Consider the following 57671-nt stretch of genomic DNA (forward strand, 5'->3'; position numbering starts at 1 on the left):
GCGCGCCGCTCGCGAGCTGCGCGAGGAGACCGGCTATCGGGTGCGGCCGGAGGATTTTCGCCCGCTGGGCGCCGGGTTCTTTCCCTCGCACGGCCAGTGCACCGAGAAGATCCACTTGTTCGCGGTCTGTCTGGACCACCGTGCGGCCTCGCTTCCGAAAGGGGACGGTTCGATCAACGAGGCAGAGACCTGGTCGCTCCTTCTGGGGGCCCGGGATCTGATCGCGCGCTGCCGCACCGGCGAGATCGAGGATCCGAAGCTCGAGATTGGGGTCGTCCGCCTCCTCGAGCATCTGCGCCGCCGCGGGCGGGGCGGATTGGCCTGAACCGGGACAAAGTGCGCCAAAATGGGAACAGGCGCGAGCCAGGATGGCGGCCCGGGCCGAGTGACGACCGGCTCGAGCTGATGCCGTATTTGATACGCCGCGAGGAACTTAGGATTCTCACGAGTCTCCGGCTTTCGCTCTGGCAGCCATCTTGCTTGGAAGAGAGACAATCACGGAGAAGCGCCGAGCCCGTGAGCAGAGAACCAGGCGCGGCGATTCTTCGTAGCAAAGTGTGAGTGAGTAGGCAGCCGGTGCAGGTTCGTCGATCCACGAAACAACCTGCCCTCCATAACCCCCCCACCTCAACGAGAGAGAGCAAAATTGCCCGCACCGGCTGCCGGGCATCCTTCCGCCCGCCCGCGCCGCGATCGTCTTCTGCGGCACGAATCGTCCCGCCGCCGCCGTCCGATCGGTCCTTGACAGTGCCGAACGCCATCTGATACTGTGTGCTCCCAATTGCCATAAAACAAACGAGATACTTACTCGTGCCGGGGGCGGCGCGTAAGCAGAGGGAATCATGGCCGAAGCCAAGACATATCGAAACTTCATCAACGGGGAATGGGTCGCCTCCAGTTCGGGGAAAGTATTCGAGAACCGGAACCCCGCCGATCATTCCGAGATCGTCGGCTGCTTCCAGGACAGCTCGCGAGAAGACGTCGACCAGGCCGTCGCCGCCGCCCGCGAGGCCTATCGGAAGTGGCGTCTGACGCCGGCTCCCAAGCGCGCCGAATACGTCTACAAAGTCGGGGAGATCCTGGTTCGCCGCAAAGAAGAGTACGCGCGCGAGATGACGCGTGAGATGGGCAAGATTCTCAAGGAGACCCGCGGCGACGTGCAGGAGGGGATCGACATCTCGTACTACACGGCGGGCGAAGGGCGTCGCATGTTCGGCCGGACGGTTCCTTCGGAGCTGCCGAACAAGTACGCCATGTCCTTACGCATGCCGGTGGGAATCTGCTCGCTGATCACGCCGTGGAATTTCCCGATGGCGATCCCATCGTGGAAGCTGATGCCCGCCCTGGTCTGCGGGAACACGGTGGTCCTGAAGCCCGCCTCCGACACGCCGCTGAGCGCCTATCACCTCGTCAAGGTCTGCCAGGAAGCGGGGATTCCGCGCGGCGTCGTGAATCTCGTCACCGGATCGGGGCGCAACGTCGGCACGCCGCTTCTCGAGCATCCGCACGTCGATCTCGTGTCGTTCACCGGATCCACGGAAACCGGGGGCCAGGTCGGCGAGACCGCCGCCCGTCTGTTCAAGCGATGCTCCCTGGAGATGGGAGGGAAGAACGCGATCATCGTCATGGACGATGCGCGTCTCGATCTGGCGCTGGACGGGGTGCTCTGGGGCGCGTTCGGCACGGCGGGGCAGCGGTGCACCGCCACGAGCCGGGTGGTCGTCCACAAGAAGGTCTATGACGAGTTCATGGAGAAGCTCGTCGAGCGGGCGAAGAATCTGAAAGTCGGGGACGGCCTCGACGAGACCGTGGAGATGGGGCCGGTCATCAACGAGGCCGCGGTCAAGAAGATCACCGACTACGTCCAGATCGGAAGAGACGAAGGGGCCACCCTGACGTGCGGCGGCGTGCGTCTCACCAAGGCGGAGCTGGGGCGCGGGTTTTTCTTCTCGCCGACCATCTTCGGCGACGTCAACCCCGGAATGCGCCTGGCCCAGGAGGAGATATTCGGCCCCATCCTTTCGGTGATTCCCTGCGACGGTCTCGATCAGGCGATCGAGATCGTCAACGGCGTCAAGTACGGCTTGTCGTCGGCCATCTACACACAGGACGTGAACCGGGCCTTCGTGGCGATGCGGGATCTCTTCACGGGGATCTTCTACGTCAATTCCTCCACGATCGGCGCCGAAGTCCAGCTGCCCTTCGGAGGCACGAAGCAGACCGGCAACGGCCATCGGGAGGCGGCGGACACGGCGCTGGACATCTTTTCGGAGTGGAAGGCCGTCTACGTCGATTTCAGCGGCAAGCTGCAGAAAGCGCAAATCGACAGCTGATTCGCGGACCGGGGTTTTCCTCCCTCGAGCGTGGGGCCTCGATGATTCTCGGCGTTCCGAAGGAAGTCAAAGACAAGGAATTCCGCGTCAGCATGGTTCCGGCCGGCGTCAAGAGCCTCACCGACTCCGGTCATCCGGTTTTGATCCAGAAGTCGGCGGGTCTCGGGAGCGGCATCTCGGACGAGGAGTATGCGGCCGCGGGGGGCACGCTGGTCGACGACGCCGAGTCGGTCTTCGCGCGCTCCGAGATGATCGTCAAGGTCAAGGAGCCGCAGCCCGCCGAGATCGCGCGGCTGCGGCGCGGTCAGATCCTCTTCACCTATCTTCACCTCGCTCCCGACCGGGCCCAGACTTTGGGCCTGCTGCAGGCCGGGGTCACGGCGCTCGCCTACGAGACGATCGAAGAGGCGGACGGATCCCTTCCGCTGCTCACGCCGATGAGCGAGGTGGCCGGCCGGATGTCGATCCAGGTCGGAACCCACTATCTCCAGCGCACGCAGGGAGGCCTCGGGATCCTGCTGGGAGGCGTCCCGGGCGTCCTTCCGGGGCAGGTCGTCATCATCGGCGGCGGCACGGTGGGCACCAACGCCGCGAAGCTGGCGCTAGGCCTCGGAGCCCGCGTCACGGTCCTCGAGCGCTCCGCCGACCGGATGCGCTATCTCGACGACATCTTCGGGGGGCGGGTCGAGACGTTGATGTCGAATTCCTACTACCTCGCCGAGTCGGTGGCCCGCGCCGACCTGCTGATCGGGGCGGTGCTCATCGCCGGCGCCTCCGCTCCGAAGCTCGTGAAACGCTCCATGGTCGCGACGATGAAGCGGGGCGCGGTGATCGTCGACGTGGCGGTCGATCAGGGGGGATGCATCGAGACGACCCATCCCACCACCCACAGCGAGCCGATCTTCGAGATCGACGGCGTCGTTCACTATTGCGTCGCCAACATGCCGGGCGCCGTGCCCCGGACCTCGACCTACGCGCTCACCAACGTGACCCTTCCCTATATCTTCCGGGTAGCCCAGCACGGTCTCAAGGAAGCCCTTCGCAACGACTCGGCCCTGGCCCTCGGCCTGAACGTTCACGAAGGAAGGGTCGTGCACCCGGCGGTCGCCGAATCGCAGGGACTGCCCAGCGTGGCGCGCGAGACGATCCTGGCATGACCCAGCCCGCCCCGTCCTGGCGCTTGCTGATCGATTCGCCGCAGGACGGCTTCCGCAACATGGCTCTCGACGAAGCGCTCCTCGAGACCTGCCGGCAGGGAGCCTACCCTCCGGGCGCCTTTCCCGCGCTCCGCCTCTACGGATGGAGCGTCCCGACTCTTTCGCTGGGCCGGTTCCAGGACTCTCTCCGAGCCGTGGATCAGGGTTTCTGCCGGGAGCACGACATTCCCCTCGTCCGCCGTCCCACCGGCGGCGCGGCGGTGCTCCACGATCGCGAGGTGACGTATTGCCTGGTCGGGCCGACTCAAGAGCCTCCCTTCGCCGGGTCGCTCCTGGAATCGTACCGATTGATCGCCGCGGGCATCGCCTCGGCGCTCAGGCTTCTTGGGATCGAGCCCGATCCTCAGGTCCCCGCCCCCGCTCTTCCACGCCATCTCCGGCAGGACCAGTGTTTCGCGCGCGCCTCCAGCTATGAGATCACGATCGGGGGCCGCAAGGTCGTCGGATCGGCCCAGGTGCGGCGCAAAGGAGCTTCACTGCAGCACGGCTCCCTGCTCCTCGACGCCAACGAGGATCTGTTCGACGAGGCGACCGGGGGGCAGCGGGGGGAGCGGCGAGGCTGGACCACGCTGGGGATTCTCGCCGGCCGGCGAGTCGGGTTCGAGGAGGCGGCCCTGTCGCTGGCCCGGGGATTGGGCGAGTCTTTCGGGGTGCGCTGGGAGATCTCGGAGGCGACGGGCGGCGAGGAGCGCCTGGCGGAAAAGCTCCGGGCGCGGAAGTACCTCAACGCCCACTGGACGGCGCGCGGGATCTCGGCCTTCAGTCGTATTTGATCAGGATCAAGGTCGCCTCCCGCCCGTCCTTCCCGACGCGGGGCGGTCCGGTCGTTCCGGAAGCGCTCTCCTCACCCGCTTCGGGCCCTTCGGGTTTCCCTTCCAGGGCCTCGGTCAGCTCGCGCAAGTCCCGGCGTCCGATGTCCAGGGGGATGATCCGCTCGCCGCCCTCCTGACGCAAGACGAGGGACCTCTGGTCCTCCGACAACGACAGCTCTCCGCTGCCCTGCTGCAACAGGCGGCGCAGCCCGTCGGCGTCGATCCGGAGCTCCTGCCGGCGGTTGAATTGATAGCGCTGCAGGTAATAAGGAAGGGAGATGCGGAAGTGCTCCGCCTCGGAGCATTGCGCCGTGGGCTCCGTGCCGCGCAGGAACGCCTCCAGGATGATCGGCTGGCAGTCGGTCTCGACGCTCGCCTTCAATCCCGTCTTCCGGTCGACGGGGACGAAGCTGATGCTGGAGGGCCGCGCGAATTTCTCCACGGGACGGCCCTTCAGGGCGTTCTGCATGAAATCGATCCAGATCGGAAGCGCCACGTGGGCGCCGGTCTCGTCCACCCCGAGGCTCTTGCGTTGATCGAAGCCCACCCAGACTCCGACCGCCAGGCTGGGCGTGAACCCCACGAACCAGGCGTCGGCCAGATCGTCGGTCGTTCCGGTCTTCCCGCCGATGGGCCGGTTCAGCACCCGGGCGGCCGATCCCGTCCCCGTCTCGGTGACCCCTTCCAGGGCGTAGGCCATGAGGTAGGCGATGTCGGGCTTCAGCACTTCCTGAACTTGCGGGTGGGCTTCCTCGCGCTGCTTTCCTTCGCGATCCATGACCTTGCGGATCATGTGGGGCTCGACCCGGATTCCCTGATTCGGCAGAACCGAATAGGCGGACACGATGTCCCAAAGCGAGACTTCGGAGGCCCCCAGGGCGAGCGACGGATACGGGCTGAGGTGGCTGCTGATCCCCATCTTGGCGGCGAGGTCGATGGTCTTCCGGTAGCCGACCTGGTTGATTAGCTTGACCGAGACGATGTTCCGGCTCTCTTCCAGGGCGGTCCGCAGGGTCATCGCGCCGTAATACTGGCGCGTGTAGTTCTCCGGCTGATACTCGACGTTGGTCCGGCTGTCGAGGAAAACGGTCGGCTCGTCGAACAGGCTGTCGGCCAGGGTGTAGCCGCTGTCCAGGGCCGTGAGATAGACGAACGGCTTGAACGCCGAGCCCGGCTGCCGCAGCGATTGAATCGCCCGGTCGAACTCGCTGCGCTCGAAATCGTAGCCGCCCACGAGTGCCTTGACTTCGCCCGTGGCCGGCTCCAGGGCGACCAGCGCCCCCTCGACCAGAGGATCCTGATCCAGGGTCACCAGGAGACGCTTGTTCACCCGATCGACCTGCTCCACGGCGAAGAGCGTGACGTCGCCCGGATGGAGGATCGACGCCGGGGAAGCGGCCCGGGTCCACTTGATCTGCTCGGGGCCGAGCGCGGCCTGGTACTCTCCGAAACGGACGGTGGCCGTCTTTCGATCCACGCGCGTCACCAGCCCGTGAATCAGCGAGCCGGGGCCCGGCTGCCGGACCCAATCGGGATGCTTGTAGGTTTCCTCGGTGGCGTTCTTGTCGCGGTAGACGTTGTCGCGGATCGGACGGAAGCCCTGCCGCTTGTCGACCGCGCGCAGTCCCCGGCTGATCGCCTCGTTGGCCGCTTTCTGGAGGACGGGATCGAGCGTCGTGTAGACTTCCAGCCCCTCCTGATACAGGGTCGACTCGCCGTAGACTCGATCCAGATAGCGGCGCACCTCCTCGACGAAATAAGGCGCCATCTCGCTGTCTTCACGGGGCTGGATGGGCTCGAACGTCTCCTTCTTGGCCGCGTCGGCCTGCTCCCGGGTCAGGTAGCGCTCCTCGACCATCCGGTCGAGCACCCGGTTGCGGCGCGCCAGCGCCAGCTTGCGGTTGCGCAGGGGCGAGTAGGCCTCGGGACGCTGCACCATGCCGGCCAGGAGAGCCGACTCCGACAGGGTCATCTCGCGGGCCGGCTTGCCGAAATAGAAGCGCGAGGCGGTCTCGACGCCGTAACGCCCGTGAGCGAGATAGATCTGATTGCAGTAGTAGACCAGGATCTCCTGCTTTGTGTACGCCTTCTCGATCTGCATCGCCAGGATCGCTTCCTGAATCTTCCGGCGGAACGTCTTGTCCGGCTTCAGGAAGAGCATCTTGGCGAGCTGCTGCGTCAAGGTGCTGCCCCCCTCCTTCTTCTTCAGGTGCGTGACGTCGGTGAACAGCGCCCGGGCGGTTCCCCACGGGTCGACCCCGAAGTGGCGATAGAAGCGGGTGTCCTCGGTGGCGATGATGGCCTCGATGAATTGGCGCGGAATCCCCTTGAGGTCGACCAGGATCCGCTTCTCCCCGCCGAACTGATAGGCGGGGGAGCCGTCATCGGCGTAGAGGACCGTGACGACGGGCGGCTTCCAGTTCTCCAGCCGGGTCACTTCCGGAATGTCGGTCGTCAGCAGGTAACCGGCGGCGGCGCCGGTTGCGCCGGCCAGGAGAAAGATGCCGATGACGATCAGGAGGCGTCGCGAAGGGAGTTTTCGGCGGGGCGGCGGCTGCCCAATTCCTTTACCTTCAGTGTTTTCCTCTGCTATCATCGACGGGAGTATAACACAGCGCCCAGGCGAGACAACTCGAGTCAGCCTCCTCCGGAGAGAGAGCATGGGGGACCGTAAGGAGCCTGCCCCGCAAGCCGTTCCGCGCACCCCTCCGCCAGGGGAGAAAGACGCCGCGGCCCCCCTCGACGCGCCCAGGCCGGCCTCCCCGGAGCCGGGCGGACGTTTTCGGCTGGTGTCGGACTACGAGCCGCGCGGCGATCAGCCCGAGGCGATCGAGAAACTGCTCGGCTCGATTCGCTCGGGACGAAATCACCAGGTCCTCCTGGGGGTCACCGGCTCCGGAAAGACGTTCACCATGGCACAGATCGTCGCGGCCTTGAATCGCCCCACGCTCGTCTTCTCGCACAACAAGACCCTGGCGGCGCAGCTCTACCAGGAGTTCAAGCGCTTCTTTCCGGACAATGCGGTGGAGTATTTCGTCTCCTACTACGACTACTACCAGCCCGAGGCCTACGTTCCCCAGACCGACACGTACATCGAGAAGGAATCAACCATCAACGACGAGATCGACCGGCTGCGCCATTCGGCCACCCGCTCCCTCTTCGAGCGCCGGGACGTCGTCATCGTCGCCTCGGTCTCCTGCATCTACGGGCTGGGCTCCCCCGAGGCCTATCACGGAATGATGGTCTTTCTGGAGGAAGGGTCCGATCTCGACCGCGACGCGATGCTGCGCAAGCTCGTCGAGATCCAATACGAGCGGAAGCAGTTCGATCTCGAGCGGGGCGGATTCCGGGTGCGCGGCGACGTCGTGGAGATTTTTCCGGGATACGAGGAGTTCGCCGTCCGCGTCGAGTTCTTCGGGGACACGGTGGAAGCGTTGCACGCGATCGATCCGATCCGCGGCAAGCCGCTCCGCCGGCTCGGGAGGATCCCGATCTATCCCAACTCGCACTACGTGACTCCCCGGGATCGTCTGGAGAAGGCAGTCGAGACCATCAAGACGGAGCTGGCCGAGCGTCTGGCGGACCTGGAAAGCCGCCACAAGCTTTTGGAGGCGCAGCGCCTCCATCAGCGGACCATGTTCGATCTGGAGATGATCCAGGAGATCGGGTACTGCCAGGGGATCGAGAACTATTCGAGGCATCTCACCGGGCGGAGGCCGGGGGAGCCCCCGCCGACGCTGCTCGACTATCTGCCCAAGGACGCGCTGCTCATCATCGACGAGAGCCACGTCACGATTCCCCAGATCAAGGGGATGTTCCGGGGGGACCGGTCGCGGAAGGAGACCCTGGTGGAATACGGCTTCCGCCTTCCGTCCGCCGTGGACAACCGGCCGCTGACTTTCGACGAATTCCGGCAGCGGGTCGGCCAGATCCTGTACGTCTCGGCGACGCCCGGGCCGTACGAGCTCGAGCAGTCCGGGGGCGAGGTCGTGGAGCAGGTGCTCCGTCCGACCGGCCTGATCGATCCCGAAATCGTCGTCCGGCCGATCCGGAATCAAGTGGACGACCTGCTCGCCGAGATTCGCGAGAGGGTGGCGCTGGGCGATCGGACCCTGGTGACCACCCTGACGAAGCGGATGGCGGAGGAGCTGACCCAGTATTATCGGGACGTCGGCGTCAAGGTCGAATACCTCCACTCCGACGTGGCGACCCTGGAGCGCGTCGGGATCCTGCGGCGCCTGCGGAAAGGCGAGTTCGACGTCCTGGTCGGCGTCAACCTCCTCCGGGAGGGGCTGGATCTCCCCGAAGTCTCCCTCGTCGGCGTGCTCGACGCCGACAAGGAAGGGTACCTGCGCTCGGCGGGGGCGCTGATCCAGACGGCCGGGCGGGCCGCCCGGAACGTCAGGGGGCGCGTGATCTTCTACGCCGATCGAATGACCGACTCGATGGCGCGCGCCATCCATGAGACGGGACGCCGCCGCGAGCTGCAAAAAGCCTACAATGAAGAGCACGGGATCACGCCCGAATCGATCGTCAAGTCGCTCGACGAGGTCCTCGGAAGCGTCTACGAGGCCGACTATCTCAAAATCGACGTCGAGGTCGGAGAGGACGAGATCCCCTACGCCAGCCGCTCCGAGCTGGAGCGCGAGATCCTCGCCCTGAGGGCGGAAATGAAGAAGGCGGCCGCCAACCTCGAGTTCGAGCGCGCCGCGGAGCTGCGGGATCGGATCCGGTTCCTGGAGAAGATCGACCTCAGCGCCTGAGTCGGGAAGACATCGATGGACATTCATCTGACGCCGGAAGCCCGGGAGCTTCTCCTGGAGGACAAGCTCTCCGAGCTTCCCGACGCCCCCGGGGTCTACCTCTATAAGGACGGCCGCGGCCGCGTTCTCTACGTCGGCAAGGCGGCCTCGCTGCGGAGCCGGGTCCGCTCCTACTTCCAGAAGAGCGCCCAGCACCCGCCCAAGACCCTCGCCCTGGTCGCCGAGATCCGGGATCTCGAGCTGATTCTCACCGCCAGCGGCACGGAAGCCCTGATCCTCGAGAACAACCTCATCAAGAGGGAGCGGCCCCGTTACAACGTCCTCATGCGGGACGACAAGAACTTCCCCTATCTCAAGATGACTTTCGGGGATCCCTTTCCGCGGGTCGTCCTGGTGCGACGGGCGAAGCTGGACGGCAGCCTGTACTTCGGCCCTTTCCTTCCGGCGAGCGGAGCGCGCAAGGCGCTCCGCATGGTGGCGCGCTTCTTCCGGGTCGCCATCTGTCACGAGAGGCTCGACGGGAGCCGGCCGCGTCCCTGCCTCTACTACCAGCTCAATCAATGCACGGGGCCCTGCGCGGGGCTGGTCGCCCAAGAGGATTATCGGCAGCAGGTCCAGGAAGCCCGGATGTTCCTTGAAGGCAGGAACCGCGAGCTGCTCGGCCGTCTCAAGGAGCGCATGCAGGAAGCGTCGCGCCAGGAGCAGTTCGAGACGGCGGCTCACTATCGCGATCTGCTGCATTCGATCGAGGGGCTCGCGGTCCGCCAGCGCTTCAGCTCGGTGGGACTCGAGGATCAGGACTATTTCGCCCACCATCGGGAAGGGGACCAGGCGGCGCTGCAGATCTTCCAGATGCGCCACGGAGTCGTCGCGTCGCGCCGGGAATTCACCTTCGAGAAGGCCTCCGAGCCCGAGGACGAGCTCACCGCCGCCTACCTCCAGCAGTACTACGCCTCGGTGGAGGAGGTTCCCGCGGAGATCTACGTCCCGGCGGAGCCCGCCGGAAAGGATCTGCTGGAGGAGTGGCTCAGCCAGAGGAAGGGCGTGCGCGTGCGAATTCTCGTCCCGCATCGCGGTCCCAAGCGGGCCTTTCTGGAGACCGTGGCGCAGAACGCCAAGCTGGCGTTCGAGAGCGTGTTCCGCAGCGGCCATACCCACGGCGTCGAGGCGGCCGAGGCGCTGCGGGAGTCGCTCGGACTGGAGGAGACGCCGCTCCGGATCGAAGCGTTCGACATCTCCAACCTGCATGGCAGCGACTCGGTGGCCTCGATGGTCGTCTGGGAAGGGGGCAAGATGCGGCCGGCGGAATACCGGACCTTCCGGGTCAAGACCGTGGAAGGAGCGGACGATTTCGCGTCGATCGCCGAAGTCGTGGGACGGCGGTACACGCGCCTCGTCCGGGAGGGCAAGGATCTTCCCGACCTGGTGCTCATCGACGGCGGCAAAGGGCAGCTCTCCGCGGCGGCGGCCGTTCTGGAAAAGCTCGACCTGGTGACCCTGCGCCTGGTCTCGATCGCCAAGAGGGAGGAGATTCTCCACCTCAAGGGGCAGGACCGGGAGTTCGCCCTCGACCATTCTTCGCCGGCTCTTCACCTCGTCCAAAGGATCCGGGACGAAGCCCATCGCTTCGCGATCACCCGGCATCGGCGCTCCCGATCCCGGCGCACCCTGACCACCGCGTTGATGGAGATTCCCGGGATCGGCGTGTCGCGCGCCCGGAGGCTTCTGAAGACGTTCGGCAGCGTCAAGGGGATCCTGGCCGCCTCGCAGGAAGATCTGGTGAGGGAAGTGGGCCCGGCGCTGGCCGAGCGAATCCGGCGCAACCTCTCGGGCCCCGGCGCCCGCGAGGCCGGCGAACCCTCCGTGAAAGCCGATTTAACTCATTGAACCACTGAGCCTTGCACCGGTTCTCCCCGGAACCTATATTCTCCGGTACGTCCTGAACGTCCGGACCGGAATGCGGGGAGGCTTGAAAATGCTGGCTCGATTCTTCAAGAGCGGACCGGGAATCCTGCTTCTGACGCCATTGGTTCTCCTCGCCGGAGCGGGCGGGCTGGTCGGCTACCAGATCCATCAGGTCACCCATCCACCGCGCCTTCACGACACGAATCATCCCGGCGATTTCCTCATGCGCGCCGACGACATCGACTTCCAGAGCACCGATGGAGTGTCGCTCTCCGGGTGGCTCATCCATGGCGAGCGTGAAGCACCGGTCATCCTCCTCTGCCATGATCTGGGCGAGTCGAAGAGCGTCTTCCTGGACTCGGCCGTGGCGCTGCAGCGGATGGGGTACAACCTCTTCCTGATCGATTTTCGCGGACACGGCGAGAGCGGCGGGACCGCGAGCACCCTGGGGAATCAGGAGCGGTACGACGTGATGGGGGCGGTCGATTTTCTGCGGATGCGGCGCGATCTTTCGTCCGACCGCATGGGGATATGGGGGGTGGGGATGGGAGCCTACGCTGCCGTCCTCGCGGCCCAGGAGAGGAAGGGCCTGGTCGCCTTGGCGCTCGATTCGCTGTATCCCGACATCAACGCCTACCTCGATCAGGCGCTGTTCAAAGGGGTGCCCCGGGGCGCGTCGCGGGTCACGAGCTACGCTTCGACTTTCTACGGACCGTACTTCCAGTGGAAGATTCCCCGCGGCGAGATCGCCCAGGCGGTGACCCGTCTGGCGGACCGGAACCTCCTGTTCGTCGCCGGCGACTCCAAGCCCTGGAGCGTGGAAGCGGGGAAGGCCCTCTACGCCGCGGTCCCCGAGGGGGGAGGCTCCGACAAGAACCTGCTCCTGTTGGGCAGCAGCGGGGTGGCCGGGCTCTATGCCGAAGACAAGCGGAAATACGAGGAGGCGATCACCGGCTTCTTCGGAACCTACCTTCACGTTCACCCGGAGCAGGCCCCCGAGAACATCCAGGTCAAGATTCCCTAGCGTCTCCGCCGCGCCGGTCGTCCGGGACGGATAGGCCCGCCCTCCCGTGATAACATTCCTCCACCCAGGGAATCGCCCCGCTCCGGGGCGGAGAGATCGATGCCTCCACGACCGGCTTCGCCGCGCTTCTTCTCGCTTGCGCCCGCTCCCCCCGCCAAGGTCCGCCGGTTCCTCGAGGAGCACGCCCGGCTCGTCGACCGGGAGATGGACCGTCTCCTTCCGGCGGTGTCCCCCGAATCGGCGGATGTCGCCGCCGCCATGCGCTACACGGCGCTGGCCCCCGGAAAACGGCTGCGTCCGATCCTGGCCCTCGCCGTCGCCGATCTCTATCGCGCCCCGCGGGAGCGAGTCGTGCCCGCGGCCTGCGCGCTGGAGATGGTGCACGCCTGTTCCCTGATCCTGGACGATCTTCCCTGCATGGACGACGCGGCGACGCGCCGGGGAAGGCCCGCGAATCATCGCGTCCACGGCGAGGCCACGGCCGTCCTGGCGGCCTTCGCGTTGCTGAATCTGGCCTACGGAATCCTTTCCGGCGCGGCGGCCGGGCTCGGCGACAGCATCCGGGCCGAGGCGGGAAGACGCTTGAGCCTGGCTCTGGGCACCGACGGGATGATCGGCGGCCAGGCGCTGGATCTCGCGGTTTCTCCTTCCGGGGTGAATCTGGATCGTCTGGAGAAGGTCCACAGCCGGAAGACGGGGAGTCTCTTCATTGCCTCGGTGGAAGTGGGCGCGATCCTCGGGGGCGCGCCCGAAAAGGAGCGTTCGGCGCTGGCCGCTTTCGCGAAGAACCTGGGGCTGGCGTACCAGATCGTCGACGATCTCCTCGACGCGACCGGATCGATCGAGCAGATCGGCAAGCCCGTCCATGCCGACCCGCGCGGCAACTTCGTCGATCTCGCCGGTGTGGAGGGGGCCCGGCATCTGGCGCGGGAGCTCGCCGACTGCGCCGTGGAGCACCTTTCGCCGCTGGGGAATCGGAGCTCGCTGCTCCGCGGCCTCGCCTCCGAATTGATCCACCGGGAACGCTGAATTGAGCATGGATCGATCCGCGGGCGATCCGATCGAATCCCTCCGGGACGCGTTGCGCCGGCGCGGTTATCTCGATCGCGGCCTGGATCGGATGATGCTGAGGGACGCCGGATCCCGCGCCGGCTGGCTGGTCGGCTGCCTGCGCGCCGGATTGCTCTCCGGCGCCTTCCTCGGCTTGGCTCTCCTGCTCGTCCTCGTGCTCAGCCGGCAGCCCCTCTTGACCTCCCGGGAGACAGCGCTTCTGGGCGTCTATCTCGCCGCGCTTTCGATCTTCCTGATGACGGTCTTCGAGATCGGTTGCGCTCTTCTCGCCCGCCTGCTCGTGGGCGTCGCTCCCCGATCGCGATGGGACGCGGGGAAGATCGCGCGCACGGTGGGCGTGACCGGAACTCTGGCCGCGGCCCTCTACCTGTCGCTTTGGTGGCACGGGCGCGGCGGCGGAGGCCCGGCGGCGCAGTTCGCGGTCATCGCGGTCATCCTGGCTCTGAGCCTGGCCTTCGGCCGACTCACCTCCCTGGCCGCCTTGCTCTCCCTCATTCGGCCCGGGCGCCTCCCCGCGCCCCGGGCCGGCGGCGTGCGGGCCCGCCTGGTCGTCTCGATCGGGCTCCTCCTGCTGGTGGGGACGCTGATCCTGGCGCCCTGGGGAAGGAATCGCTCCACATCGTCGAGTGCTGCGAGAATTCCCCCGGCCGCGCTGCATCCTGCCCCCGGGAGAATCCTCTGGGTCGCCATCGACGGCCTCGGTGATGAGCTTTTCCGGACCTTGAAGTCGGCGGGCCATCTTCCGTACATCGCCTCGCTCCAAGCGCAAGGATGTCTCGTCGGCCTGTCGCGGCCGGCGGCGGAGCCCCCGTCGATCTGGGTGAGCGCCGCCACCGGATTCCCGCCCGAGCGCCACGGGATCCGCGGGGTCGACACGGCGACTCTGGCGGGGATCGATGCGCCGGTCGGCGATTCGGCCTGGGCGGGTCCCTTGCTTCGGGCGGCGAAATGGATGGCGCCCTGGCTGCCCCCGGTGCGTCAGATCCCCGTTTCGGGGGTCTCGCGCCAAGACAAGATGATTTGGGAAATCATGAGCGATCTCGGGCGCCCATCCTACGTCGTGAATTGGTGGGCCACCTGGCCGGCCGGGGAGGGTCTAGGGGTCCTCATCACCGAGCGGGCCTATTTCCGTCTCGACGCGGGCGGCCCTCCCGACCGGGAGATTTCGCCTCGAGAGGAATTCGAGCGCCTGCGCGCCCAATTCCCCGAATTCCTGCGCCTGCACCCGCGCGGAAGTCTGGGGCGCCCGGGGAGGGATCCCGGCGTGGCAGGAGCAGAGCTCGACACCTATCATCTGGATCGGGCCGCGGATGCCTGGAAGGATGGGCACTGGCCGCTGGTCGCGGTCTATCTGAACGGCGGCGACCTCATCGCCTCGGGGTTCAAAGGCGCGGAGCATCCCGCCGGCGGCGTGCAGAGGGCGGCCTCTCTGATCGCGCACCTCGACTACGTCGATTCCCGGGTCGAGGAGATGGCCGCGGCGCGGCGGCCCGGGGACGTCCTCCTCATCCAGGGCGACCCCGGCCGGGAGTCGGATCCCGCGGGCGATTCCGGCTTTCTTCTTATGATCGGGCGTGGAATCGGGCACCAGACGGTCCGCGGGCGCCTTCTGGACGTCACCCCCACTCTTCTGCGGATCGCGGGGTTGCCGCTCTCCCGGGAGATGGCAGGGAGGCCCGCGGAAGCCTGCCTCGACGGCGCGGTGTTCGGCGATCCTAACGGGCTCCCCTCCATCGCCGGCTACGGCGAGCGACGTCCTGCCGACAGTCGCGCCTCCGATTTCGATCCTGAAGTTCTGGAACGGCTTCGCTCCCTGGGCTATATTCGCTGAAAGCCGGATCGGCCGGGAAGGCAGGCGAGGAGAGGCAGATTCCCCTTTACAGTCGCGGCTTTCTATCGTATATTCCGAGCTGACTTACAATTAGGCCGATGCTCTCTCGGTCGTCAAGGCGCGAGCGGCGCGGGCGACAGTCGACGCTGCGGCAACCGGCGCCATCACGGAGAGGCTTATCGAGAACCTCGCCAGAGAGTTGGAATTCCACCCCACGCCCGATTTCTTCACCCGAAACCTCAAGCGGCGGGGAACGGGGTCGGCACGGATTGCGATAGCGGGACTGGGCTTGCGCCTCGAAGGGCTGGCCCCTGAGGATGAGATTCGGATCCGCAGCCGCTACGGGATCTTCGTGCGCGACGATGAGTTCTCTCCGGAGGACGTCCGGGTCACCGTCGTCGAGGCGGAGGTTCCCGCGTTCCTGCGTCCCCGAAGCGATCCTCGCGGAATGCCCGAGCTTTACCGTCTCGAGCAGTTCAGCCGCGGGAAACGGCTCTTCGCTTACTCCTACGACTTCGCGGGCTGGTACGACCCTTCGGCGAGGCAAGGGCAGCTGGCCCTGACGGAGACGGGGGATGAGGCGCTGCATCGGTCGGTGGAGAATTACCTGCGAAGCGTGACGGCCCACCGGGTGATCGCGGAAGGGGGGTTCGTCCTCCATGGATCCGGGCTCGTGCGGAACGGACGGGCCCACGTCTTCTTCGGTCCTTCCGGCTCGGGGAAGACGACGGTGACCCTCCTCTCCGAGGCGGAGGTCGTTCTCAGCGACGACCTGGTGCTGATTCGCGAGGGAGCGAGTGGATTCGAGGCATGCGCCGTCCCCTTCCGGGGAGTCTACCGCGCGCCGCCGCAGACCGCCGAAGCCTTCCCCATGGCCGGGTTTTACCGCCTGATTCAGCATCCGTCCGATTCGCTCGAGCGCCTTTCGCCGGCGCGCGCCGCCGCCGAGCTGCTCGCCAGCCTTCCTTTCGTCATGGAAGGAGGGGGCGGATCCCGGGCTCTCGAAGTCGTGGGCCGTGCCGTCCAAGCGGTCCCCGTCTACCGGCTCCGGTTCCGGAAATCGCCGGAGTTCTGGGCCCTGCTGTCGGAGGAGACATGAAGGATGAGCCGGGCGACTCGGGAGCGCGGCCGCTCCGCCGGAACCCCACGGCAGGGTTCCGCATCTTCGAAGGGGAAGCGACCATCGTCCTTCCCGACGGCTCCTACATCAAAGTGCTCAACCAGACCGGATCCCGGATCTGGGATCTCATGGACGGGAGCCGCGGCGTGAAAGAGATCGCGGCGGTCATCAGCGAAGAGTACGAAACGACTCCGGAAGCAGCCGAGCAGGACGTGAACGAATTCGCCGAGCTTCTGGCGCGTAACAATATGCTGGAGTAACGCATGAATCCGTACCAGGCCATGATCGCGCGCAATTGGAAGTCGGCGACGCCGTACTCGGCGCTCTTCGAGCTGACCTACATCTGCAACCACGCCTGCTCCTTCTGCTACAACTGCCCGACGGGCCAGAAGGAGCTGAATACCGACCAGGTCTTCCAGGCTCTCCGGAAGATCGCCGACTTCGGGGTGCTCTTCATCACCCTTTCCGGCGGAGAGCCGTTCTGCCGCAAGGACTTCTTCGCGATCGCCAAGGAGGCGCAGCGCCTCCATTTCGCCATCCGCATCTACACGAACGGCTATCTGATCGACGACGCCGTCGCGGAGAGGCTCGCCCAGGAGGCGCGCCCCTTCGAGATGGAGATCAGCCTGCACGGCGCTCGCCCGGAGACCCACGAGGCGCTCACCCGAGTCCCCGGCTCCTTCGCGCGCCTGGTGAACGGCGTCAAGGCGCTGCGCAAGCGTCGGATGAAGGTGCTGCTCAAGACTCCCATCACGCGCCTGAACATGAACGAGCTGCGCGAAATCAAGACGCTGGCCGAGGATCTCGATGCCGACCTCCACTTCGATCCCGTCATCACCCCCAAGGACGACGGCGATCAGGAGCCGCTCGAGATGGGGGCCGACGAGCAGTTCATGAAGCGGTGGTGGTCGGCCGAGTTCGAGGACGTCCGGGAGGAGCGGGTGCCGCTGAAGCGGGACGACAAGGACATTCCCGCTGTCTGCGGAACGGGCCGGAGCGGCTTCGCCGTGGATCCCTACGGCAATATCTATCCGTGCGTGCAGTGGCGCCGGAAAGTGGCGAACATCCTGGAGGTCGCTTCGCTGCGGGACGTCTGGCGCGGCTCCACCGTCCTGTCCGAGGTCCGGCGCGTGGCGGAGGAGATTCCGAAGACGACTCTCAAGAATTCCGAGGTGGGGGAGTTCACCGCCTTCTGCGCCGGGGTCGCGTGGCTGCAGACGGGCGATCCTACCAAGATGTACCACCAGGCCGAGCTGACCGCCCGCTACCGCAAAAAGGCCTATCTCGAGTTCAAGACCCGCGCCGACGCGGGCGAAGTCATCGAGGGCCTCGGGAACACGTTCGACAAGTGCGGGGAGTGATCGTCTCGTCCCGGACCGGCCGCGCCCGCGGCTTCGTCCTCGCTCTATGGCTCCTTGCCGGCTCCGGCGCGCTGCCGCTCGCGGCTCCTGCCAACCCGTCTTCTCCTGCTCCCCGGCGCCTGAATCTGCTTCTGATCACCGCCGAGGGCCTCCGGCCCGACCGTCTCGGCTGCTACGGCGGCAAGCAGGCCATCGCGACGCCCCACGTCGACGCCCTCGCCGCGGAGGGGCGCCTGTTCGAGCAGGTCCTGACCTCCTCGGTCTCCTCCGTGCCGGCCGTGGCGAGCCTCCTCACCGGCCGCACGCCGTTCGAACACCAGGTCTGGGACGATCACTATAGGAATCGTCTGCCGGCATCCGCGCTCACCCTGGCCGAGCGACTCAAGCAGGAGGGGTACGCCACGGCGGCTTTCGTGGCGACCTCCCGGCTCTGGGCCGGCCGAGGCCTGGATCAGGGATTCGATCTTTACCAGGACGGCTACAGGCCGCCCGCGGACGGTGTCTGGAAGCTGTCGCAACGGACCGGGTCCGCGGTGGTCGCCGGAGCCAAGAGCTGGATCGAGGGGCTCGGGGGCGGCCCCTTCTTCCTTTGGATCCATTTCATCGACCCAAGCGCTCCGACGCCCCCTCCGGAAAAAGACCAAGAGGCCGCCTGGGCGGCCTACGCCGCCCACGTCCAGGACTTCGACGCGCGGTTGGGCGAGGTCGTGGAGATCCTCGAGAAGAAGAAGCTCTGGGATTCCACCGTCGCGATCCTGACGTCGGATCATGGCCTGGGCCTGGGCGAGCATGGCGAAACGCGTTCGGGGATCTTCTTGTACGATTCAACCGTCCGCGTTCCGCTGATTGTCCGAACTCCTGCCGGCGATTTCCGGCGCGGCAGCCGATCGGCGGATCTGGCGGGGACGGTGGATGTCTTCCCGACGGTCGAGCGGCTCCTCAGCCTTGACCCGGCGCCCGGCTCCGCCGGGCGGGATCTCTTCGCCAACGCTCCCGCGGTTCCTGCCGTCTACTATTCCGCGGCGCTGCTGGGGCGGGAGGTCTTCGGATGGGCTCCCCTTGAGCTGATGGCTCGCGGCAGCCAGCGTCTGATCGCCGGCGCCGCGGACGAGTTCTACGACGTCTCCGCCGATCCGCGGCAGGAGAAGGATCTCGGCGCAGTGTTCAAGACCGGCGTCTTGGTCTTGAAAGAGGCCCGCCGCCGGATGGCGGCCGCATCGCCTTTTCCGCCGGCGCACTTTCTTGCCGGGCGCGGGCTTCCCTCCGATCTGTCTAAGCGTCTCCGGGAGAAGGGCTATGTGAATCCGACGGCCGAGCGGGCGAAAGCGCGAGCGCTTCCCGACCCTCGTCGCTTCGCCAGCTCGCTTCCGATTCTCGAAATGGCGAATCTCGCGGTCGAACTGAAGAAAGAATACGCCTTGGTCGACGAAAGGGAGCGTCTGGCCCAGACCGATCCTGAGGGACTGTTTCCCTTGCTCCACGTCGCCGGCCTCATGATGGACCTCGAGGCGGCCGAGCCCCAATCGGGCGAAGGATTCTCCGGAGCCGCGGCGCTGCTCAAGGAGGCGCAGAAGACTTTCCCGCTCGAACCGGACGTCTACCACCGTCTCGGGCACCTCGCCATCTTCCGCAAAGAGTATTCCGACGCAGAGCTTTTCATGAAGGCCGCCGCGGAGCTGTCTCCCCAATACCCGACCGAGGTTTCCTACGATCTCGCCTGCGCCTATGCCTTGCGAGGGAAGAAGGCCGCCGCCATCGAGGAGCTGCGCCACGCGATCCGCCTTGGCTTCCGAGACGCCAGCCATATCTCGGCCGATCCCGATCTGCGCGCCCTCCGCGCCGATCCATCCTACAAGCGTCTGATGGCAGAGGAGTTTCCTGCCTCGATCGGCCGCTAGACCCGGGGGAATCATCTTTACTCCGGGCCGCAGTGGCCGTATATTTATAGGCCTCGAAAGGTGAGTCCATCCGACAGAATCGTTGCCCAGCCCGGCTTCCCGGGGGCCGCGTGCCGCCTGCAGGGATGAGGACGCCGCGCCCCTTGCGGCGAGCGGGGATCCTCGCCTGCGTCGCCTTGTTGGCCGGGAGCTCCGTGACCGCTTCGCGGCAGGCCAGCCCGGATGGTTCTTTCCATACCACCCTGAAGATCCCGCCCCTGGCCATCCTGCCGAGCCCGAACCTCACCGGCATGGTCCGCCTCCAGCTCGAGGGTTTCGGCACGCTGCCTCGCCCCGGCGCTCCAGCGGTCCCGGTGCGCATCGAACGGATCGGAATCCCGGAAGAAGGCGAGCCGGCACTCAGGATCCTGCGCGTGAAGAGTCGGATGATTCCGGATCTGCGTCCCGAGCCGGTCCCCAGCGCCGCGGGATCGCAGCAGGTGGCTGAACCGCAGGCCGTCACGGCCGCAGAGCCTGCGCCGCGCCGTCCGGTCCATCGTCCCGATTCCGCCGTCTACGGGCGCGACGCGGACTATCCCTCTCAACCGCTTGCGCTGGGCGCCGTCGGATGGATGCGGGATCAGAAATACGTCGAGTTGATCGTCACGCCCGTCCAGGTGAATCCCGTGACGGGGATCGGACGGATCACCGAGGAAATCGAGATCGAAGTGAGCTTCGGAGCCGCGACCGGCTCGCGTCGATCGATCGACTCCGGCAAGGGGAGGGACCGAAAGCTCGAGGAATTCTACCGGGCGGGGCTGCTCAACTACGAGCAGGCCGTCTCCTACCGGCGACCCGCTTCCAGCGACAGCGTCCTCCCCCCGAGTCCGGAATCGACCGGCGGGCCCATCTACAACATCTCCGTCCATCAGGACGGAATCTATCGCGTCAGCTGCGCCTCCGCTCCTTCCTGCGCCGTCCCGGCCCTCTTGGGCCAGAACCCGAACACGTTCCGCCTCCGCGACAAGGGATTGGAAGTCCCCATGAGGGTGATTGGGGGAGCCGACGACTCGTTCGACCTCGGCGACGCGTTGGAGTTCTACGGTCAGGCCCAGCGCGAACCCTTCACCATCGTCAACTGCAGCGCCCCCGAAAACCCCGTGTGCGCCCCGCCGATCTATGAGTACAACGACACGACCGACGTGAACGTCTACCTTCTCGATGCCACGGCCTCGACGGCGCGCCTGCGCATGGCGACTCTCGACGGGACGCCCGGCGGGCTGACCGTCCAGCCCGATTTCGTCGATACGGCGCACGCCGAAACGAACGACGTGTTCATGCCGCTGAACGACCATGATCCCTTCTATTGGCTGCCTGTTCTCACCGCTGACGCGTCCAACTCCGCCTCCCGGGACATCAGCATCCCCCTTCCCGGAATCTCCGGATCGGCATTCACCGCCTCGGTGACCGCCAGACTTCGAGGCGTGTCGTTCAACGAGGCCGTGAATCCCGATCACCGGACGCGAATCACACTCAACGCCGTTCCCGCCACGACGACGACGCAGGACTGGGACGGGGAACTCGTCTTCGACCACGTCACCAGCGCCAGCCAATCGATCCTGACGAATCCCTCGACGCTGCATCTTGAGGTCCCGGCGGTCCCGACCGTGCCCCTCGATCAGGTCGTTGCCGATTACGTGGAGATTTCCTACCGCCGGCTGTTTCAGGCGGTTTCCGATCGGCTCGCCTTCGCCTTCCCCAATCAGGCCGCCAAATTCTCGGTGAGCGGCTTTTCCGGCGCGCCCGTCCTCGTCTACGACTTGAGCCGCGTTTTGTCCGGAACGACCGACACGGTGGAGCCGCGTCTCGTGGCGAACGGATCGATGGGGCCGGGAACGATCACCTTCCAGGTGCCGCTCGAGGGATCTCCCACCGGCGCGACGCGCCGATTCCTGGTGGTGGGGCCGGGCGGAACTCTGTCCCCGGACTCCGTCAATCTTCAGGCCCCGAACAATCTTCTCGACACCACGAATGAAGCCGACTATCTCATCGTGGCCCACCCCAGCCTGATCGACCCGGGTCCCGGCAGCGCCTACACCCAGTTCGTGAGCTACCTGCAGAACGTCCGCGGCCTCAAGACGCGGCTCGTTCTCATCGGCGAAATCTACGATGCTTTCAACAACTCGATCGAGCATCCCGAGGCCATCCGCTCCTTCCTGGCCTACGCCCACGCCAACTGGAGCGGAGCGGCGGGAACGTCGGCGCCACCTTCCTACGTGCTCTTCGTGGGCGACGCCGTCTGGGATTTCAAGAACACCTTGAGCCGCGCGGACTGGATCGATCTCGTGCCGACTCCGATCATGTTTTACAATCAGGCCGTCCTGAGGTACCACGCCGCCGACAACTGGCTGGCGTCCTTCCTGGGAGGGGATCAGACGGCGGACATCCTCTACGGCAGGATCCCGGTGCGGACCGTCGCGCAGGCGAACACCGTCTTCTCCAAGATCCTCGCCTACGCGCAATCCCCGCCGGCGGGCGCGTGGCGCTCGGACGGGTATTTCGTGGCCGACGTCGGGAACACCTCGCAGGAGACTCAGACGTTCGAGCTGCTGGCCGATGCTAACGCCGCCCATTTTGAGGCCCCGTGGACCCGGACGAAGCAGTACTACGCCGAGCCTCCCTACAACGCCCCGACGGGCGGTAACGGTCCGGTGGCGCAATTCAAAGCCGATTTCATCGATCATTGGAACACCGCCCACCCGGCCCTGGCGATGTTCATCGGCCACGGTGCCTTCGACATCCTCGGAAACGACGTCTTCTTCCGGCCGGCCGACGTCCCCTCCTTGACGAACGGCGCCTTCCAGCCCTTCTTCTACAACTCCGACTGTCTCTCTGGAGGTTTTCATGCCGTCGGGATCGATTCGATCGCCGAGGCGTTCCTGAAATCGGGGTCCGGGGGCGCCGTCGCCTACCTCGCTCCGGCGGGAATCTCCTTCACGCTCACGGGAACCGTCGTGAGCGAACAGCTCTTCGGCGATCTCTTCGCCGAACAGAAGATTCGCGAGCTGGGGACCCTGACCCATCGGGCGCGGGACGTCCTCTTTCAGCTAGGAGCGATCGTCGATATGCAGGCCTACGCCTACCTCGGGGATCCGGCGCTGTCACTCGTTCTTCCGGCGCCGGCGCCGCCTACGAGCTTCGCGGCTGCGGCGGGGAACGCGAAAGTCGATCTCTCCTGGTCCGCCAGCGCGGATCCGTCCGCCGCCGGGACGCAAATCTACAGGGCTCTGGCTCCCGATCAGCCCTATACCAAAGTGAACCCCGCTCCGGTCACCGGAACGTTCTTTTCGGACACCACCGTAGCCAACGGCACCACCTACTTCTATCGGGCGGTCTCGGTGGATTCCGGCGGATTCGAGGGCGCCGTCACCAATACGAACGCCGACTGCGGTGCCACCCCTTCGTCCGATGGCCCCGAATGTCGCCGAGCCACTCCTCAGAACCTCACCCCGCCGGTCGCGCCTCAAGGGGTGAAAGCCCGGGACATGGGAACGGGCTCGACTCTCGAAATAAGCTGGACGGGCAATCCCGAGCCCGACATCCAAAAGTATCTCGTGGCCTTCGGGACCGTGCCGGGGAGCTATCCGACCGTGCGGGACGCGGGGCTCGCCACCTCCTTCATCCTGGCGGGCCTCACGAACGGGGTGCCCTATTACGTCGTCGTGCGCGGGGTGAACACCTCCGGGATTCAGAGCGCGCCGAGCGCTGAAGTCTCCGGAGCTCCCCATGTCTTCCTGGGGATCGCTCCGCCGCGGACCATCCAGGATCTGACGATCGTGCGCAACGGCAACGATCTCGTCCTGAGCTGGGGAGCGGTGACGACCAACATCTACGGCAACCCGACCGTGGTCGACCACTACAGCGTTTACCGGGGAAACACCCCCACCTTCGTTCCTTCCGACGCGCTGAACCGGATTGCGGTCGTTCCGGCCTCCCCCAGCCCGGGCTACACGCATTCCGGCGGAGCGACGACCCCGGATGCCGGCTTCTATCTCGTCTCGGCGAGCGACAGCGACGGCTTCTCCTCGGGTCTGGGAGGCGATCTTCCGTCGGGGATTCCCAATCTCCAGGTTGCGCCCTCGCCCAATGCCGGGATGATCCGCCTGTCGTGGACCCCGGTGACGACGACCGTGACGGGGAAGCCGACAAGTATCGACCATTACACCGTCTATGGATCGAATTCCGTGCTCCCCCGGCGGTCGATCGGTCCCGCCAGCCTGCTGATCGATGGCGTGACGGGATCGTTCGTGGACGTTCCCGACCCGGCGGGGGCCCGTTACTACTACAACGTCATCGCCGTCGACCCACGTGGCAATCTCTCTCCCTTCTGACGAGGTATCGATGTCCGCGACCGACGCCGCGGCCATGGAGGTGGCCGAGCGCAAGAGCCGGGAGACGGAAGAGCTCGTCGCCCGGATCCGATCGGGCGATCTCGAAGCGTTCGAGGGGCTGATCCGTCTCCACGAGCGGCGCCTTCTCGGGATGGCCGTTCAAATGGGCCTCTCCCCGGCCGACGCCCAGGACGCCTGCCAGGAGGTTTTTCTCAGGGTCTTCCGCTATCTCGGAAGGTTCCGGGCCGGACAGAGGTTCGAGGCCTGGCTCTGGAGAATCGCCGTGAACGTCGTCTACGACTCTCTCCGAAGCCGCCGCGATCGCGGGGAAGTCCCATGGGACGGCCTCCTCCAGGAAGGACAGGCGGCGCGGGATGGCTGGGGGGGGCTGCAAGTGAGTGTCGAGAACGCCGATATCTGCGCCAAGCTGCTGGCCCGCATGGAAGTTCTCACGCAGCAGGAGCGCATGGTCTTTGTCCTCAAGGAACTACAAGATATGGATACCCCAGAAATCGCTCGGGCGATGGGGATATCCGCCATCACCGTCCGGCGCCACAAGTCCTCCGCCCTGCAGAAACTCCGCAAGGTCGTGACGCAGCTCGGACGGGTGAAAAATCCTGAAGATTTTGTGGGCGGGCTGAACATTCCCGACTGAGTGACAGTATTGATAGTAGTAAGGAAGGGACAAGTATTTTTCCCTTGACAATCTTTCCTTTCAGAGTACTTAAGCTTGAAGCGGAGCCTCTCGGGCAACAGCGAAAATCCAAGGTGCGTTCTTCTGCGCCGTTATTTTTGATATCTGCCTGGAAACAAAGAAGTTGATCTCGATATGGAAACCAGCGGCGTCCTCGGGGGTCCTTGATGTGCATTCAGGGGGGAAGATATGTGTAAAGCGTTGAAAGTTGCGTTGCCGGCAGTCTTGGTGGCAGTAGTCGCGCTGGCAATGGGCACTACGCCCGTCCGTGCGGTGTGTTCCGACGCCGTGCCGATTTTCCTGGGCCAGGACGGCGCCGCCATCAGCTGCGGGACGAATCCGAGCGGAACCTTCTGGTTGGTCGGCCATGGCGACGCCTCCACCACCGGTGCGCTTGGGGGAACCGACATTGGCACGAGTTCCGTGCGGGTCGATATTGCGGCGTCCGGTATGGTGCTCAGCGGCGACTGGGGGAACTCAGGCGTGGATGGGTGTCCCATCAACGCGGCAGTCCTCCAGGCGGACGGAACGCTCGCTGCGATGGCCATGGTCGTCAGCAACGAGAACGGTGGAGGCTCGCCGAACCACCTCGGCATCTACTCCGCCGTCACGGCCGATTTCTACGAGCCCTTCCAGTATTACGCCTTGGACGTCGTCCTGGGAGACGTCATCAATGGCACCCCCTTGGGATCCATTGCTTGCAGCTCTCTCCCGAAACCGACCGCCTCTTCGGTGGTGCCGGGTTCCCCGAACACCTCCTTCTCGCTGGCCTGGCCGGGAGTCTCTTCGCGCGATGACTGCGCCACCAACCCGAGCATCAACTTGTCCAGCGACTGCGCCGGTGGGAGCCGGCCGATTTTCGTCGGTTGGAACGTTTATTGGTCTCATGCTGCCTGCACTCTCGGACCCCTGACGGGAGATCACACCGGCAGCGTCTGGACTAAGCTCAACGCCTCTCCGCTTCCCGCCGGAGCCAATGCCGGCACCGCCCTGAGCGCGCCCAGCGCTCCGGCGGGGAAGTGCCTCTTCCTGGCTTACAACCCGGTTTGGGACGGCGGTTTCGAAGGGAAGTTCGCGTCAGCCCACGCCGATGCCATCGGCGGGGCCGGCGATGCCGACGGTGACGGCGTCATCGACCACAACGACAACTGCCCGAATGCCGCGAACGCCAGCCAGACCGACTCCGACGGCGATAAAATCGGCGATGCCTGCGACAACTGCGATTTCGCCATCAACTACGATCAGGCCGATGCCAACGGCAACGGCGTGGGCGACGCCTGCGACGCCTGCCCGACCTCCGGCGACTCGGACGGTGACGGCGTGTGCAACGACGTCGACAACTGCCCGAGCGTCGCGAACTCCAGCCAGGCCGATGCGGACGGTGACGGTCTGGGCGACGCGTGCGATCCCTGTCCGTTCGACGCCGGCAACGACTCCGACGGCGACGGCATCTGCAATTCGCTGGACAACTGCCCGAATGCCGCGAACCCGTCGCAGCTCGACACCGATGGCGACGGTCCCGGCGATGCCTGCGACCCCTGCCCGTTCGAGGCTCCGGCGGCCGGCCAGGTCGGCTTCAATGACAAGGACGGAGATGGCATCTGCTCCTGCGATCCGGTCCTCCAGAACGCCGGCAAGTGCGGCGTCTTCCCGAACATCACCGAGGGTCACGGACAGCCCGCCGACAACTGCCCGCGCACTCCGAACGCCAGCCAGACGCCTTCCGGCCTGGGTGACGGCCTCGGGCTCGCGTGCGAGGACAAGTTCGGCGTGGTCCAGGCCCGTCCGACGCACGACGCGGGCTTCGGTGACTGCCGGATCCGCTTCAAGACGGTGGAAGAGTGGAACTGCCCGCGCTTCCAGGTCGTCTACCGCAGCCCGGGCGGCGATCGAGCGGCGGGCGTGAGCCTAACCTGCCGACGGTGCACCACCGGTGAAGGGTTCAGCTCGGCGTTCTACGGCGGAACGGCCGGCGCCTACATCAAGAACTGCCACGGCGGTCATGACATCTACGCCCAGGCGGTGCGGACCGTGACGTCGTCCTCCTGCCTCAATTTCGTGAACCCGAACCCGGTCGCTGCCGTGAGAGTCGAAAAAGTCGCGACCCGAGTCCGGTAGTGCTTGGCAGGTAGCCGCGTTTTTTTGGGGCCACCCGATTCTGAATTCGGGTGGCCCCTGATTTTTTTGCCCCAGGCTTCCCTGAGAGGGAATCGAAACGCGAGGGGGAGGGGGCCTTGGGAGGTTGGCGATGGTTTCGATCTCGGGTGGCTTGAGCCGCTCGTTACGCCCGCTCTATCTCTTCCTGTCCTTAGTCGTAATCGGGACGGCGCTTCCCACCCGAGCTTACGCGCAGCTCGACTTCACCGGAGTCCGCCGCGACCTGCCGGTCGGCGGGAACCCTCGCTCGATGGCTTCGGGCGATCTCAACGGGGACGGGAAGCGAGATTTCGTCGTCGCCGGCCAGACGTCGAACACCGTCTCGATCCTGTTGGGGGCGGGGGGTGGCGTGTTCCGTCCGGCGACCTCGGTCGCGACGGCCGACGCGCCCGCGGCGGTCGTGCTCGGCAGCTTCAACCCCAGCACCGACGCCAACCTCGACATGGCGGTCGCGTCCTACACCGGCAACTTTATCCAGATCTTCCTCGGAAACGGAGCCGGCGGCTTTGGCGTTCCGACGTCGGTCTCGACGGGTTTGGGGACGCATCCCATCGCGATGGCCGCGGTGGACCGGAACCCAGGCGTGATCGGGAAAGACCTAGTCGTCGTGCTGAATGGCACCAACGAGGTGCGTCTTTACAGCGGCAACGGCACCGGCACTTTCACGCTGGTTGCCGGATCGGCGATCCCCCTGCCGCTGAATCCGGTGGCGCTGACCACAGGGGATTGGGACGCCGATCTTAATGTCGACATCGCGGTCGTCAGCGAAGGGGACACCAGCCAGGAGCCGCCTCCCAACGGCACCGTGACCGTCGCTTACGGAGCCCTGGCCTGCCCGTCCTTTTTCTGCCTGCCTCAGCAGACGACCGTCGGTCCAGGTCCCGAATCGATCACGTCGGGCCTCCTGAATAGCGACGCTTTTCCCGATCTCGTCGTCGGGAGCGTTGCCGGCACCGACGTCCGGATTCTTTACGGCGATCCCGATTTCGGCTTCGGCACTCCCGTGCTTCTGGCGGTCGGAGCCGGCTCGTTCACCGGGGCGGTCGGCGACTACAACGGTGACGCCAAGCAGGACCTCGCCATCGGCCTCGACCTTTCGGGCGGCCAGGGCGGGATCAAGATCTTCACTGGAGATGGCTTCGGCGGGTTTACGGCGGGCGGCACGTTCTCCATCGGCTCGACCCCCTCGGACATCGTCTCGGTCGACTATGCCGGCTCGACGGCGCTGGACCTGGCGACGGCGAACATCACCGGCTCCAGCGTTTCCCTTCTCATCGGCAATGGCGCCGGCGGATTCACGTCGACCCCCAATTACGCGCTGCCTCCCGGCTCGACGGTGAGTAGTGTCGCCTCGGCCGACATGAACGGCAACGGAACGATCGACCTGGCGATTGCCGAGAGCGATCTGAACCAGGTAACCCTGGTCCAGGGCTCGGGCACGGGGACCTTCAGCTCCTGGCAGTCCTTGCTCCTGCCGGGAAGCCAGCCGGGGGACGCGCAGGCAGGAACGGTCCTGTTCGATCGCTTCACTTCCGACGGCAATGCCGACGTCGCCGTCCTCGTCGGCGGGACCGATGCCATCGCGGTCTTCCCGGGAAACGGCGCCGGCGTCTTCGGCGCCCGGCTCGACTTCTCTCTCGGCACCAGCTGCAACCCCAGCACCGGGACGAACTGTCTCGATCCGCAAATCATGGCCGCGGGCCCCTTGAACGACACCGACACGACCCATCCCGACGTCGCCGTGGCGCTTCTCGGAGGCGATACGGCGTTTCCCCTCGGATCGATCTCGGTCCTCCTCCAGTCGGGGACCTCTTTCGGCTCGGCGACGCGCTACACCGGGGGAAACAACGCGATCTGTATCGGAGGCTCGAATCCGGGGGCGGCCTGCACGTCGAATGCCCAATGTCCGGGGGGTGGGACCTGCAGCATCGCCCCCTCCGGCATCGCGGTGGGGCTGGTGAACAACGACGCGAACCGCGATCTGATCGTCTCCGGCAGCGGCAACAATCGGGCGGCGTTCCTCGCCGGCGCGGGGACGGGCGCGTTCCCGACCACGACGACCTCCACGCCGACGGGAACCTCCCCCCAGCTCCCCATTCTGAAAGATCTCGACGGTGACGGCGATCAGGATCTCGTCGTCACCAACCAGTTCGACGCCACGATTTCGGCCTATCTGGGGGACAACGCCGGGAACTTCACGCCCATGACGCCGACGGCGTCCGGGCCCGATCCGTCCCGGGGTCTGATCGCCGACCTGAATCTGGACGGCTGGGACGATCTGGTCGTCACCAACCTCTCGTCGGGGTCGCTCTCCGTCCTTCTGGGGAACGGCACCGGAAACTTCGGAGTGCCGGTCCGGCTGGGAGTCGGCTCCGTGCCGCGCGCCGTGAACCTGGCCGATTACAATGCCGATGGCAAGGTGGACCTCGCTTGCAGCAACGAGCAGGACGGCACCGTATCGATCCTCCTCAACGCCAGCCAGCTCCCGCTGCTCACGCTGGGCCAGGTCGGAAGCCTCACCAGCGTCTCCTGGCCGGCGATGTTCGAAGCCTCCGTCTACGACGTGATCCGCGGCACGGTAGGGTTGATGAGCGAGGGCGCGAGCCAAATCGACCTCGGGGTCGTTTCCTGCGTGGAAAACGATTCCCCCGACCCCCTGTCTTCCGATTCCGTCAATCCGCCCACCGGGACCATCTATTTTTATCTCATGCGGACTCAGGACCCCAAAATCAAGGGCTCGTACGGGCGATCCACGTCGAACAAGGTCAGGGTCCCAATGAGCGGAAATTGCCTCTAACTCCATGGCTTGCCGTCGGTCCTCCTTCTTTTTCTGAACGCCTCTGACGCGACTCCGGTATTAATAAGAAGAGAAGGGAGGGTTTCATGAAAGAGCCCTTGCAGGATCATGACTTGGTAAACGCCATCAACTCCTTGAAGAGTATCAGGATAGACCTGGACGAGGCGGCGCGCAGCCGCCTGGTGCGGCGCTGCCGGGATACCCGGGGTTCGAGAGGTTGGACCCTGGCCAGCTTCCTGGCGTCTCTGCAGACCTCGCGAGTTTCATTCGCGACCGCGACTCTCGCCTTGGTGCTGGCGTCGGGCGTTGCCCTTCTGAGCCTCAACCATTCAACTAATTCGAGCGAAACGGTTTACTCCAACGACCCCGTCCACCTGATGAGCGTGACCCAGGCCTCCTCGGGCGGGGTGACGCTCGAATGGCAGGACGGCAATCACAAGACCTATCGCGTCCAGAAGACCACGAATCCGCGAAACTTCACAGCCGCGGAGACTTATGCCGTGCGCGGAACGCGCTGGACCGATTCCGAGCCGGCGCGTGGCCAGGTCGTCTACTATCGGGTCCAATAGCCGATTCCGGAAGGGGAAACCCTGCCGTTCAGATAAACGTTTTGCCTTGACAAGTCGCAGTTTGACCGTAAGTAAATGGGGAATTCTCTCTCACCAGAAGAGCGCCCGGGGGAAGGTTGCCTAACCTGATTCCAAAGGGTCGAGGAGGGTCGTCGCAATGGTCAGACAGATGAGTTGGAAATCGTGGGTCATCGTGGGGGTAGCGGTGGCGGTCATGTGCGCCTCCGGCGGCCTGTTGATGGCTTCAAACATGGGCTTCAAGATCAACAAGGCCCTCTTCAGCCCCTTCTCAACGCTCAACTCCCCGAAGAACGTGAACTGGATCTCGCTCCCCTACAACCACCCTTATCCGAACGCCAAGGCCTTCTGCAACGCCATCGGCTCGGTCAGCGCCGCCCAGTCACTGACCCAGCTCGATCCCGCGACAGGGACCTTCGCGACCAACTTTACCTGCAACGGCGCGGGCCCCGGGTTCACCATCGACCCGCTGAAGGCGGTCCGCTATGTCAGCTCCCTGGCCGCGATTCCCAACGCGATTTTCGTCGGGGCCAGCAACGAAAGCTCCCAGCTGACGTTCCTGGCGCCCTTTGCCACGACGACCTCTCCCAAGAACGCCAACTGGTTCAGCGTGCCCTACCACTGCACCTGGGCTAAGGCGAACGACGTCTGCGTCACCGTGGGGAACCTCACGAACGCGGTTTCGGTCATCCGGCTCGATCCCGTGAGCGGCAGCTTTACGACCCACACCTGCGGATCGGGACCCGGGGGAGCCTTCAACTTCTCCCTGGTCATCGGCGAGGCGATCCAGGTCCGGAAATCGACTGCCGGAAACCTTGGACCTTTCTTCCCGCCTCACTTCTAAAATGCTGTATACTGCGGGTCAAAAGATGTACCTGGAAAGAGAACAAAGTCGCTACCTTCTGAGAGGGGGAAGAGAATGCATCTGAAATTGCTCGGGAAGAAGATTCTGGTGCTTGTGGCGGCAGCAGCGCTTGCTTTGGCTGCCTCGGCGCGTCCCGCGAGTGCCGTTTGCGCGGACAGTGTGCCGTTGAATCAGAGCGTCGGCCAGTTCACCGGTTGCGGAACCGCCCCCGAGGCTTTTTTCTGGCTGCACCACATGGGCGTCCAGCGGGCCGTCAACAGTAACACTTCCGCCAATACGACCGCCGGCGGGGTGGATTCGGGGATTGCCTCCTTCGCCGGAATGCTCAGCAACACGGGCGGAGAGAACTACGTCATCGGTGGGAACTGGGGAAACTTCGGGACCGACGGCTGCGTCTCCAACGTTGACGTCCAAGAAACCGACGTAAGCTGCGCCACCGGAGGCAATACGGTCGGCGTCACCGACTTCATGATCTCCGGGAAGAGCTCGAGCAATCCGAATCTCGCCAAGGTGGCGGTTCTTTCGGTGGACGCCAACGAGCTGCTCCAGGCCTACTTCTTCGAGCAGGCCGGCGCGCTCAGCATTGATGGCGATCCCTGCGGCGGCGATGCCTTCCAGACCAAGGAGCCCCCGGATACCGCCTGCGGCACGATTCCCCAGCCCGGTGTCTTCCCGGTGGCCGGGAGCTGCACCACGGCGGGATGCAACGTCAACATCACAGCCGCGGCGCGCACGATCCCGATCCTCGACGACTGCGCCGTGGCGGCCTCCAAGGCGATCAACTGCCCCAGGAATCTGGACGGCGGTCTGCAACTGATGTACAAGCGCGGCGCCTGTGGTGTGGGCGCTTTTCCGGCTGGCGATACCCGCGCCTTGGCGGCTTACCCGGCGAGCGGGACGTCCACCGTCGCCACTAACTATTCACCGTACTTCCCGCAGGATCTGAACCTCAACGGAATCTTGGATGCCGGAGAGCAGGCCTTCGCACCGGTGATCCTCGCGTCCAACAGCCCGACCAGCACGCAGCTCAGCAATATGTTCGTCCCGAAAATTGCGGGAGCGACGGATTGTCTGTTCTTCGCGCTGGCCCTGCGCGTCGACCCGGGTGCCGTCCTGGCCCTGGGCGTCCAGCACCAGCCGGTCTACTCGCAGTTCGTGTCGGTGAACGCGACGGCCGGCGTCAACCTGGCGACGGGTACTCCGGCTTCCGATCGGGTGCTCAACCTGGTGGCCTCGAAGACGTCCGGAAAGGCGAACGTTTCCTGGGACACCACGGCCGAGCTGACCGTGGCCGGCTTCAACCTGATCGGCACCAAGAAGAGCGGCGGCGAGGTGCAGCTCAACTCCTCCCTCATCCCGGCAAAGAAGGGGACTACGGGCGAGGGCGCCAGCTACAGCGCCGACTTAAAGGCGGGCGACCTCAAGGGTTCCACGGCCGTGTTCGTGGAAGTTGTCAAGACCAACGGGGCCAAGGAGCGCTTCGGCCCGGCCAGCTTCTAAAAAGAGGAGAGGGGGATTCCATAATGAAGAAGCCGTACGAGAAGCCCGCGATCATTCACAGCGAGAAGGTGGAAGCCCGGGCGGTGCAGTGCGCTAAGAGCGACGCCGGAAGCTGCGGACCCAACGGGCCGATCACCAGCTAGTTCTCATCGCACCCGATTCAGAAAGGAAGCCACCGGCCTCGGGGCCGGTGGCTTTTTTTTCGAGGTCCACTGAAGAAAAAGGGGATCCCCATGAAGAAGAAGCCGTACGAGAAGCCCGCCATCGTCCACAGCGAGAAATCGGAAACCCGGGCGCTGCTGTGCGCCAAAACCGATGCCGGGACCTGCGGGCCGAGCGGACCCATCACCAGCTAGCCTCGACCGAATGGACCTGAATCAAGCCACCGGCCCTCCGGTGGCTCTTTCTTGCCTTCCGGCGGAGGCGCCGGCGCTGCGCTATAATGCGCCGTTACGCGCGGAATATTTCTCTCTCCGCACCATCCCAGAGCTGAAAGGCCCGACGAATGGCCGTGAGCGAAAACGAAATCTCCGCGCCGCTGCGGCAGGCCGCCGGCGGTGCGGGAAGCGAGTGGGGATCTTATGTCGCTCTTCTTCTCGTCGGGGCGGGGGCGGCGCAGGCGTTCTCGGCCCTTTCCGGACTTCTGGGTGCGGTGATTGGAGGAACCGCTCCGGCGCGGGGGGCGGCGGCCGCAGCCCTTTTCGCCGGGATGGCGCTGGGCCCGCGCCTGGCGCGAAGCAGTCGTGCGGGCGGCGCGCCCCTGATCGCCGCCGCGCTCTTCCTGCCGCTTTCCCCCTGGATCCTGCCGATCCTCGAGCCGCTGGGAGGCTTCGCGACCCGGCTGGCCGGAGGGGCCTCCTGGGTGCTGCTCCTTCTCCGGCTCATCGTGGCATTCCTCGCCGTGGCGATTCCAGCGGTCGGCCTCGGCTGGGCATTCGCCAAGCATCTCGCCGAGTTCCCGGTGGCCGAAAGCCGCCGGGGGGCGGCCCTGAAGATTGCCTTCCTCTGCGCCGGAGCCTCCCTGGGATCGGTTCTCGCCGGATTTCGTCTTCTCCCCGTTGGCGGAGAAAAGGCCATGGCGTTCTCCGCCGGGATCTGTCTGCTGGCGGCGATCCTGCTGAGCCGGTTCGCGACTCCTATGGGAGAGCGAGGGTCGGCACGCCTCGGCGCTGGGGAAAGCTCGCTACCCGCCACCGACCGGGTCGGACGCTGGGGCGCCATCCTCTGGGGCGCCGCCGCCGTGACTTCGCTTCTCGCTTGGGACAGGATACTCGGGTTGCTCTTTGGCCCCTTCCCCGAAGCGATGTTCCGCACCGCGGGGCTGTTCCTGGCATTCGGCGCGCTCGGCTCGCTGGTGCTAGCCGGGTATCGGCCTGCGGTCCCCGGGAAGTTGGCGATCGCGGCGCTTTGCGGAGCCGCGGGGGTCGCCTTGGCCGGAACGCTTCTACTTCTCGACCGGCTTCCTCTGCTTTACCTCTCGATCGCCCCGCTGGCGCGGGCAGCGCCCCTTTCCTTCGCCCTGAAATCGTGGGGGATCGCCGCCCTCGTCGTGGCCGTTCCCGGCCTGGCGCTCGGCGCGCTCCTTCCCCTGTTGGCAACTCCTGAACGGCGCGCGGGCCCGCGGAATTCGGCAGGATCCTTCTGGCTGGCCCGAATCCTCTCGGGTGCGGCCCTGGCGGCCTCCGTCGTGCCGGCGGGGATCATCACCCCCGGCGGCTTCCGATCGGCGCTCCAGGCGGCGACAGGCCTGCTTTTGGCCTTTTCAGCCGTGGCGCTCGCGCTGTCGCAACCGCTTCATCCCTGGCCGCGGATCGCGGGGATCGCCGCCGCCCTGCTGCTCACGCTTCTCGTCACGCTGCGTCCCCTCGCCGGCGAGCCGCGCCTGCTCACTTCCGGCGTGCATCGCTACGCCAAGGAGATCCTGAGCGCCTTCAAAGGGGATCCGATCGCCTATCGAGCGGCGCGCCTCAAGACCGATCTCGCCTATTACCGTGAAGGGGGGGAGAGGACGGTCGCGCTGGAGCGCATCGCCGCCGACGTCAGCCCGGTCCTCGCCCTGACCGAGGAGGGAGTGGCGGTCGGAACGACCTCGATCGATCTGGTCCCTCAGATTCTCGCAGCGGAGATTCCGCTGCTGATCAGACCCGCGGCGCGGAACGTCTTTCTCATCGGGTACGGGACGGGAATCGGGGCGGGCTCGGCGCTTTTGCACCCCCTGGCCGCCCTGGAGGTGGCCGAGCCGGAGGCGGCGATGATCGAAGCCTCGCGCCATTTCGAGCCGGCCAACCGCTCCCCCCGGGCCGATCGACGCATGACGATCCGCGTCGACGATGCGCGGCAGCTTCTTCGGAGCAAGCCGCCCGCTTCCTACGACGTCATCCTCTGCAGGCCGACCCTGCCCGAGGCCGCCTCGCAGCGTTTCCTGTTCACCGCCTCGTTCTACCGGCTGGCGGCCTCGCGCCTGCGCGACCGGGGCCTTTTCGCCCAGTCCCTGCAGGTCGCCGGGCTTTCGGGAGCCGACGTCGCCGCCGTGATCGCCACCGCCCGCTCCGTCTTCCCGGACGTGATGGTGATGCAGACTTATTATCACGAGCTGCTCCTCCTCGGAGCCGCGCAGCCGATCCGCTTCGATCTCGACCGGCTCGAGTCGGCGATGGCTGCCGAGAAGATCAAATCGGATCTGGGCCGGCTGGGGTTCACGCAGCCGGCGACGCTGGTGATCCGCCACCGCCTTTCAGGCAAGGGCCTGGAGGCGTTCGCGCGGAACGGCCGGTTGTTGACCGATTCGGCCGCGCCCCTCTCATGGGCGGGATTCCGGGCCGGCGCGCCGCCGGCTTCCGACGCCACCCTGGAGGAGATGGACCGTTTTTCGACCGGGCTGGGGGCGAGGATCGCCCCTCTCCCGGAAGGCCCCCGCGGCAACGAGCGGCTCGCCGCCGTCGCCCAGGCAGCCGTCGATGCCAGCGACGCGGTGCGCGCGGCCGACCTGGCGGAAACACTGATCGCCCGGGGCGACGCGGCCGACGGGCACCGTTTTCTCGGCGATGCCCATTACCTCCGCCACGAGCAGCTCAGCTCGGTGGCCGAATGGCACAAGGCGCTGGAAGCCGATCCCAGGAGCGTCCCCACGTTGCTGAGCCTGGCCGATTACGCCGCCGATCGCCAGAACTACCAGGGGGCCGAGCTGTACCTCAAGACCGCCGTGGGAATCGCCCCCGAGGATCCCTCGGTGCTTTTCAATCACGGCCGGGCGCTGTTCTACTTGCGCCGTTACCAGGAGAGCGAGGCCGACCTGAAGAAGGTCCTGGTGCACGAAGGGGAGAAATCGGCTCCCCTGACGCTCTACTACCTGGGGATGATCCAGAAGGAACAGAAGAACCCGGAAGGAGCGGCGGAGTTCCTGCGGCGCTACCTGCAATGGGCCTACGCGCAGGGGCGGCTCACTCCGGCGGAAGCGGAGGTTCACCTGGCGTTGTCGGAGGTCTATCTGGCGCTGAAGCTCCCCGATCTCGCAGAGCAGCACCGAAAAGCCGCCGAAGTGCTGCAGGAGAAGCTGAAGGAGAACGCCAAGTCCAAAGAGAAGGCGTGGATCGAGATGCTGGGTGGATCGTGACGACCCGCCCCTCGCGGGAAGCTACGCCCGAGATCGAGGAGCGGCTCGGCTATCGCTTCCGCAAGCGCGACCTTCTCCGGCGCGCGCTGACCCATTCTTCCTACGCGCATGAGATCGCGGGCGGAGGGCTCGACAACGAGCCGCTGGAGTTCCTCGGCGACGCGCTCCTGGGCTGCCTGATCTCGGAACAGCTCTTCCTGGCCTTCCCGCTGCGGGACGAAGGGCACCTGTCGCGCTTCAAAGCCTCCCTCGTGAACGCCGAGACCCTGGCTTCCAAGGCGCGCCGGATGGGAATCGGGCCGCACCTGCTCCTCGGGAAGACGGCGGAGAAGGTCGGAGCGCGGACCAAGACCTCGCTCCTGTCCGACGCGTTTGAGGCGGTCGTCGCGGCGATCTATCTCGACGGCGGCTTCGAAGAGGCCCGCGGCTTCTTGGATCGCCAGTTCGCGGCCGACATCCAGAAGCTGGTCCGATCGGGCCTTCCCGACGCCCGCGACGCCAAGACCCATCTTCAGGAGCTTCTCCAGGCGCGCGGCCACCCGACCCCACGCTACCAGATTCTGAAGGAGAGCGGGCCGGCGCATCGGCGGAATTTTCTGGTGGGGCTCACGCTGGAAGGGAAGCTGCTCGCGCAAGGCCGTGGAAGGACCCGTAAGGCGGCAGAACAGGCAGCGGCGCGCAACGTCCTGCGGGAGCTCGCTTCCGACTCCGAGGAGCCCTGAGCGGGCGCTCAGTCCTCCGGGACCGGCTGGAAGCCCCCCTTCGTCAGATGGTCGATCAGCTCGCGGATGCGCTTCGCTTCCCGGTGGTCGGGGTTGATCGCGAGCGCCCGCTGGAAGTGATACAAGGCCCTTTCCCGATCCGCGAACCCGTCCAGCCGGATCAATCCCATCCCGAAGTGGTAGTCCGAAAGCTCGAAGGACGACAGCCGCTTCTTGGCCTTTTTCGACTCCTGCATCTCGGAGAGGGCGTCGGGGTAGCGCCTGCGATCGTAATAGAAGCCGGCCAGATCGTAATGGATGCCGAAATCGTCCGGAGCCAGGAGGAGCGCTCCCCGGTAGGTCTTCTCGGCTTCGGCCTCCTTGCCGCTCGAGGCATAAGCCTCCGCGAGCTTCCTGAGGAAAGGAGGGTAGGGAACCGCCTTCGCCGCGGTCTCCAGCTCGCTGATGCCGCGCCGGATCAAATCCTCTCCTTTCCCGCGATCGGTCGGCAGCAGCTCGGTTCCTCGATCGAACCAAAGGGCCCCGAGGCCAAAATGAAGTCCGGCCCGGACGGTGTTGAAATTCACTCCCTGAGCCATCCGCTCGCTCTCCACCTCCTGGCGCATCCGCGTCGGGTCGACGCCCAGCCGGGCCGCCGTGGCGGCGTCGAGCGGCTCGTCCCCGAGGATCTGCAGCCCCTGCCGGTACTCCCGCTCAGCCTCTGCGAAGCGGTTCTGCTGCCGGTAGGCGTCGCCCAGGCTCAGCTCCGTCTGAAGCGCCGGAAAGACGCCGCGCCCTCCCGTCCCGGCGAGGTTCACCGTCCCCAGGAGCAGCAGGAACAGGAGGGGATAGAGCAGGAGCCAGGGGTTGGCGCGAAAGCGGGCCCAGGGGGCGTCGGACGGCGCCCGGGCGGCCGCCGCCTCGTCCTCCGCGGGTTTCCCCGAGGCGAGAAGATAACGAAGCCAACGTTCCGCCTCTCTCCAGGCGGCGAGCAGCGCGGCCCCGGCGAAAAGGCAGAGAAACGGGACGATCGGGACCCGGAAGCGCGAGAAATTGAAGAACAGGAGAACCGTCCCCATGTAGCCGAACAGGATCAGGTAGATCAGCAGAAGCTGCCGCCACCGCCGCCAGGTCAGCGCGATCCCCAGCAAGCCGAGCGGCGCCACCAGGCTGAAGGTCATCAGGGTCAGAGGCAGGTAGAGAATCAGGCCCGCCACGCTCAGGGGCTGGAGGAGCACCTGGCGGACCTCGTAATAATTGTAGTTGTCCGGCAGCTCGTAATAGTTCCAGAAGACGATCAGCTTCCGGACGAGCAGGCGCATCCAGGCCCCGGGGTTGGAGGCGATCCAGGAGAGTCCCTGCCGCAGCCAGAAGGAAGAGGATTCCCCGGGAGTCAGCTCGCGGCCCGCCAGCTCCGAGGCTTTGGCGATGAAATCGTCGTGCTCGTGCATCGGATCGGCGTGGACGAAGGGCGGAGGCAGGTAGCGTCCGTTGGCGTCGGCGTTGTTCCCGATGTAGAAGACTTCGCCGCCCCCGGTGGTGAGCAGCGCAAACTCCCGCCCGACGTAGTAATTCCGCACGGTGACCGGGAGGATTCCCGCCGCCGCCCCCAGCGTGAAGAGCAGACAGGCCCGCAGGCGGGCCCGGGACGGGATCGAGGGAAAGGCGAGGCATAGCCCCACGATCAGCAACGGGAAGAGCAGGACGAAGTTGTCGCGCACCAGCGAGGTCAGGGCGAACACGAGCCCGGCGAGCACGAGCTGCTTCCGCCGCGTTCCCTCCGATCTCTGAAAGAGGTCGATCAGATAGACGGTGAGGAAGGTGGAGAGGAAGGTCTTCATGACCATCCCCTCGTAGAACAAAAACGGCCCGTAGAGGGCCACGAGGAATCCGCCGATCCAGGCTTCGGTCTCTCCCAGAACCCGCCGCCCGATCCGCACCATCAGCAGGCAGGTCGCGACTCCGAAAAGAGCCTGGGCGATCTGCAGCAGCGGAAAGATCCACCGCTCCCCGAGAATCTTCAGGAAGATGGCGACGAGGTAGGCGTAAAGCGGGCTCTGGATGAAAATCTTGTCGCCGATCCAGTGTCCCGCGGCGATCTCGCGCGCCCAGCTGAAATAGAACAGAGGGTCGAGCCTGTCGGGGTAATAGAAGGGCGTCCCCGACAGCCGGAAGATGTAGACGAGTCGCAGAAACAGCGCGAGGCCGGCGAGAATCCAGGTCGCCTCACGGCGATGCGCCGAGAGCCAAGAGGCCGCGGACGGCGATTCCGGAGGCTTCGCCTCCGCGGGGAGAGCGATCTCCCCGGGCGCGGCGGGAGTCTCCGTTTCGGTCATCCTGTCTCCTTCCAGAAGGGCCGGACATTATACCGCGACCCTCGGGGAGGCTTCAGGAGGGCTATTCGTCCCTCAGGACCACCATCGGATCGACCGTCGTGGCGCGCCGGGCGGGCAAGGAGCAGGCCGCCGGCCGTGATCACCAGGACGACGGAGACGGAGGGGAAGCGGGGTGTAATCAGTTGACCGAGTCGGGCTCGACGGCGCTGCGGTGGCGGTCGATCTCCTCGAAGTAGTTCGGCTTGACCAGGATCTCGCGGGGCTTGGCGCCTTCGCCCGGGCCGACGATGCCGTCGCGCTCCATCATGTCGACGAGCCGCGCGGCGCGGGCGTAGCCGAGCTTCAGGCGGCGCTGCAGGTGCGAGATGGAAGCCTGCCCGGTCTGCACCACGAGCCGCGCCGCCTGCTCGTAGACCTCGTCCACCTCGTCGTCCCCCCCCTCCCGCTTCGACTCCGGCCCCTTGGTGACCGCTGGATTGAACTCCGGCTTGCCCTGCTTGCGCAGGTGGGCGATGACGCGGTTCGACTCCGCCTCGGTGAGCAGCGGGCCGTGCAGCCGGAGCAGCCGCGAGGATCCCGGCGGCAGGAAGAGCATGTCGCCGTTGCCGAGGAGCTGCTCGGCGCCGTTCGTGTCCAAGATCGTGCGGGAGTCGACTTTCGAGGAGACGCGGAAGGCGATGCGGCTCGGGAAGTTGGCCTTGATCACGCCGGTGATGATGTCTACCGACGGGCGCTGCGTGGAGAGGATCAGGTGGATCCCGACGGCGCGGGCCATCTGGGCAAGGCGCGTGATCGACTCCTCGATGTCGGCCGCGGCGGTCATCATCAGATCGGCCAGCTCGTCGATCACGACCACGATGAAGGGAAGCGGCTTCACCTCCTCCTCTTTCGTCCCGCCGTCGGCCGTCGCCACGGAGTGGGTCAGCGGCTTCTTCTCCTTGCGCGACAGCGCCAGAAGCGCGTTGAACTGGTCGATGTTCCGCACCCCGCACTCCGCCAGGGAGCGGTAGCGCCGCTCCATCTCCAGGGTCGCCCACCTCAGCGCGTTGCTGGCGTGCTTCGGCTCCGTGACGACGGGCGTGAGGAGGTGGGGGATTTGATCGTAGATTCCCAGCTCGAGGCGCTTGGTGTCGATGAAGATGAACTTGACCTCTTCCGGGCTGGCCTTGTAGAGGATGCTCGTGATCATGGTGTTCAGGCAGACGCTCTTCCCCGTTCCGGTCGCCCCGGCGATGAGCAGATGCGGCATGCGCGCCAGATCGGCGATGAAGGGCTCGCCGTGGATCTTCTTGCCGAGCGCCAGGGTCAGCTTGTGCGGCGAGGAGGTGAACTTCTCCGAGGCGAGCAGGTCCCTCAGGGCGATGATCTCCCGCCGCTTGTTCGGGACCTCGATCCCGACGGTCGATTTCCCCGAGACGCGATCGATCCGGGCCGATTCCGCCTGGATCGCGAGGCAGAGATCGTCCGACAGCGAGGTGATCTTGCTGTATTTCACTCCGGCGTCGGGCTTGAACTCGAAGGTGGTGACCACGGGGCCCGGGTGGATCTGGACCACCTGGCCCGCCACCTGGAACTCCTGGAACTTGGAGGTGATGAGCTTGGCCGTCTCCATCAGCTCCCGATCGTCGACCGCCTGCTCCTCTTTGCCTTCGTGGAGGAGCGACAGCGGGGGCGGGACGTAGCCGAGGGAGTTGACGAAGGGGAAGGCGGGCTGGGCGGGGGCGGCGGCCTCCCGGCGGATCTCTCTTTCCGGCTTCGGCTCGAGCTTCCGCGCCACGGGGGCCGCCGGCGCGGCGCCGGCGACCTCGGGGGATTCGAAGGCTTCCTTCGGAGCCTCCCGCTTGGGGGCGTCGTCCCGCGTGCGGGTGTGCTTTCGCACCACCTCGTTGCGCATCGCCTCCTTCCGCTTCGCCTCGCGGCGGCGCGCCCAGGTGACGACGAACTTCCCGGTCGTCCCCTGGACGAGGCCCCGGCTCTTGACGAACATCTCGGCGAGCGAGACCCGCGTCGCCATGAGGACTCCCACCCCGATCAAGCCGACGCATACCACCCCCGTGCCGGCGAAGCTCAGATACGACTTCAACGAGGCGGCGAGGACGTTCCCCAGCCATCCCCCGGCGTCGAGCGGCTCGCCGGCGATTCTGCGATCTCCCAGGAGAAGGCTCAGGAGCGCGGCGGAGGAGAAGATGAGGATGAAGGCGCCCGCCGTCCGCAAGGGGCGGCCCTCGCCGGGGCGGTTCCAGAAACGCTTCCATCCGGACCACCCGAAGAGGAAGGGGACCAAATAAGCGCCGAAGCCAAGGAACTGCAGCGCTCCTTCCGAGACGTTCGCCCCGAAATGACCGACGAGGTTGCTCGCCGGCTGCGACTCGCTCCCCGATCCGAACAGCGTCGGATCCTCGGGGGTGTGCGAGAGGAGCGCCAGGAGCAGGAGGAGCGAGCCGACGAGGAGGACGATTCCCCACGCCTCGCCGAACCGCCGGCTCCGGAGGATCCCCCCCCAATCGATCCGCGGACGCTGGCGTTGGCGCTCCCGCTTCGCTTTCTCCTTGGTCTTCAAATCTCGATCACCATGGGGATGATCATCGGCCGCCGCCCCAGCTCCTTGCGGAAGAAGCGCTTCAGGTTCCCCTGCAGCTTGGCGTGGATCACGTGGACGTCGCCGCGCTCCTCCATCGTCGAGGAAGCGACGGTCTGCCGGACGATGTCGGCCGCGCGTTGCAGGATTCCGTCCTCCTCTTCCTCCAGGACGAAGCCGCGGCTCACGATTTCCGGCTCCGTCTCGATTTCCCCGCTCCCCTTGTTGATCACGACGACGGCCGTCACGATACCGTCCTCCGAGAGATGGCGGCGGTCCCGGATCAGGACTTCCTCCACTTCTTCCCGCGTGCCGTCGATGAACACCCGGCCGGTGCTGATCTTCTCCGATTTCCACCCCTTGTCCCGAGTGAACTCGAGGTGATCGCCGTCCTCCACCAGGAGGATGCGCTCCGGCGGGATCCCGCCCTCCCGCGCCAGGCGGGCATGGCGATGGAGCTGGCGGTACTCGCCGTGGATCGGGATGAAGTACCGGGGGCGCGTCAGGTTGAGCATGATTTTCAGCTCCTCCTGGCTGGCGTGACCGGAGGCGTGAATCGAACCGTGGTGGTCGTCGAGCATCACGTCGGCCCCGCGCTTGAGGAGGTGGTTCACCACCCGGGAGATCGACTTCTCGTTGCCGGGGATCGTCCGCGCCGAGAAGATCACCAGGTCGCCGTCCCCGATCGTCACTTCCTTGTGCTCCTCCAGTGCGATGCGGGAGAGGGCCGACATCGGCTCGCCCTGGCTGCCGGTGACGACGAAGAGCATGCGCTCCGGGGAGACGCGCGAGGCCGCTTTCGGCTCGATCAGGACTCCGGCGGGAATCGTCAGGTAGCCGAGGCGCTCCGCGACCTTGGTGTTCTGCAGGAGGCTGCGCCCCACCAGGCAGACACGCTTCTTGTTGGCGGCGGCGATGTCGAGGATCTGTTGCACGCGGTGGATGTGGCTGGCGAACGTGGCCACCATGACCCGGCCGAGGGCGCGGCGCAGGATCGGCTCCAGGGCTTCGCCGACCCGGCGCTCGGAGGGGGTGAATCCTTCGCGCTCCGAGTTGGTCGAGTCCCCGAGCAGGGCCAGCACGCCCTCGTCTCCGAACTGCCCCAGCCGCGGGAAGTCGAAAAGCCGGCCGTCCACCGGGGTCTGATCGATCTTGAAATCGGCCGTGTGGATCACCAGGCCGACGGGCGTGCGGATGGCGAGACACATCGAGCCCGGGATGCTGTGGGTCACCTGGACGAACTCCACCTCGAACGGCCCGATCTTCACGACGTCCCGGGCGCTCACCGGACGCAGGTCGGCGCGCGCGTCGAGCCGGTGCTCCTGGAGCTTCGACTGGACCAGCCCGAGCGTGAACTCGGTCCCGTAGAGCGGGGCCCGCACCGCCTCGTAAAGGTAGGGGACGGCGCCGATGTGATCTTCGTGTCCGTGGGTGAGGACGATGCCGCGCACCTTGCGGGCGCGCTCGAACAGGTACTGGATGTCGGGGATGACGAAGTCGACTCCGAGAAGGTCCTCCTCGGGGAACATCAGCCCCGCGTCCACGACCAGGATCTCCTCGCCGTACCGGAAGAGGGTGCAATTCAGGCCGAACTCGCCGCATCCCCCCAGGAAGAGGATCTCGAGGTGAGGCTGAGCGCGGGAGCCCTGGAAGGACTTTTCGGCGGACTTCATCCTGTCTCGGAAAGGGGCGCCCGCTCCGGCGTCCACCGGGCGCCTCGGCGGAAGCGCGAACGGCGCGGATTATATATCAATTTGAGCCGCGGGAGCGACGCGAAGACTCACGGCATCTGCGGCCGGCGCCGGGCCAGCTCCAGGTATCCTTGGAGCGGAACGTCTTCGGGGCGGGCGGCGGGATCCAGCCCCGCCGCTTCCAGCCATTCTTCCACCTTCTCCGGGGGGAGTCCCGATCCGCCGGAGAGCGAGTTCCGGATTTTCTTCCGTCTCGCCGAGAAAGCCGCCTTCACCACCCGCTCGAAGATCGCCCCGTCGGCGGACGAGGCGAAGGGCGAGAGGCGGGGCTTGAAGCGCAGGACGGTGGAGTGGACCTCCGGCGGGGGCGAGAAACAGCCCGGAGGAAGGTCGAGCAGCCGGACCGCCTCGGCGCGGCAGCCGCACAGGAGCGTCAGGATCCCGTACTCGCGCTTCCCGGGAGGGGAGAGGATTCGTTCCCCCACCTCCCGCTGCACCATCAGCGTCAGATCCTCGAAACGCTCGGAGAGGGCCAGGAGCCGGAGGATGACCGGCGAGGCCACGGAATAGGGGAGGTTCCCGACGGCGCGCAGGCCGCGGCCGGGAGGCAGCTCCTGGTCAAACAGAGCGGCCAAATCGACGCGCAGGACGTCGCCCGCGACGATTCTCAGGTTCTCCGAAGCCGTCACGCTCTCGAGCCGCCTGACCAGCCGGGGATCGATCTCGAGGGCCAGGACCTTCACGCCCGCCTCGAGCAGCGGCGCCGTCAAGGCGCCCCGGCCCGGGCCCACTTCGAAGAAGCGCTCCCCGGGCTGCGGGGCGACGGCCTCGATGAGGCGCCGCACCGCGCCGGGGTCGGCCAGGAAGTGCTGCCCCAGGCGGCGGCGCGTCCGGGCGGAGGGTGCCGGGGTCAAAGATGTATCCGGGCGGCGGGATCCGGCATCTCAAGCACCGTGTCGAGGACCCGGCCCCGGCGCCAACTTGGCGGGCCGGAGAAATCTATGATATAAAAACCACGGACTTTTGGAGTAGATAGATGGCCAGTGAAGAGGTCTTGATTTTGGACGCGATGAGCTTCGAGCGCGAGATATCGGGGCAAGGGAACGGACCGATCCTCGTCGATTTCTGGGCTGAATGGTGCGGCCCCTGCCGTTTGATGGCTCCCATCCTGGACAAGGTGGCGGTCCGCTTCAAGGGGAAGGCCCGCATCGGGAAAGTGGACGTCGACGAGCATCAGGCGCTGGCCGCGAAGTTCGGGATTCTCAGCATCCCGACGCTGCTTCTCTTCAAGGATGGCAAGGTTGTCGAGCAGGTGGTGGGGACGACTTCCGAGGAGAACCTCGCGAAGCTGATCGATCGTCACACCGCCTGATCCCCCCGCTCCCGCCTCAGCGCACCCGGGCCAGTCTCAGAAGATCGGGAACGAGCGCCGTGCTTCCGTCGGACAGGATCGCGGTTCCGGCGAGCCGGGCCTCCTCTCCCCCGTTGAGCGGCGGACGGATGACGACGTCGGCTTGCCCCAGCACGGCGTCGGTGGCGAGAGCGTAGCGCTGCGGGCCGACGCGATACAGCAGGCCTGAAAACCCCCGCAGAGAAGGGCCGTCGGCGTCCACCCACGGGATGCGGTCGAAGCGTACCAGCGGAATCGGCTCTTCCGGATCCTCCTCCCAGAACGATCGCCCTTCCCGCAGGCGGATCTGCGACACGTCCAGCTCCACCGAGCGCTCGACGTTCGCGACCGGCACCGCCAGGAGCTGCTTTCCCACCTGGCACAGGTAGGAACGGACGAGCGCTACGCCGGCCGGCAGAACCATCTCCACTTTCCAGTCCTCTCCATCTCCTACGACGGCGGCGCTTCCCCCGAGACGCGCCACGAGGTCCCCGATCTCGCCGGCCAGGAGCCCGCCCGGCTTCGGATGAGGCGGCGCCGAGACGCCGCTTCTCAGCACCAGCGCCGAGCCGTTCCGCGAGACCGCCGTCGTCACCCGGCAGGGCTCGATCCACCCCATCTGCCGCAGGATGTCGGAGCGTTGCACTCCTTCCCGGACGATTCTCGGGAGCAGCCGCATCAGGATTTGCGCGATCTGCTCGAGATGGGCCAAATCGACGCGGCTTTCCCCTCCGGTGAGCGAGAAGACCGCCTCCCGGCCGGAAGCGGCGGCTGATTCCTCCACGCAACGCCCCAGTCTGGGAGCGATCCGATCGAACGGCACCATCCTGGCGGACAGGATCTCGGCGCGAATCTCCGCCAGGCTTCTTTCCAGCCTCTTCAGGGCCTCGTCCGAGCCCGGCGCCCCCGAGGTTTCCAGGGCGGCGGCCAGGAGATCCCGGTCGGCGCGGGCCGTTTCGGCCCGATCGAGGAGGCGCTGGAGCAGCTCGGCGCGAACCCGTACGGTTCCCTGCAGAGGAGGCGCGGGAAGCGAGAGCTCCATGGAAGCTTCCGGCTCGGGCTCCAGAACGATCTCCGCCGTGACGTCGAGGACCGCCGGCAGGGGCCGCAGGAATCGCTTCGCCGCCTCGGGAGAATGGCGCGTCTGCAGGGTGAGGTCGAGAACCGGCGCGCCTCCCTCCTGAAGCGGGATTCCGGACGGCGGCATGCCGGAAACGACACGTCCCAAGGAGGAGCAGCGCGCTGCCAGCACCCGGAGGCGCGCCGACGGCAAGGACGTCCCAGGACGGAGGGTGAGCCGCAACGCCACCCGCCTCTCCGGACCGGGATCAGGATCGGCGGGTGTTTCGAGATCCTGGAGCGCGCCGAGGACCTCCGCCGGCGAGAAAGGCTTCCGGAGGAAATCGCGGGCGCCCGCCGCCAGAGCGCGGAGGACCGCACCTTCCTGATCGCGCGCGGCGGAGACGATCACCCGGACCGAGGGGTCGGCGCCCACCAGGGCGCGCGTCGTCTCGACGCCGTCCATTCCCGGCATGATGAGATCGGTGATGATGAGATCGGGCTGCAGCTCGTCCTTGAGACTCAGCGCCGAGGCGCCGTCCGACGCCTCGGCGACGACGCGATGATCGCCCGACTCCAGGATGGCGCGGAGCATCGAGCGGACGAAGCCGGCGTCGTCGACCAGCAGGACCGAGAGGGGCATCGGCAGATCCGAAGAGAATTCACGGCGAGACGCACGAACGCATTATCGGACGGGGGGAGGAGGCTGTCAACGAGTCTGAGGTCCAGGTCAGGGGATCGGGCCGGCGGCGGGACAGGTCCCACGGGTTTATACTCAGGAACATTCTTGGTGAATCAGCGCTTGGGACCGGCAGACAGAGGCCGGCAGGAGGGAAGGAACTCGATGAAGCGGGGGCTCCCGGCGTTGCGCCGGAGGGGAGGCGAGACTCGGGTCCATGGCGAGGTCCAGGGCTGCCGGAGGGACGGCTGGAAGGCCGTCTACGCCCAAGTCCGGCGCATCCCCCGGGGCCGCGTCATGACCTACGGCCAGATCGCGACCCTGCTGGGCAGCCGCCTCTCTCCACGCGCAGTCGGCTGGGCGATGCATGGAAGCCCGCGAGGGGTTCCCTGGCACCGTGTCATCAACGCTTCGGGAGGCTGTTCCACCGACCGGATGCCCGACATCCCACCGGGCCTCCAACAGGCTCTGCTGAAAGGAGAAGGAGTCGAATTCCGGGCCAACGGCACCCTCGACCTCGCACGCTACCGCTGGATGCCCCGTGGCGCGGCGCGCCGGCGCCCGCGAAAGCCCTGAATCGCCCGAAACGTCCTGCCGGGACTGAGGCGTTCCGTTCCTCTCCCCTGGCCGGATCGGTCCTTGGGCAAACGGGCGCTGATTCGCGCGCCCCGAGGGTTCGGCAACGGGGGAAGGGCCGCAGACCGAAAGCAGCATCGGGCAGCGGTCCCCCCCTTGACAGTGCGCTTGCCGAGCCACCACAATGAACCCCAGGCCCATTCGGGCAGCTCTCCAAGTCGGATCCAACGAGCACGCGAAGCGGCGGGAGCGGCCGGCGCACCATGGCAAAAAGCCTGATTCGCAGCTGTCGCAGGCTGTTCATCCCCTGCCTCGCCTGGTTCCTCCTTGGAGGGAGTGTCGCCGGGGCGATCGCGGAGACTCCGGGGCTCGCGGCGCTCAACGGAGTCGTGGTGGACCGCGACGGCAGCCTCCTGCCGGGAGTCACGGTCGTCCTGGAGAATCCAGCCCTTGGAGTGGGGCCCCGCGGCGCCGTGACCAGCGCGAAAGGGGAGTTTCGGATCGTCAACGTCCCTCCCGGCACCGGATTCTCCATCCGGGCGAGCCTTCCCTCCTATCAGACCCTCGTCTTTCACGACGTGCAGCTTGTCCCCGGAGAGAACGTCTTCCCGGGCATCACGCTCCGGCCGGCGATCGTCCAGGAGGAAAGGGTCAAGGGAACCGTCGACGTCGTGAAACCCGAGTCGGCCACGACCAGCACGACGATCAGCTCGGAGTTCCTTTCGGGTCTGCCGATCCTGGGAAGAGACTATCAGGACATCCTGACCCTCGTTCCCGGAGTGACCGACGTGGACAATACCGGGAATCCGAACATCCACGGCGCGCGCGACACCGACGTCGTCACGCTGGTCGACGGCGTGAACACGACCGATCCCTTCACCGGGCTCTACGGACAGGAATTGAACGTCGAGTCGATCCAGGAGATCGAGGTGATCACGGCGGGGGCCACTGCCGAGTACAGTCGCGCTGCGGGCGGGTTTGTGAAGATCCTGACGAAGTCGGGCGGCAACGAGTTCAAAGGGACGTTCAAGTTCTTCATGCAGACGAGTCGCCTCGACGGCGACGGCGCCGGGACCGATCCGACCGACGTGCGCGGCGGTCTCGGCGAGCGGAACGGCTTCCGGGATCAGAGGTTCACCGACCTCTATCCGTTCCTGTCCCTTTCGGGGGCCTTCATCCAGGACCGGCTCTGGTATTTCTTCGCGCCGGAGTACGTCCAGATCGAGGAGCCCGTAAACGTCGGGACGCACGCCTTCATCGCGGGGACGCACGCCATTCGCGCCACCGCGAAGACCACCTGGCAGATGGTCCCGTCGAATCAGCTCGTCTTCGAGATCCTCTACGACGACACGCGTGAAGACAACAACGGCCTCGACAGCTTCACCGACTTGGAGAGCGGCTACGAGTTCCATCGCGGCGGGCCGACGACCACGCTGCGCGACACCGCTACCCTGAGCCCGAATCTCTCGCTGGAGACGGCTCTCTCCCGTTTCGATCAATCGTTCAGCGTCACCCCGACCCTGAATCCCGACACCAACGGCAACGGACTTCTGTTCGTCGACGGCATCCGCGCCCTCGGCGGGAACCAGGATGGGTTCCGCAACGCGCGCGAGCGGGATCCGGGAGAGGACTACGACCGGGACGGGCGGTACGACATCTTCGAGGACGTGAGCGGCGACGGAGTCCTGGATGGCTGCGAGAACAACCCCGAGACGGGGGAAAGGTATTGCTTTCCACCGTCGGGAGAGTATCCCGGCTGGTACGAGTCGAAAGGATTCGACTTGAACGACAACCGCAGTTTGCGGGACTGTCCTCGCAACCCGGATGGGTCTTACGATTTCGACGATCCTCTTTGCGAGCTGGACCGCAACAGGCGCATCCATTACGGCGAGGACATCGATCGCGACGGACAGCTGACGGGGCCTTACGGCTGCGAGGGGAAAGAGCGCGAGGACGTGAACTGCAACGGCCGGATCGACTTCGAGACCGACGCGAACGAGAACGGCATCGTGGATCCCGCGGAGGACCGGGGGATTCCCTGTTCCAATCGGTCGCTTTGCCCGGACGGGACGGAGCCCGGGACGGGGGGCAACGGTCGCTTCGACTCGGAAGATCGGAACGGCAACGACGAGCTGGACACCTTGCCGGGCTCGGGGTACACGCCGTTCCCGTTCTGGGAGGATCGCAACGGCGACCACGTAGCGCAGCGCGGGGAGTTCCACGCTCCTCAGTTCCCCGATCGCGATTACGTCCTCAGCGACAACACCAACCGCATCTCGGGCCCCTTCTACTTCGATTACACCGACTCGCGGACCCGCGACACGCTCAAGAGCGATCTCTCCGCCTACGTGGACGATCTGCTGGGCAGCCATGATCTCAAGATCGGCGCCGTCTTCGAGCAGGAGAGCTTCGAGCGGACGACGCACCAGCGGCCCTACCTGACGGTCTCCACGGGATTCGACCCGGCCAGCGGAAGGAACGGAGGAACCGTGGGCACGCTGCTGCCGACGCAGGGAGACGTCCACAACACGGCGGGCGGCGATCATCTCGGCTTCTACTTCCAGGACACCTACAAGCCCCTTCCCAACCTGTCGGTCAACCTCGGGCTCCGCTTCGATCGCGAGAGCATCCATTCCGAGGGGTTCGAGTTCTTCGAGCCGGCCGCGCAGCGCCGGGAGTTCGACATCCTGATGGGGCTCAATGGGTTCGAGGCGGCCCCCCGGTTTGCCGATTTCAACCAGGATGGAGTCGTCAACCTGGGATTCACCGGCGATCCCCTTTATTCGATGGTCCGCTACGCGCAGCTCGAATCCCAGCTGGCCGAGATCGCCCCCCGGCGCTTCTCGCGTCACAACTTCCTCACGTCGATTGAAAGCGCCTTGCTGTCCCAGCTCAACATCCACGACCCCAACCTCCTGCGCAGCGGGCGGCCCCGCCAACCCCAGGATGTCCTGATCACCAACAACAACCTGGCGCCGAGGCTGAGCCTCTCCTGGGATCCGCGATCCGACGGGAAATCGAAGGTCTTCGCCTCGTGGGGCCGGTACTATGGGAACCTCTTCCTGGAGACGGTAATCGGCGAGGAGGGGCCCGACCTCATCAGTCCCTACTACCAGTACGACGCCGACGGCGTCGATCTCGCCGGACTGCCGAACAACCAGATCGGCAAGCGGATCTCGGCCCCGCCTCCCGCCGCCACTCAGGTCGACCGGGGCATGCGGACGCCCTTCACCGACGAGCTGAGCGCCGGGTTCTATCGCGAGATCGCCCCCGAAGTCTCCCTCTCGCTCACCTACGTCCGCCGGGCCTACCGGGATCTGCTCCAGGACATCGACGTCAACCACAGCGTTCGTAAGGCCACGGCGACGATGTGCCCCGGCCCCGACGAGCACACCCTGAGCGGCCTTTGCGACAACTTCGGCCGGACGCTCGGCATCCGGAACAACAAAGGGATCGAAGCGATCGAGGCGGACAGCTATCCCGATCTCTTCATCAACAACGTCAACTTCAACCAGATCTTCCGGGTCGGGAACTACAACAGCCAGGCCTACCACAGCTACGAGCTGCAGATCTCGCGGCGGCTGCGGCGCAAATGGCTGATGGACGCCAGCTACGTCTTCTCCAAGGCGACCGGCCAGGCAGAGACGTTCCTCTCCGAGAACGGGGACGATCCGGCCCTCACGGAGCTGAAGAGCGGCTATCTGTCCTACGACCAGCGCCACGTGGCGAGGTTCAACGCGGTCGCGTTCCTTCCGGGCGACTGGCAGGTCGGCGGATCGGTCAACTGGTCGTCGGGCCTTCCCTTCAGCTTCGTCAACCGCTTCCAATCGGGGGACAACGTCCAATTCACGCAGACGCGGCGCCTGTTCGGCTACCGCGATCCCAACACCGGCAAGTTCATTCCCGAGCTGCGGAACGCCCATCGCAATCATGCGACCTACGACCTCAACGTCCGCGCCCAGAAGAACCTCGTCCTGGGAAAGGTGAGTGCGGGCGCCTTCTTCGAGCTTCACAACCTGCTGAACAGCGACGCGCTCCGGGTCTCCGAGATCGACAACCGGTTCCGGACGCTTCAGAGCGACGAGACGCGCCGTTTCGGCCGGCGATTCCAGCTCGGGGTTCAGCTCGACTTTTGATTCTTCGTTCTGCGCCGTCCCCCCTCCCTATGCCAAACTGACGCGCTATCCTCTCGAGGCGCGCCAGGCGCCGCCATCCTGGCGCCGGCCCCGGCGCCCCCTCCTCCGGGGTTGATAAACTCCATGAAAACAGTCCGTTAACGTGTCACGTTCCTTTCCAAGTGGCACCGCAGTTGCTATGATGGGCAGCCGACACCCGGCCGCATTCCGGTGAGCAGCTTGGCCGGAGTGCGCCTTTTGGGAACAGAGTCCCCGTTCGCCACCCATTCCGCGATCCGCCCGGAGGATCGGGTTGGACACAGGAGAAACATGGAACAGGACATCCGGCGCATCAACGACCTCGTGGCTCAGAAGGGGAGCTTCGTCGAGCCCCTGCTCTCCGAGGTGCGGAAAGTGATCGTGGGACAGCGCTACCTGTTGGATCGTCTGCTCATCGGCGTTCTGACGCAGGGCCACTTGCTGCTCGAAGGCGTGCCCGGGCTGGCGAAGACGCTCTCGGTGAAGACGTTCGCCGACGCCATCGACGCGAAGTTCCAGAGGATCCAGTTCACCCCCGACATGCTTCCCGCCGACCTGATCGGGACGATGATCTTCAACCCCCGGGACGGCGTTTTCACGCCGAAAAAGGGGCCCCTCTTCGCGCACGTGATCCTGGCGGACGAGATCAACCGGGCGCCCGCGAAGGTCCAGTCGGCCCTGCTGGAGGCGATGCAGGAGCGGCAGGTGACGCTCGGCGACCGGACCTATCCGCTCGAGCCGCCGTTCCTGGTGCTGGCGACGCAGAACCCGATCGAGCAGGAGGGGACCTATCCGCTGCCCGAGGCGCAGGTCGACCGCTTCATGCTGAAGCTGAAGGTGGAGTATCCGAGCAAGGCCGAGGAGAGGGCCATCCTCGATCGCATGTCCGGAGAGGCGCTCCCCGCGGTGCGGCGGGTCGTCTCGCCCGCGGAGATTCTCGGCGCCCGGGACGTGGTCAATCAGATCTACATGGACGATCGGGTCCGCGACTACATCGTCGACATCGTCTTCGCGACGCGATCGCCCAAGGACTACAAGCTGGACATCGCCCCGCTCGTCGCGTTCGGCGCTTCACCCCGGGCCACGCTGTTCCTGACGCTCGCCGCGCGGGCCCACGCGTTCGTGAAGGGGCGCGGCTACGCGACCCCCGAAGACGTCAAGTCGATCGCGTTCGACGTGCTGCGGCATCGCGTCCTGCTCACCTATGAGGCGGAAGCGGAAGACGTCACGCCCGAACACATCGTCCAGCGGGTCCTGGACACCATCGAAGTTCCCTGACCCGGCTCTCCGGCTGGCGAGGACGCGCCGATGCCTCTCACCTCCCAGGAAATCCTCAAGAAGGTCCGGCGGATCGAGATCCGGACGAACCGCCTCGTGAACGAGTCGCTCGCCGGGGAGTACCACTCCGTCTTCAAGGGTCGCGGCATGGAGTTCGACGAAGTCCGCGAGTACACCCCCGGCGACGACATCCGGACCATCGATTGGAACGTCACGTCCCGGATGGGCCATCCGTTCGTAAAGAAATACGTCGAGGAGCGCGAGCTAACGGTGATGCTGCTCGTGGACGCTTCGGCGTCGGGCGATTTCGGCACGGTCGCCGGCACGAAGCGCGGCGTGGCGGCGGAGGTCTGCGCCCTGCTGGCGTTCTCGGCGATCCGGAACAACGATCGAGTGGGCCTGCTCGTCTTCACCGATCGGGAGGAGCGCTACGTGCCTCCCCGGAAAGGCCGAAACCACGTCCTGAGAGTGATCCGGGAGGTACTGACGTTCGAGCCGACGGGAAAGCGGACCGACCTGACCCTGGCGCTGGAGTCTCTCTCCCGCGGCGTCCGCCGCCGCAGCGTCGCGTTCGTCGTGTCCGATTTTCTCGACAGCGGATTCGAGCGGGCGCTGCGCATCGCCAATCGCAAGCACGACCTCATCGCCGTGTCGCTCTCGGACCCTCGGGAGATGGAGCTGCCGGCGATCGGAATCCTCGAGCTGGAGGACGCCGAGACGGGACGGACCCTCGTGGTCGACACTTGGGACCGGCGCGTGCGGGAGCGCTTTGCGGCCGAGGCGCGCGATCGCGCCGAGACGCGCCGGCGGCTCTTCCGGCAGAACAAAGTGGACGCGGTGGAGCTGACCACGGGACAGCCTTACGACGTTCCGCTGGTCCGCTTCTTCCACGAGCGGGCCCGGAGGATGCGATGAGGCCGCTTCGCGCCGCCGCGCTCCTGGCGGTCTCCTGCGCCGCGGCCGGCCTCCCGGCACTCCGGGCCGAGGAGCCGGTGACAGTCCAGGCTTCCGCGGATCGCGCGACGGCCACGGTGGGGGATCGGATCGTCGTGAAGATCGCGGTCGCGCACCCCCCGGGAATCGCGGTGCTCGCCCCCGTTCCGGTGCTGGGAGAGGGAAGCACACTGGTGATCGAGCCGGCCTCCGCGTCCGCGGCGCCGGGCGCAAAGACGGAACCGAAGCCGCGCGCGCCGTCGCGGGACCTCTTCTTCTTCTCCGCGCAGGCCTTCGAGACCGGGAAGACGTCCCTTCCCGCCTTCCGGGTCGATTGGACGGGACCGGGAGGGAAGCGAGGCAGCGCCTCCTCCGCGCCCGTGCCGCTCGAGATCGTCTCGGTCCTGAAAGGGCCGAAGGACGAGCCGGCCGACATCAAGCCGCCCGCGCAGCTTCCCCTTCCCCCGTTCCCCTGGGTCGCGGCGGCGATCGGAGCCGTGCTCCTGGCGCTGCTCGTGGCCGCGATCTTCTGGTGGCGGCGGAGGCGCAGGAAGCCGGCCGCGCCCGTCGCGGCTCCCGCCGGACCTCCGATCCCCCCGCACGAGCTGGCCTACCGGGAGCTCGAGAGGCTCCTCGCCTCGGGCCTGCTGCGCTCGGGGAAGATCAAGGAGTTCCACGTGGAGCTCGCGGAGATCATCAAGACCTATCTCGCGGGACGCTTCGGCATCGAGACGCTCGAGCGGACCTCCGGGGAAGTGCTCGAAGCGATGAGGCAGGTGCGGGTCGGCTCGCCGGAGCAAGGGCTGACGCGGGACTTCTTCAACGAGACCGACCTGGTGAAATTCGCGAAGTACTTCCCCGCGGAGGAGGAGATTCGCCGGACGGTGGATCGCGCCTACAAGCTCGTCGATCAGACGAAGCTCGTGACGGCCCCGCCGCCCCCGGCTCCGCCCATGGGCGCGGCGCCGCCCGCGCTCTCGCCGGAGGCGGCTCCGTGAGCTGGCACTGGCAGAACCCCGAATGGCTCTTCCTGCTTTTCCTGATCCCGGTGCTGACCGCACTTTACGTCTGGTCGCTGAAGCGCGGCCAGCGGTCCCTGCGGTTCCCCGACGTCCGGATCTTCGCTCGGATCCAGCCCGCCTGGACCCTGCGCCTGCGGCACGCGCCCTTCGCGCTCCGGATGCTCGCCCTGTCCCTCCTCATCGTCGCGCTGGCCCGGCCCCAGGCGGGACACACCGAAGAGGAGGTGCTCACCGAGGGGATCGACATCCTCCTGACGCTGGACAACTCCGGCAGCATGGCGGCGGAGGACTTCAAGCCCAAGAACCGCCTCCACGTCGCGAAGGAAACGGTGGCGAAGTTCATCCGGGGGCGGCAGAACGATCGGATCGGCCTGGTGATCTTTGCGGAGAAGAGCTACACGCAATGCCCCCTCACGCTCGATTACGGAGTGCTTCAGACGCTGCTCGACCGCGTTTCCCTCGCCCCGCGCAGCGAGGACGGCACGGCGATTGGCATGGGGCTCGCAACCAGCGTGAACCGTCTGAGGCAATCCCGGGCGAAGAGCCGGGTCATCGTGCTGCTCACCGACGGGAGGAACAACCGCGGGTCGATCGACCCGGCGACCGGGGCGGCGCTCGCGCAGGCGCTCGGGATCAAGATCTACACCATCGGAGTGGGGACGAAAGGGGAGGCCCCCTACCCCGTCGACGATCCCGTCTTCGGCCGCCGGTACCTGTACATTCCCGCCGACATCGACGAGGACACGCTCAAGGCGATTGCTTCGGCGACCGGCGGTCTCTACTTTCGCGCCACCGACGCCCGCAGCCTGGAGTCGATTTTCAAGAGAATCGACCGCATGGAGAAGACGGAGATGAAGGTCAAGCGCTATCTGAGATTCACCGAGCTGTTTCCGGCCTTTCTCCTTCCCGGCGCTTTTCTCTTCCTGATCGAGGTCGGAGTCTCCCAGACCCGGCTTCGCCAGATCCCCTGACGGAGGTCCCTTGCCCTTCGGCGAGCCGCGAGCCCTGTTTCTCTTCTTGTTGATTCCTCTGCTGGGGCTGTTTCTCGTCCTGGTCCGCCGGCGCCGGCGCAAGCTCCTGGCCCGGTTCGGGCGGGAGGATCTCGTGGCCCGGCTCGTGAAGGCGCCCGGCCCCCTCCGCTGGGCCATCCGGGTCTTCCTGATTCTTTTCGCGGCGGCCTTCCTGATCCTGAGCCTGGCGCGCCCGCGCTGGGGGCGCAAGGTGGAGGAGATCCGCCGGAAAGGCGTCGACGTCATGGTGGCGCTCGACGTCTCCGCCTCGATGCTGGCGGAAGACGTGAAGCCGAGCCGGCTGGTGCGCGCGCGGGAGGAGGTGGCTTCGCTCGTCGACACCCTCGGGGGGGATCGCGTCGGACTCGTCGCCTTCGCGGGCGATTCCTACGTCGCGTGCCCCCTGACGCTGGATTACGCCGCGGCCAAGATCTTCCTGGACGTCCTGGATCCGACCCTGCTTCCCGTTCCCGGCACCGCCATCGCCTCGGCGATTCGCAAGGCCACGCAGGCCTTCGACACTCCCGAGAAACGCTACAAGGTCCTGGTCCTGATCACCGACGGGGAGGATCACGAGCGCGACGCGCTCGAGGCGGCCCGCGAGGCGGCCCGCCAGGGAGTGGTGATTTATACTCTGGGGGTAGGGACCGGCGCCGGCTCTCCCATTCCTCTGCGGGAAGGGGACGGTCCGGTCACCGGCTACAAGCAGGACCGGCAAGGAAAGATCGTCACCAGCCGCCTCGATCCTGTCAAGCTGTCGGAGATCGCCGAGGCGGCCGGAGGCCGCTATCTGCCCGTCACGGCCGAAGGGCGCGAGATCCGCGACATCGAGGATCGCATCGCCAAGATGGAAAGCCGTCAGATCGGCTCGCGCCTGCTGATCACCTATGAGGAGCGCTACCAGCTGCCGCTCGCAGCGGCGCTGTTCGCGCTCGTCCTGGAGGCGGGCATCGGCGGCCGGCTCCTGGTCGGGAAGCGGGAGGAGGAACGATGATCGGCCGGCCGGGGCTTCGGAGAATCCTCCTGCGCGGCGCTCTGGTCGCGGTGGCGTGCGCGCCCTGCGTGTTCGCGGGAGCGAGGTCCAAGAACGAGGAAGGGAACCATCTCTACGGGCAGCGGAAATACGACGAAGCCCTCAAGCGCTATACCGAGGCCCAGATCGAGGCCCCCGACGCGCCGCAGCTACATTACAACCTGGGGAACGTCCTTTTCCGGAAGGGGGAGGTGGAGAAGGCGCGTGACGAATATCGCCGCGCCCTGGCCGCCGCCGACCCCTCGCTCGATCCGCGGGCGGTCTACAACCTCGGGAACACGTTTTTCTCGCAGGATCAGTTCAAGGAGGCGATCGCCGCCTATCAGCGGACCCTCAAGCTCAAGCCGTCCGATCGTGACGCCAAGAAGAACCTGGAGCTGGCCCTCCTCCGGATGAAGCAACAGCAGCAGCCGCAAAATCAATCCGGAGGCGGCAAGCAGGACAAGGACCCGCAGCAGTCCCCGAAGCCGCAGGCGCCTCAGGCGGGCCAGTCGAAGAAAGAGGACAAGCAGCCGGAGCAGCGGCCCGAGAGCCGACCCGAGCGGAGGGAAAAAGGCGCCCTGTCGAAAGAAGAGGCGGAGCGGATCCTCAACGCTTTGCAGGAAGATGAGAAGGCCAACTTGAAGCAGCGCCTGCAGAAGGCCTCGGACGAACAGGAAAAGGTGGAGAAGGACTGGTGAGGAACTTCTTCCGGCGGGCTCTGCCTCTCGGTCTCTTCCTGGCCGCGTTCACCGCGATTCCGGCCCAGCAGCCCCAGGTGCGGGCGCGCGTCGAGCCGGACAGGGTCGCGGAAGGGAGCGAGGTGTCGCTGGTGATCGAGATCAGCGGAAGCAGCCAGGCGCCGGACGAGCCTCCCGATCTGTCGCAGCTTCCCGGCTTCTCCCTGGCGGGCGGGCCGTCGGTATCCACCTTCTTCCAATGGGTGAACGGCCGGACCAGCGCCTCCCGGACCTACACCTACGTGCTCATTCCTCAGGGGCGAGGGACGCGCCCCATCCCGCCTTTGGAGGTCAAGCTGGGGGGGCAGATCTACCGGACGGAGCCGCTGCGCGTGGAGGTCCTCCCGCGCGGCTCCACCTTCTCCGATCCGGAGACCCGCCGGAGGATCGCGCCGCCGCCGACCGTGCCCTCGCAGCTCTTCGTCGAAGCCAAGGTGGACAAGGCCGAAGTCTACCCCGGCGAGCAGGTGACGCTGATTTACAAGGTCGACACGCAGTTCGAGATCGCCCAGATGTCGCTGAAGGATCAGCCCACCTATCAGGGCTTCTGGGTGGAGGACATCAAGACGGACGACAAGGACGGCAAGTACGACG

General features: G+C 66.1%; 39 protein-coding genes (2 of these 39 cut by a window edge). 33 read left to right on the plus strand and 6 right to left on the minus strand.

Annotated elements, in window-relative coordinates; translation table 11 throughout:
- The 4 genes from VGR67_12925 to VGR67_12940 form a co-directional block, all read left to right on the plus strand.
- On the plus strand, nt 1–325 hold the final stretch of the coding sequence (locus VGR67_12925) for an NUDIX domain-containing protein (GenBank protein ID HEV8337313.1). Its footprint begins 368 nt before the window's first position; 325 of the gene's 693 nt are visible here — the last part of the coding sequence; the start codon falls outside the window, past its left edge; its stop codon occupies nt 323–325.
- Between the two features lie 517 nt (nt 326–842).
- On the plus strand, nt 843–2333 hold the full coding sequence (locus tag VGR67_12930) for an aldehyde dehydrogenase family protein (GenBank protein ID HEV8337314.1): 1491 nt from the start codon (nt 843–845) through the stop codon (nt 2331–2333).
- A 41-nt stretch (nt 2334–2374) separates the two neighbouring features.
- Nucleotides 2375–3490 carry an alanine dehydrogenase gene (ald, locus tag VGR67_12935; GenBank protein ID HEV8337315.1) on the plus strand — a complete coding sequence of 372 codons (1116 nt, stop codon included), beginning with the start codon at nt 2375–2377 and terminating at the stop codon, nt 3488–3490.
- Entirely contained in the window at nt 3487–4323 is an 837-nt protein-coding gene (locus VGR67_12940; protein HEV8337316.1) for a lipoate--protein ligase family protein, read from the plus strand. The genes ald and VGR67_12940 overlap by 4 nt, the downstream gene beginning before the upstream one ends.
- Here the strand turns inward: VGR67_12940 and VGR67_12945 are convergent.
- Nucleotides 4310–6958: a PBP1A family penicillin-binding protein gene (locus VGR67_12945; protein HEV8337317.1), complete on the minus strand. Its 2649-nt coding sequence runs from the start codon at nt 6956–6958 to the stop codon at nt 4310–4312. The two genes, VGR67_12940 and VGR67_12945, sit on opposite strands and share 14 nt — an antisense overlap.
- 64 nt (nt 6959–7022) lie before the next feature.
- Between VGR67_12945 and uvrB the strand changes: the two genes are divergently transcribed.
- From uvrB to rnc, 19 genes are all read left to right on the plus strand, one after another.
- Entirely contained in the window at nt 7023–9125 is a 2103-nt protein-coding gene (gene uvrB / locus VGR67_12950) for an excinuclease ABC subunit UvrB (protein HEV8337318.1), read from the plus strand.
- Nucleotides 9126–9140: 15 nt separating this feature from the next.
- A complete protein-coding gene (gene uvrC, locus VGR67_12955) occupies nt 9141–11012 on the plus strand; it encodes an excinuclease ABC subunit UvrC (GenBank protein HEV8337319.1) in 1872 nt (623 codons plus the stop codon).
- Nucleotides 11013–11100: 88 nt separating this feature from the next.
- Entirely contained in the window at nt 11101–12054 is a 954-nt protein-coding gene (locus VGR67_12960; GenBank protein ID HEV8337320.1) for an alpha/beta fold hydrolase, read from the plus strand.
- Nucleotides 12055–12153: 99 nt separating this feature from the next.
- On the plus strand, nt 12154–13083 hold the full coding sequence (locus VGR67_12965) for a polyprenyl synthetase family protein (protein ID HEV8337321.1): 930 nt from the start codon (nt 12154–12156) through the stop codon (nt 13081–13083).
- Nucleotides 13084–13090: 7 nt separating this feature from the next.
- Nucleotides 13091–14956, plus strand: a complete 1866-nt coding sequence (locus VGR67_12970) for a hypothetical protein (protein ID HEV8337322.1) — start codon at nt 13091–13093, stop codon at nt 14954–14956.
- A 199-nt stretch (nt 14957–15155) separates the two neighbouring features.
- Nucleotides 15156–16055: a hypothetical protein gene (locus VGR67_12975; GenBank protein ID HEV8337323.1), complete on the plus strand. Its 900-nt coding sequence runs from the start codon at nt 15156–15158 to the stop codon at nt 16053–16055.
- On the plus strand, nt 16052–16336 hold the full coding sequence (locus tag VGR67_12980) for a PqqD family protein (protein HEV8337324.1): 285 nt from the start codon (nt 16052–16054) through the stop codon (nt 16334–16336). Before VGR67_12975 ends, VGR67_12980 begins: the two co-directional genes overlap by 4 nt.
- Nucleotides 16337–16339: 3 nt before the next feature.
- Nucleotides 16340–17437: a radical SAM protein gene (locus VGR67_12985; protein HEV8337325.1), complete on the plus strand. Its 1098-nt coding sequence runs from the start codon at nt 16340–16342 to the stop codon at nt 17435–17437.
- Nucleotides 17434–19335, plus strand: a complete 1902-nt coding sequence (locus VGR67_12990) for a sulfatase-like hydrolase/transferase (GenBank protein HEV8337326.1) — start codon at nt 17434–17436, stop codon at nt 19333–19335. The genes VGR67_12985 and VGR67_12990 overlap by 4 nt, the downstream gene beginning before the upstream one ends.
- A gap of 194 nt (nt 19336–19529) precedes the next feature.
- Complete coding sequence (locus tag VGR67_12995; GenBank protein HEV8337327.1) at nt 19530–23705, plus strand: C25 family cysteine peptidase; 4176 nt, start codon at nt 19530–19532, stop codon at nt 23703–23705.
- Between the two features lie 10 nt (nt 23706–23715).
- Nucleotides 23716–24360, plus strand: a complete 645-nt coding sequence (locus VGR67_13000) for an RNA polymerase sigma factor (GenBank protein ID HEV8337328.1) — start codon at nt 23716–23718, stop codon at nt 24358–24360.
- A gap of 522 nt (nt 24361–24882) precedes the next feature.
- Nucleotides 24883–26517, plus strand: coding sequence for a thrombospondin type 3 repeat-containing protein (locus VGR67_13005; GenBank protein HEV8337329.1), 1635 nt, complete (start codon nt 24883–24885; stop codon nt 26515–26517).
- Nucleotides 26518–26647: 130 nt separating this feature from the next.
- The gene (locus VGR67_13010; protein HEV8337330.1) at nt 26648–29353 is read left to right on the plus strand and encodes a VCBS repeat-containing protein; all 2706 of its coding nucleotides are present in this window, start codon (nt 26648–26650) and stop codon (nt 29351–29353) included.
- An 86-nt stretch (nt 29354–29439) separates the two neighbouring features.
- The gene (locus tag VGR67_13015) at nt 29440–29922 is read left to right on the plus strand and encodes a hypothetical protein (GenBank protein ID HEV8337331.1); all 483 of its coding nucleotides are present in this window, start codon (nt 29440–29442) and stop codon (nt 29920–29922) included.
- A gap of 157 nt (nt 29923–30079) precedes the next feature.
- Nucleotides 30080–30784: a hypothetical protein gene (locus tag VGR67_13020; GenBank protein HEV8337332.1), complete on the plus strand. Its 705-nt coding sequence runs from the start codon at nt 30080–30082 to the stop codon at nt 30782–30784.
- An 87-nt stretch (nt 30785–30871) separates the two neighbouring features.
- Nucleotides 30872–32305, plus strand: a complete 1434-nt coding sequence (locus VGR67_13025) for a hypothetical protein (GenBank protein HEV8337333.1) — start codon at nt 30872–30874, stop codon at nt 32303–32305.
- Nucleotides 32306–32538: 233 nt separating this feature from the next.
- Nucleotides 32539–32661 (plus strand): hypothetical protein, encoded by a 123-nt coding sequence (locus VGR67_13030; protein HEV8337334.1) that lies wholly within the window; start codon nt 32539–32541, stop codon nt 32659–32661.
- A gap of 155 nt (nt 32662–32816) precedes the next feature.
- Nucleotides 32817–35918: a hypothetical protein gene (locus VGR67_13035; GenBank protein ID HEV8337335.1), complete on the plus strand. Its 3102-nt coding sequence runs from the start codon at nt 32817–32819 to the stop codon at nt 35916–35918.
- Nucleotides 35891–36640 (plus strand): ribonuclease III, encoded by a 750-nt coding sequence (rnc, locus tag VGR67_13040; GenBank protein ID HEV8337336.1) that lies wholly within the window; start codon nt 35891–35893, stop codon nt 36638–36640. The genes VGR67_13035 and rnc overlap by 28 nt, the downstream gene beginning before the upstream one ends.
- A gap of 8 nt (nt 36641–36648) precedes the next feature.
- On the opposite strand, the gene VGR67_13045 is transcribed toward rnc, so the two are convergent.
- From VGR67_13045 to rsmA, 4 genes are all read right to left on the minus strand, one after another.
- Entirely contained in the window at nt 36649–38955 is a 2307-nt protein-coding gene (locus VGR67_13045) for a hypothetical protein (GenBank protein ID HEV8337337.1), read from the minus strand.
- 178 nt (nt 38956–39133) lie between these two features.
- Nucleotides 39134–41515, minus strand: coding sequence for a DNA translocase FtsK (locus VGR67_13050; GenBank protein ID HEV8337338.1), 2382 nt, complete (start codon nt 41513–41515; stop codon nt 39134–39136).
- The gene (locus tag VGR67_13055; protein HEV8337339.1) at nt 41512–43206 is read right to left on the minus strand and encodes a ribonuclease J; all 1695 of its coding nucleotides are present in this window, start codon (nt 43204–43206) and stop codon (nt 41512–41514) included. The genes VGR67_13050 and VGR67_13055 overlap by 4 nt, the downstream gene beginning before the upstream one ends.
- Nucleotides 43207–43313: 107 nt before the next feature.
- The gene (gene rsmA, locus VGR67_13060; GenBank protein ID HEV8337340.1) at nt 43314–44138 is read right to left on the minus strand and encodes a 16S rRNA (adenine(1518)-N(6)/adenine(1519)-N(6))-dimethyltransferase RsmA; all 825 of its coding nucleotides are present in this window, start codon (nt 44136–44138) and stop codon (nt 43314–43316) included.
- A gap of 122 nt (nt 44139–44260) precedes the next feature.
- On the opposite strand from rsmA, the gene trxA reads away from it, so the two are divergent.
- A complete protein-coding gene (trxA, locus tag VGR67_13065; GenBank protein HEV8337341.1) occupies nt 44261–44596 on the plus strand; it encodes a thioredoxin in 336 nt (111 codons plus the stop codon).
- Between the two features lie 16 nt (nt 44597–44612).
- Here the strand turns inward: trxA and VGR67_13070 are convergent, their stop codons facing one another.
- A complete protein-coding gene (locus tag VGR67_13070; protein HEV8337342.1) occupies nt 44613–46316 on the minus strand; it encodes a response regulator in 1704 nt (567 codons plus the stop codon).
- A gap of 201 nt (nt 46317–46517) precedes the next feature.
- Here VGR67_13070 and VGR67_13075 point away from each other — a divergent pair, with 201 nt between their 5' ends.
- The 9 genes from VGR67_13075 to VGR67_13115 form a co-directional block, all read left to right on the plus strand.
- Nucleotides 46518–46928 (plus strand): MGMT family protein, encoded by a 411-nt coding sequence (locus tag VGR67_13075; GenBank protein HEV8337343.1) that lies wholly within the window; start codon nt 46518–46520, stop codon nt 46926–46928.
- A gap of 263 nt (nt 46929–47191) precedes the next feature.
- Nucleotides 47192–51064, plus strand: coding sequence for a carboxypeptidase regulatory-like domain-containing protein (locus VGR67_13080; protein HEV8337344.1), 3873 nt, complete (start codon nt 47192–47194; stop codon nt 51062–51064).
- Nucleotides 51065–51373: 309 nt separating this feature from the next.
- Nucleotides 51374–52360: a MoxR family ATPase gene (locus VGR67_13085; GenBank protein ID HEV8337345.1), complete on the plus strand. Its 987-nt coding sequence runs from the start codon at nt 51374–51376 to the stop codon at nt 52358–52360.
- Nucleotides 52361–52390: 30 nt separating this feature from the next.
- The gene (locus tag VGR67_13090; GenBank protein ID HEV8337346.1) at nt 52391–53275 is read left to right on the plus strand and encodes a DUF58 domain-containing protein; all 885 of its coding nucleotides are present in this window, start codon (nt 52391–52393) and stop codon (nt 53273–53275) included.
- A complete protein-coding gene (locus tag VGR67_13095; GenBank protein ID HEV8337347.1) occupies nt 53272–54291 on the plus strand; it encodes a hypothetical protein in 1020 nt (339 codons plus the stop codon). The genes VGR67_13090 and VGR67_13095 overlap by 4 nt, the downstream gene beginning before the upstream one ends.
- Nucleotides 54288–55286 (plus strand): VWA domain-containing protein, encoded by a 999-nt coding sequence (locus VGR67_13100; GenBank protein HEV8337348.1) that lies wholly within the window; start codon nt 54288–54290, stop codon nt 55284–55286. Before VGR67_13095 ends, VGR67_13100 begins: the two co-directional genes overlap by 4 nt.
- A gap of 10 nt (nt 55287–55296) precedes the next feature.
- Nucleotides 55297–56319, plus strand: coding sequence for a VWA domain-containing protein (locus VGR67_13105; GenBank protein ID HEV8337349.1), 1023 nt, complete (start codon nt 55297–55299; stop codon nt 56317–56319).
- A complete protein-coding gene (locus tag VGR67_13110) occupies nt 56316–57038 on the plus strand; it encodes a tetratricopeptide repeat protein (protein HEV8337350.1) in 723 nt (240 codons plus the stop codon). Before VGR67_13105 ends, VGR67_13110 begins: the two co-directional genes overlap by 4 nt.
- Nucleotides 57035–57671 carry the start of a BatD family protein gene (locus VGR67_13115; protein HEV8337351.1) on the plus strand. Its footprint extends 1181 nt past the window's final position, so 637 of the gene's 1818 nt are visible here — the first part of the coding sequence; it begins with the start codon at nt 57035–57037; its stop codon lies beyond the right edge, outside the window. Before VGR67_13110 ends, VGR67_13115 begins: the two co-directional genes overlap by 4 nt.

The sequence above is a fragment of the Candidatus Polarisedimenticolia bacterium genome (genome assembly GCA_036004685.1).
In the GTDB taxonomy this organism is placed as follows: Bacteria; Acidobacteriota; Polarisedimenticolia; order Gp22-AA2; family AA152; genus DASYRE01.

Excerpts from the sequence above, each read along its gene's own strand:
- VGR67_12930 (HEV8337314.1), top strand. The coding sequence starts at position 843 with ATGGCCGAAGCCAAGACATATCGAAACTTCATCAACGGGGAATGGGTC.
- ald (HEV8337315.1), top strand. The coding sequence starts at position 2,375 with ATGATTCTCGGCGTTCCGAAGGAAGTCAAAGACAAGGAATTCCGCGTC.
- VGR67_12940 (HEV8337316.1), top strand. The coding sequence starts at position 3,487 with ATGACCCAGCCCGCCCCGTCCTGGCGCTTGCTGATCGATTCGCCGCAG.
- VGR67_12945 (HEV8337317.1), bottom strand. The coding sequence starts at position 6,958 with ATGATAGCAGAGGAAAACACTGAAGGTAAAGGAATTGGGCAGCCGCCG.
- uvrB (HEV8337318.1), top strand. The coding sequence starts at position 7,023 with ATGGGGGACCGTAAGGAGCCTGCCCCGCAAGCCGTTCCGCGCACCCCT.
- uvrC (HEV8337319.1), top strand. The coding sequence starts at position 9,141 with ATGGACATTCATCTGACGCCGGAAGCCCGGGAGCTTCTCCTGGAGGAC.
- VGR67_12960 (HEV8337320.1), top strand. The coding sequence starts at position 11,101 with ATGCTGGCTCGATTCTTCAAGAGCGGACCGGGAATCCTGCTTCTGACG.
- VGR67_12965 (HEV8337321.1), top strand. The coding sequence starts at position 12,154 with ATGCCTCCACGACCGGCTTCGCCGCGCTTCTTCTCGCTTGCGCCCGCT.
- VGR67_12970 (HEV8337322.1), top strand. The coding sequence starts at position 13,091 with ATGGATCGATCCGCGGGCGATCCGATCGAATCCCTCCGGGACGCGTTG.
- VGR67_12980 (HEV8337324.1), top strand. The coding sequence starts at position 16,052 with ATGAAGGATGAGCCGGGCGACTCGGGAGCGCGGCCGCTCCGCCGGAAC.
- VGR67_12985 (HEV8337325.1), top strand. The coding sequence starts at position 16,340 with ATGAATCCGTACCAGGCCATGATCGCGCGCAATTGGAAGTCGGCGACG.
- VGR67_13000 (HEV8337328.1), top strand. The coding sequence starts at position 23,716 with ATGTCCGCGACCGACGCCGCGGCCATGGAGGTGGCCGAGCGCAAGAGC.
- VGR67_13010 (HEV8337330.1), top strand. The coding sequence starts at position 26,648 with ATGGTTTCGATCTCGGGTGGCTTGAGCCGCTCGTTACGCCCGCTCTAT.
- VGR67_13015 (HEV8337331.1), top strand. The coding sequence starts at position 29,440 with ATGAAAGAGCCCTTGCAGGATCATGACTTGGTAAACGCCATCAACTCC.
- VGR67_13020 (HEV8337332.1), top strand. The coding sequence starts at position 30,080 with ATGGTCAGACAGATGAGTTGGAAATCGTGGGTCATCGTGGGGGTAGCG.
- VGR67_13030 (HEV8337334.1), top strand. The coding sequence starts at position 32,539 with ATGAAGAAGAAGCCGTACGAGAAGCCCGCCATCGTCCACAGCGAGAAA.
- VGR67_13045 (HEV8337337.1), bottom strand. The coding sequence starts at position 38,955 with ATGACCGAAACGGAGACTCCCGCCGCGCCCGGGGAGATCGCTCTCCCC.
- VGR67_13055 (HEV8337339.1), bottom strand. The coding sequence starts at position 43,206 with ATGAAGTCCGCCGAAAAGTCCTTCCAGGGCTCCCGCGCTCAGCCTCAC.
- trxA (HEV8337341.1), top strand. The coding sequence starts at position 44,261 with ATGGCCAGTGAAGAGGTCTTGATTTTGGACGCGATGAGCTTCGAGCGC.
- VGR67_13070 (HEV8337342.1), bottom strand. The coding sequence starts at position 46,316 with ATGCCCCTCTCGGTCCTGCTGGTCGACGACGCCGGCTTCGTCCGCTCG.
- VGR67_13075 (HEV8337343.1), top strand. The coding sequence starts at position 46,518 with ATGAAGCGGGGGCTCCCGGCGTTGCGCCGGAGGGGAGGCGAGACTCGG.
- VGR67_13080 (HEV8337344.1), top strand. The coding sequence starts at position 47,192 with ATGGCAAAAAGCCTGATTCGCAGCTGTCGCAGGCTGTTCATCCCCTGC.
- VGR67_13085 (HEV8337345.1), top strand. The coding sequence starts at position 51,374 with ATGGAACAGGACATCCGGCGCATCAACGACCTCGTGGCTCAGAAGGGG.
- VGR67_13090 (HEV8337346.1), top strand. The coding sequence starts at position 52,391 with ATGCCTCTCACCTCCCAGGAAATCCTCAAGAAGGTCCGGCGGATCGAG.
- VGR67_13095 (HEV8337347.1), top strand. The coding sequence starts at position 53,272 with ATGAGGCCGCTTCGCGCCGCCGCGCTCCTGGCGGTCTCCTGCGCCGCG.
- VGR67_13110 (HEV8337350.1), top strand. The coding sequence starts at position 56,316 with ATGATCGGCCGGCCGGGGCTTCGGAGAATCCTCCTGCGCGGCGCTCTG.